This is a genomic window from Stenotrophomonas rhizophila, from assembly GCF_003751305.1.
GTDB lineage: Bacteria > Pseudomonadota > Gammaproteobacteria > Xanthomonadales > Xanthomonadaceae > Stenotrophomonas > Stenotrophomonas rhizophila_B.
In genome coordinates, this window is sequence record NZ_RJKV01000001.1 from 1,806,076 (window position 1) to 1,863,746 (window position 57,671).

A 57,671-nucleotide genomic window follows, 5' to 3' on the forward strand; every position below is an offset into this window, starting at 1 on the left:
GTCCACGGTCGGGACGCCGGTGATATCGATGATGGCGATTTCAGAACCGGTATCCACGATGCGCTGCAGCAGCGATTCCATCACCACCTGGGTGCGCTGCGAATCCAGCGTGCCGATCATCGGCAGCGCCAGCACGCCGTCCCACAGCTTCACCACCGGCGTGGACAGCTCAAGCATCTCTTCCTGCTGCCGCTGGATCACGTCTTCGCGGGTTTTCTGGAACACGCTGACCGTGTGCAGGCCCAGCTGATCGATCAGTTCGGAAATCGCCCACAGCTGGTCGCCCAGCTGTGCCGGATCATTCGTGTAGGCCTGCTGGATCACCTCGAACAGCGGCCGCTTCAGCGAGAAGATGAAGCTGGCGGTCTCAGAGGAATTGAAGCCCTTCAGCACGCGCTCGCGCGACAACTCCTCCAGGAAGCGGCGGATGTCCTTCCACTCGGCACGCGCGACGGAGCTGACGTCGGCCGCGGACAGGGCCTCCAAAAACAGGCGCCAGAACTCGCGGAGCTGGGTGTCCAGCTCGCGGGCGGAAAGGCGGCCATCCTGTGCCTGGGCGGACCCGGCCAGAGTGCCGGCCCATGCCGCCAGCAAGGGCTCCTGATGGCTGCGGATGAGATCGATCGTGCGCTGCTGCAAAGCCGCCATGGGAACGTCCTGGAAGATGAGGGAACACCGGGTGTGCTGGCGACCCGTCACTCGAATGAATGGGGGTCGTAAGCGTCAAAGCTTAAATGAATTCAGGAAGATTGGGCATCACGGGCGATGCTGATGATGTGAAGACGATCTGCACGTCGCTGACCGGTTCATGCAGGCACGATGCGGCGCCTGGAAGGGCCGATGAAACGGGTGCCCTGCAAACGCATCAGGCCGCCCGAGGGCGGCCTGATGATGGGTCGTTCAGCGCAACAGCGCGAACAGGAGCAACAACGGAATCGGAATGCCCAGCATCCACAGCAGAATGTACTTCATGGTGTTTCCTCCCTCAGATGGTCAGGTTCACAGGTCGCGGCGACGGCCGCCCCAGGTGGCACTCAGGCTGGCGATGAAGGCACCGATCAGCAGCGTAATGAACAGCCACAGCGCGGCGTAGGCGGTTGCCTTGCGGGCATCGTCGGCCGCCTGCTTGGCCTGCTGCTTGGCGTTGTCCAGCGCCGCACGCAGGCGGGTCTGCACATCGGTCACCCGGGCCTGGGCTTCAGCCTGGCTCATGCCGGTCTGCGCCGCCACCAGCTGGCCCAGATACTGGGTGTCGGCCGGGTCCATGGTGTCGGACTTCAAGCTGTTGAGAATGATGCGGTTGACCTCGGTGCGCACTTCACGGCTGTCCGGACGACGGTCGGCACCCGGCATCGGGCGCGGCGGCAGCGGTGCACCATTGGCAACGGGCGCCGGGGCGGGTGCGGACGCATCGGCCGGACCGGCGGGACCCGCCGGCGGCGCGGGCTGCGCAGCGGTCGGGTTGGCACGGAACAGCGAATCCACCCAGTACTGCACGTCGCCCTGATCGTTGCCCATCGCAGCCGAACCCGCACCGGCAGCGGCGATACCGCCTGCGGTCGAGGCGGCGGCACCGGCAGTGGCGCCGGCAACCTTGGCACCGGCACCGAGGATGCCGCCGATGGCCGAGGTCAACAGCGCCGCAGTCAGCAACGTCGCCACGGCCCATGACACGAACCCATGCGCAGTATCGCGGAAGTAGGTTTCATCGCCGTGGATGTTGCTCCACTTCGTACGCAGGCGGCCGGCCAGATAGCCGCCCAGGCCGGAGGCTGCGATCGCAGTGAAGGTCAGCCAGGCGATGCTGGACCACCCGAACGTTTCGGCGGTCACGCCTTCAAACGACCAGGGCGACACCGACGACAGGCCCAAGCCAACACCAAGGATGACAAGAATCAGCGAGAGCGCAGCGGCGGCGATCGCACCGGCGAGAATCGCGCCCCACGACACTGCGCTGTCGCGCGGAAGATCCACCACCGGCGGTGGGGTGACCACGGCCACGGTCGCTGCAGCGACGGGCTCGGGGTGGGCGTAATCGCCTCGGGTATTCATAGCGGATGACACTCCTTTTCAAGCACTGCGGACGCAGCGCGCATCGGCAGGCTGCGCTTCAGGTTGTGAAATACGCGAGAGGCTGAAAACAAGACGGTGTGGATGCGGGACCGGGATCACACCGACAGTCGCCTGTGCGATGGATGGCTCACGGTGTGCCCCAAAGCCGCATGCGGCGCTGATATCAAAACGGTTATGAGCCTGCCATCGTCGCGCTGCTGAATATGCTGATGAAGATGCGTTCCAAGCGGCGATGAACTTTTACGACATTCACGTGGCAATAATCCAATCACGCCATGGATGGCACATGACCGGCCAGGGACGGCCATTCTGCGGATGCAGTGGAACGGGGGCTGCATCGCCGGCGACTTGGCGCGACCAAGGGGATTATCTGGAAGCACTCTCATGACACTGGCATTATCCGGTCGCGTCGTCGCGACCCTGTTCCTCGCCTCAAGCCTGTTGTTCGCTGCGCCTGCACCTGCTGCAGCGAAAGCAGCGTTCCCCGCCGAAGGAATCTGGCGGGGCGAGTTCACCATCGATGGCGACCCGATTCCCTTCAATTTCGAAGTGAAGGGCAAGCGCGCGCAGGACGCGACCTTCACCCTGCTCAACGGCGCTCGCACGGATAAATTCAAGGTCACTCCGCGTGACGACGGGACGTTCTCGGTGCGGATGAACACCTACGATGCCGTACTGGAGGGCAAGGTTTCCGAGGATGGCAAGCATCTCGTTGGCCAGTACAAGGACCTGGTGCCAAGCCGCAACGGTGCGCGCAACCTGGCCTTCACCGCAGAACACAATGCAGCCTGGCGCTTCGTCAAACCCGGCCAGGACGAGGCGCCGGCGGCGGACCTCAGCGGCAAGTGGGCCGTGCAGACCATCGACAAGGCCGCCCGTCAGGACAAACGCAACCAGGTCGCCCTGCTCAAGCAGGAGGGCAACCGCCTCTCCGGCGTGTTCATGACCGTGGTTGGCGATACCCGCGAGCTGGAAGGCACCGTGCAGGGCAACCGCTTCTACCTGTCCGGCTTCAGCGGTCCGAGCCCGTTGCTGATCCGCGGCACGATCGATGAGGACGGCAACATCCAGGGCGCGTTCGGCAGCGGCATCTACAACGTGGTCAAGTTCGAGGCCGAGAAGAGTGACAAGGTGGAGCTGCCCGATCCGTACAAACTCACCTTCCTCAAGGATGGCCAGGAACGCATCGATTTCAGCTTCCCCGATCTGCAGGGCAAGCAGGTCTCGCTGCAGGACGACAAGTACCGCGGCAAGGTGGTGATCGTCGAAGTGATCGGCACCTGGTGCCCCAACTGCACCGACCAGACCTACTTTCTGGCGCCGTGGTTCAAGCAGAACCAACATCGCGGGGTGGAGGCGGTGGCCGTGGCCTTCGAGCAGGAAGACAACTTCGATTACTTCCAGAAGACCCTGACCACGTTCAAGGATTACTTCGACATCCGCTACGACATCGTGTTCGGCGGCATCGCCGACAAGAAAGTGGCGACCGAGAAACTCAAGGGCCTGAACTATATGGCCGCCTTCCCGACCACGATCATCATCGGTCGCGACGGCAAGGTCCGCGAGATATATACCGGCTATACCGGCACGGTGACCGGCGAGTATCACAAGGACTATGTGACCCGCTTCAACAGCCTGCTCGATGGGCTGATCGCCGAACCGGATCCGTACGCGGCCAGCGCTGCTGCACCGGCCACGGCGGCGTCACTGGCGGTCGCGCCGTAATCCCCCGCGGCGGCCAGCCCCTGGCCGCTGCTTCCCTCCTGCACCGCACGCCCCACACGGCGTCTTCTTGACGCTGCGGGCGACTGCGCGCCACTGCCCAGAGACCTTCTCATGCGTACTCCCCTGCTACTGGCCTTGCTCGCCCTTTCCGGCGCCCCCGCCGTGGCGACCGCCGCGCCGGTGACCTATCAGCTCGACCCCACCCACACCGATGTGCTGTTCACCTGGAACCACAACGGCTTCTCCTTCCCGACCGGCCGCGCAGCGATCAGCAGCGGCACGCTCATCTACGACGCGGCAAAGCCCGCTGCCTCGCAGGTGCAGGTGGAGCTGCCACTGGCCGAGCTGGCCACCCACGTCCCGAAACTGGACGAGATCGTCAAGGGCGACAAGCTGTTCGATGTCGCCACGCACCCGCAAGCCAGCTTCCGCAGTACTTCGGTGGTGCCGCAAGGCACCGGTCGCCTGAAAATCACCGGTGATCTGACCCTGCATGGCGTGACCCGCCCGGTCGTGCTCGACGCCACCCTCAACAAGGTCGGCGAGCATCCCAGCCGCAAGATCCCCACGATCGGCTTCAATGCCACCGCCGTCATCCGCCGCAGCGAGTTCGGCCTCACCGGGTTCCTGCCCAACATCGCCGACGAGGTGCAGCTGCGCATCACCACCGAGGGCCAGGGGGCGAAGGAGTGAATCGCAGCCTCCTCGCCATCGCCACGACATTGCTGCTGACCAGCGCCGGCGCAGGCGCCGCCGATACCCCGAAGGTCGCGCTCGATCCCCGGCTTGAAGCGCGTGCCGACGGCACCCGCGAGCTGGTCATCGACGCGCGCATCGAGCCGGGCTGGATCCTGTATGCCTCGGATTTCGAGCAGCCGCAGATCGGCCCGCGGGCGGCGCGGATCAGCCTGGCGAACGGGGCACAGACCGAAGGCCCGTTGCGCTCGGTGGACGCACGCGAGGGCCATGGCCGCAGCTTTGCCGGTGACTATCGCTACACCTACTTCAGCGAGCGTGGGCAGCTGCGTCTGCCCATCGCCGCAGGCAACACCCCGGTGAACGGCATCCTGCGCGCGCAGGTGTGCTTTGAAGAAAGCGGCCTGTGCGAACTGGTTCAGCAGGAGATCGCTGCGCGTTGAGCGCGGCATTGTCATGCGCCGTCCTGCCCGCTCCCTCGCCCTGCTGACCACCCTGATCGGTGTCGCCGTGCTGGTGCCGGTGTTCTCCGCCGATGCGCCAACCTATGACGGCGACCTGAGTGACAACCCACGCGCCCAGCTCGGCCGGCAGCTGTTTTTCGATCCCATCCTGTCGCGTGATCGCACCGTCTCGTGTGCGAGCTGCCATCAGCCTGCGCGCGCCTTCGCCGATGACCGCGCCGTCAGCCTGGGCGTGGAAGGCCGCGCAGGCACCCGCAATACCCCCAGCGTCATGAACAGCGCCGGCCGGACCCGGTTCTTTTGGGATGGCCGCAGCGAAACCCTGGAAGAACAGGCATTGGGCCCGATCGCCAACCCGCTGGAAATGGACCTGCCGGTGGATGACGCCGTCGCCCGTCTGCTTGCAGATGCGACCTGGGTGGCGCGCTTTCAGGACACCTACAACGCGCCGCCGAGCCCGCGCACCCTGGGCCGTGCCCTGGCGGCCTACCAGAAGACCCTCAATACCGTGGACAGTCCTTACGACCGCTACGCCCTGGGCCAGGAAGACGCGATCAGCGACGCCGCCAAGCGTGGCCGCCTGCTGTTCATCACCAAGGCGCAGTGCGTGAGCTGCCATGCCGGCGAGGACTTCACCTCGGACCGCTTCAAGAACATCGGCATCTACAACGGCCGCCAGTTCAACGACGAGGGTCGCGGCGGCATCACCGGCGATTCGGCGCAGAAAGGCGAATTCAAGGTGCCCGGGCTTCGCAACGTCGCGCTGACCGCCCCCTACATGCACAACGGGATGTTCAGCACCCTGCGCGAGGTGATCGTCTACTACGACGATCCCGGCAAGGTGATCCCCGATTCGATCGGCCGCGATGCGCAGCTGCGCGACCCGCTGCACCTGACCGAAGCGGAGATCGATGACATCGAGCAGTTCCTGCACACCCTCACCGACGACCGCTTCGCGGCCCGCACGACCTCCTCGACGGCCTCCCCGCCATGACCCTGCCCCACGTCCGTTTCGCCATCGTGCTGACCATCGCGCTGTCCGTCGCCCTGCCGAACGCCTCCCGCGCCGCACCGCTGACCACCGCCCCGCCCGCCGGCCAGGCGGCGCCTGCCCTGCAGTGGACGGATCTGGACGGCCGCCCTGCGACGCTGGCGCAATGGCGCGGCCGCCCGGTGCTGCTCAACTACTGGGCCAGCTGGTGCGGGCCGTGCCTGAAGGAACTGCCCGATCTGCAGCGCTTCTCGCAGGCGCAGACGCCCCTGCCTGACGGCGTGCACGTGGTCGGCATCGCCCTGGACGACATCGATGCCGCCACGGCCTTGCGCGACCAGCTTCAACTCACCTACCCGCAGCTGGTGGAGGGCGACGGCCCGCCCGGCACCGCGGCCGCCTTCGGGAACCGCATCGGCACACTGCCGTTCTCGGTCCTGATCGATGCGCGCGGCAAGGTGCTTCAGGTTCACAACGGCGCGTTGCATCCGGCCGATCTCGCCCGCTGGGCCGCTGCCGCAGGCGGGGCGCCGTGATCGGCACCGTGCGCCTTGCCGCTACGGGGCAACGCTGTTGTCCACGCCAGTCGCGCCAACACACCTGCTGACCCGGCCGTTTCAACGCCGACTGCCGGTGTGCATGTCTGCACCTGTGTCCATCTGTCCGCCGCAATCGCTGCCGCAGCGGCCCACCATTCCCCGGGGGATCCTCCATGCTGTCCACGCACCATCGCCTGCCGTTGGTTGTCGCCGTCCTGTCGGCACTGTCGCTGCCCCTCACCGCCCACGGCGCACCCGAGGTGGACGCTGCCACCAGCGTCAACACCGCCACCCTGGATACCGTCACCGTGACCGGCACCCGTGCGCAGGGTCGCACCGTGCGTGAAAGTGCCGCGCCGATCGATGTGCTGTCGGCCGAGGATATCCGCGCCGCCAACGCGACCAGCCTGCTGGATGTGCTCAACACCACGGTGCCGAGTTTCAACCTGCCCCTGGAAACCGGCGATCTGAACAGCATGGTCCGCGCCGGGCAGCTGCGCGGGTTGAATTCCAGCCACGTGCTGGTGCTGGTGGATGGCAAGCGCCGCCACGCTACTGCACTGCTGGGCGCGGGCGGCTTTGGTGGCGCTGCCCCGGCCGATCTGGCCTTGATCCCCACCGGCGCAATCGAACGCATCGAGGTGCTGCGTGATGGCGCTTCGGCCATCTACGGGTCGGATGCGATCGCCGGCGTGATCAACATCGTCACCAACAAGGCCCCGCGTGGCGGCGACGTCTCTTACCGCGATGGCACCTACTTCGCCGGCGATGGCCGTTCGCGCGTGGTCCAGGCCGATGCGGGGTTCGGCATCGGCGATGGCGGCTACCTGCATCTGGCCGCCCAGCTGGACGACCAGCACGCCACCGACTACACCAGCCCCGCGCGCGACACGTTCCTGTACTACTTCCCCCGCAACGCGGCCGGTACGGCGATCCGGCCCGGTGGCAACCAGGCCAGCAACCCGACGCTGCCCGCCGGCGCCACGCCGGATCCGCGCGAAGCCACCCGCGACAACAACGCCTGGCGCAACCGCGGCATCCGCGCGTTCCGCACCAAGACCGCCACCGCCAATGCCAGCATCCCACTTGCGGCGACAGTCGACGCCTACGGGCTGTTGACCCTCGCCCAGCGCGATGCATGGGCGCCGCAGAACTTTCGCCAACCACTGCGCAACGAAGTCGTGCGTGCCATCGATCCGGATGGCTTCGCCCCTACCGAGCACATCGATGAGAACGATGGCGCGCTGACGCTCGGCCTGCGCGGGCAACTCGGCCAGTGGGATTGGGACCTCAGCAGCGGCTACGGGCGCGATGCGATGGACATCAACCTCCACAACAGCATCAACCCGACCTACGGGCTGGACAGCCAGACCGATTTCTACATCGGCGACCTGCGCTACAGCGCGTGGACCCACAACCTGGACCTGCGCCGTCAGTTGCAGACGGCATGGTTGTCCGCCCCGCTGGAATTCAGCGCGGGCGCGGAGTACCGCGACGAGCGCTACCGGATCGGCGCCGGCGATGTGCAGTCCTACACCCATGGCGGGCAGCGGGTGCTGGATGGACCGTATGTCGGCACGGTGCTGGGCATCGGACTGGGGGGATCGCAGGCACTGCCGGGCTACCGACCGGAGGATGGGGTGGACGTCAGCCGCAACAGCGGCGCAGTCTACGTCGGGGTCGCCGCCGATCTGGGCGCGCGCTGGCGCATCGATCTGGCTGGCCGCCATGAGCGCTATTCGGATTTCGGCAGCGAAACCACCGGTCGCCTCTCCACCCGTTTCGCGCTGCACCCCAGGCTCGCCCTGCGCGGCACGATCAGCAACGGGTTCCAGGCGCCGTCGCTGGCGGCGCAGGCCTATCGCAACACCTCCAATGGCAATTTCTACACCGACCATATCCTGCAGGCCGGCTCGCCCCAGGCCATCGCCCTGGGCGCGCAACCGCTCCGTCCGGAAACCTCCCGCAGCCTCAGCCTGGGCATCGTGGCCGAGCCATGGCAGGGTGCTTCGTTGACCGTTGACGCCTACCGCATCGATGTGGACGACCGCATCGCGCTGTCCACCACCTTCCGCGAGGGGCTGTACCCGGGCTCGGGTGCGCTGGTCACCTCGGTGGGCCTGGGCGCCCAGGATGGCGTGCGCTACTTCATCAACGCTGCCGACACCCGCACCGAGGGCGTGGAGGCCACTCTGGAAGGCCGGTGGGATCTTGGCCGCGGCGGGAGCCTGCGCTGGACGCTGGCCAGCAGCCACACGCGCGCGACGATCACCGGCCTGGCGCCGACGCCGGCGGTGCTGGCGGCCTTCAACGTGCCGGTGTTCAGCACCGGCTCGCAGAACGACCTGCTCTACAAGGCGCCGAAGTCACGGCAGGTGCTGGGCCTGGACTGGAACCTGGGGCGCTACCGTGTCGGCCTCCGCCAGAGCCGCTATGGCGACATCCAACGCTACGGTTCCCCCGCCACGGTGACCACCAGCGGTCCCTATGCCGGGCAGGCCGAGATCGCCTATGACATCGGTGGGCTCTGGATCACGGACCTGGAACTCGGCGCCACCCTGGCAGGGGGGTGGGAGATTGCCCTGAACGCCAACAATGTCTTTGACCGCAAGGTCACGAAACTGCCCGAGCCGCTGCTCGCGGCGAACGAATACTACCGCTACGCCAATGGTGGCCCGATCGATGGCTCGGGCGGGCTGTGGTCGGCAACGGTGCGCTATCGCTGGGAGTGACCTGCGCGCAGCGCAAGGAACTCCGTCGCATCCTCACAAATCAGCACCCGTTCCTATGCAAAAATAAAGGAACTGTGGCAACACCGGGTCGCAGTGGACGGTGTGCTCCTGCCTTTCAGGCGATGCCGTGCCATTCGGGCGGTTTCAGCACTGAAAACAGCAGGAGTCAATGAATGTCCTCGAGGAATTCCGGCGCAAGCGCCTTGGATCTGTCCAGCTGCGCGCGTGAGCCGATTCGTACCCCGGGGGCGATCCAGCCATACGGACTGGTCCTGGTCCTTGATCAGGCCACATTGACGGTCAATGCCCGTGCGGTCGCCCGGCCCGAGCTGCTGGAGCAGCTGGGCGACCCGCTGGGCCAGCCGCTGGATGCGGTGCTGGGCGGAGTCCTCTCCCGGTGCAGGCCGGTGATCGATACCCTCCAGGACGGTGCATCGCAGTTCCTCGGCGCGCACCCGGTGGGGCGCGCGGGCAACCACCACACGGTGGCGCACCGGATCGGCAGGGACATCATCGTGGAGCTCGAGGCACCGGTCGCCGGCGAACCGGGCTCGCTGGAAGACCTCTATCCCTCGATCCGCCGCTTCATGGCCGCCATCGAGCAGGCGCCGACGACCCAGGCGTTGTGCGAACTCGCTGCCGCGCATATCCGCGAGCTGACCGGCTTCGACCGCACGATGATCTACCAGTTCGATCCGGACTGGAACGGCGCCGTGGTGGCCGAAGACCGCAACACGGTGCTGCCCTCCTACCTCGACCTGCGCTTCCCCGAATCGGACATCCCCGCCCAGGCGCGCGAGCTGTACCGGCAGAACCGGGTCCGGCTGATCGCCGACAGCCATTACACCCCCGTGCCGCTGGTGCGTGTGCCCGCCATCGCCGATGCACCGCCCACCGACCTCGGTCCGGCCATGCTGCGCAGTGTCTCCCCGGTGCACCTGCAGTACATGCGCAACATGGGCACCGGTGCGTCGATGTCGGTCTCGGTCGTGTCCGAAGGCGAACTGTGGGGCCTGATCTCCTGCCACAACCAGGTCGCGCGCCGCGTGCCGTACCACGTCCGCACGGCCTGCGAGTTCATTGGCCAGATTCTGTCGCTGCAGATTTCAGTGAAACAGCGCGCGGTCCTGGTCGAAGAGCGCATCGCGCGCCGTGCCATCCAGGTGCGGCTGATGGGCCGCATGGCCGGTGACACCGACTTCATGGCCGCACTGGGCCGCGACCAGCGCAGCCTGCTTGCACTGACCCAGTCGACGGGTGCGGCGATCGTCCACCGCGGCGAGTGCATACTGCACGGTGAGTGCCCCAGCCAGCAGCAGGTCATGCAACTGGTGCAGTGGTTGACCGCACAGCAGATGGACGGCGACATTTTCTGCACCGACACCCTGCCACTGGACTGGAAGGAGGCCGAGGCCTTCGCCGGTGTGGCCAGCGGCGTGCTGGCCATCTCCATCTCGCAGATCCATGACAGCTTCGTGATCTGGTTCCGGCCCGAAGTGGTCCGGACCGTCCGCTGGGGCGGTGATCCGCGCAAGGAAGAGAGCGATCAGCCGTTGTCGCCCCGGACCTCCTTCGAGGGCTGGAAGCAGACCGTGCGCAGACAGTCCCTGCCGTGGAACGACGTGGATCGCGACGCATCGCTCGAGCTGCGCACGGCCATCGTGGACATCGTGCTGCGCAAGGCCGAGGAAATGGCCGCGCTCAATGAGCAGCTGCTCCGCAGCAACAAGGAGCTTGAAGCCTTCTCCTATTCGGTCAGCCACGACCTGCGGGCGCCGTTCCGCCACATCGTCGGTTACTCCGAGCTGCTGTGGTCCTCGGCCGGCGAGCGATTGAACGATTCAGAAAAGAGATTCCTCGACACCATCGTGGAGTCGGCAAAATCGGCAGGAACGCTGGTGGATGACCTGCTCAGCTTCTCGCAGATGGGCCGCTCCACGATGGGCCAGATTGCGATGGACATGTCGGCCCTGGTCGATGATGTGCGCCACAAGCTGGACATGGAGTACACCGGGCGTGCCATCGATTGGCAGATCGGTGCGCTGCCCAAGGTACAGGCCGACCCCGGCATGCTGCGGCTGGTGTGGCAGAACCTGCTGTCCAATGCGATCAAGTTCACCCGCGACACCTCCGACCCGCGCATCGAGATCGGGCACGACCGCAACGACACGGAAGACATCTTTTTCGTGAAAGACAATGGCTGCGGCTTCGACATGCGCTATGTGGACAAGCTGTTCGGCGTGTTCCAGCGGCTGCATCACGTCGATGAGTACGAAGGCACCGGCATCGGCCTGGCCAACGTGCACCGCATCATCACCCGCCATGGCGGCCGGACCTGGGCCGACGGCCAGGTCGGCGCCGGCGCCACGTTCTTTTTCACCATCCCCTTTGTTACTGGAGACCACCTATGAGAGATCTGCGACCGATCCTGCTCGTAGAAGACAACCCGAAAGACGCTGAGCTGACGATGGCGGCGCTTGCGCGCTGCCAGCTGCTCAACGACGTGACCCATGTGCGCGACGGCGTGGAAGCGCTGGAGTATCTCCGCTGCCAGGGTCCCTACGAAGGCGCGATGCATGGCGGCCCCGTGGTGGTTCTTCTGGATCTGAAACTGCCCAAGCTCAATGGCCTGGAAGTGCTCAAGGAAATCCGCAGCGACCGCGCCCTGAGCAGCACCCCGGTGGTGATGCTGACCTCATCGCGTGAGGAGCAGGATCTAGTCCGAAGCTACGAGCTGGGCGTTAACGCCTTCGTGGTCAAGCCGGTGGACTTCAAGGAGTTCCTCGAGGCCATCCAGGGGCTGGGCATGTTCTGGGGCATCACCAACCAGCCGCCACCACACGGCACATTGTTCGGCGGGAAGAGTAGACACGATGGCTGAAGCTGCCACAGGAAAGGCCATCAGGATTCTGATGGTCGAAGACAGCGCGCTGGATGCCGAGCTGATCACGGCGCAGCTGCGACGTGCTGGCCTGCCCTTCACGTTCGAGCGCACCTGGTCCCATGACGGCCTGGTCCAGGCACTGGGCGCCGGGGGCTTCGATGTGATCCTGGCCGACCACGTCCTGCCCGGGTTCGACGGCGATGCTGCCCTCGCCCTGGCCAGCGAGCTGGCCCCTGAGATTCCGTTCATTTTCGTGTCCGGCACGCTCAGCGAAGAGCTTGCCGTCGAAGCACTCAAGCGCGGTGCCCGCGACTATGTGGTCAAGTCGCGCCTGCAGCGTCTGCCCGATGCGGTCGTGCGGGCCATCCACGAGGCTGACGAACGTCGGCGCCTGCTGAGCGTCGAGGCCGAACTGCACGACAGCCATCAGCGGCTGAAGCTCATCACCGACTCGCTGCCGGCCCTGATCGCCTACTTCGGTCACGACCACCGCTTCCGCTTTGCCAACAATGCCTATGTCGAATGGCACGGCCTGACGCCGGACAGCCTGGTCGGCAAGCACACCCGCGAAGTCATCGGCGAGGAGGGCTTCGCCGAGGTGCAGCGTCACCTGGAGCGCGTGCTGGGCGGGGAGAAAGTCAGCTTCGAAATGCTGTCCCGTCGCAGCATCGGCGAGCCACGCCACGCCCAGATCGACTGCGTCCCCGAGCTGGCGCCGGATGGGTCGGTCCTGGGGTATTACGCCATGGCGCGCGATATCAGCGAGCTCAAACTGGCGCAGTCGCTGCTGACCGCCAGCAATGCATCGCTCGAGCGCCAGGTGGGTGAGCGCACTGCCGAGCTGCATCGCAGCGAGAGCCGGCTCAAGGCGCTGTTCGAATCCAGCTTCCAGCACCAGAATCTGCTGAGCCTGGACGGACGCATCATCGACACCAATTCCGCGTCGTTGGCAGCCATCCTGGCAGACAAGGACGACGTACGTGATGCCATCTACTGCGAATCCGCCTGGTTTGCCGATACACCCGGCGTGCCGCAGGTGGTCTGTGCGGCGGTCGATCAGGCCGCAGCCGGTACGGCCTCCCGGCATGAACTGGAGCTGCGCCTGCCGACCGGCAAACGTGCCTTCGAGTTTTCCTTCCGGCCATTGCTCGATCACAACGGACAGATCACCGCCGTGGTGTCTGAAGCGGTGGAAACCACGGCCCGGCGCCAGGCCGAAGAGGCGCTGCGACAGAGCCAGAAGATCGAGGCGGTGGGCCAGCTGACCGGTGGCATCGCACATGACTTCAACAACATCCTGACCGTCATCGCCGGCAACGTCGAATACGCCAAGATGCTGACCGACCGCCTGGGCGATTCAGCCGGCAACTCCTCGCGCGCCCTGGACAATGCGATGAAGGGCGTCATGCGCGCGGCGAATGTCACCCAGCGGCTGCTGGCGTTCTCACGTCGCCAACCGCTGAAGAGCATGCCAGTGGACCTCAACGTGCAGCTGCGCGGCATGCAGGACATGCTGCAGCGCTCGTTGGGCGAGCTGGTGCAGATCGAGATGGTGTACAGCCCGGATATCTGGTGCGTGGAGATCGACCCGAGCCAGCTGGAGGCCTCCATTCTCAACCTGGCGGTCAACGCACGCGATGCGATGCCCGAAGGCGGCCGCCTCACCATCGAAGTGGACAACATCCATCTGGATGAGGATTACACCGCGCAGCACCCGGACGTACCGTCCGGACAATACGCGATGGTCCGGGTCCGTGACTCCGGGCAAGGCATGTCGGCCGACGTGATGACACGGGTGTTCGAGCCGTTCTTCACCACCAAGGAAGTCGGCCGCGGCACCGGGCTGGGGCTGTCGATGGTCTATGGGTTCGCCAAGCAGTCCGGTGGGCATGTCCTGCTGGATTCGACCGAGGGCGTCGGCACCACGATCACGCTGCTGTTCCCGCGCTCGGCCACCGCGCTGCCCAGCGTCCGGCTCGCCGATGACCAGGCATTGAACGCCTACGAGGCGCAGGACGAAACCACCGTTCTGGTAGCCGAGGACAACGACGACGTCCGCGCCTATACCGTGGAAACCCTGCGTCAGCTGGGCTACCGCGTACTGGAGGCGCACGATGGGCCTTCGGCGCTGCGCCTGCTCGAACGCAACGAGGCCAACGTGGATCTGCTGTTCTCCGATATCGTCATGCCCGGCATGTCCGGCTGGGCGCTTGCCAAGCAGGCGCTCGTCCAGCAGCCGGACCTGCGCGTCCTGTTCACCTCCGGCTATCCGCGCGATATCGAGGCCAGTGGCGCCGTCGGACGCAACATCGCCATCCTGCCCAAGCCGTTCACGCGCACGGACCTGGCACGCTCGATTCTTGGCGCCCTCCGCGAGGACAGCCCCGCCCACGCCGGCAGCGCATTGAATTGAACGGTGCGTAGAGAGCTGCCTGCGGCGGCAGCTCTCTACCCTTCATGACGCGGGCCTCCCGTGCGTTGCACGGCGGGCTAACATGCGCGGGCGCTAAGGTGGAGCGCTACGCAGTTACCTGCATGCCATGAGGGCGAGCCACCGCAATGACCGTTGTGACAGACCACCCGCGATGCCGCGTGCTTCTGGTCGAAGACGATGCGCCCATCCGGGAGATGACCAAGGACATCCTCAGCGAGGACGGTTTCGATGTCCTGGATGTTGCTGACGCCGAGACAGCGTTGGGCTGCCTGAAACGCGAAGGACCGTTCGACCTGCTGGTCTCCGATGTCGGGCTCCCCGGTATGGATGGCCGCGATCTGGCCACGCTCGCCACCACGCTCCACCCGGCCATGCCGATCCTGCTGGTCACCGGCTACGCCGGACAGGCAGGTGCCCGCCCCGACTTTCTGGCCTGCGGCATCAAACTGCTGCGCAAGCCGTTCACGCTCCGTCAGTTGCTCAGCACCGTCCGGGCGCTGGTGTAGACGCCCGGAGCGCGTTCAGCGAGTGCCGCTGGCAGACAGCAGCGCGCGTGCCCTGCGCTCCAGCTCGGTGGTGGTGAAGGGCTTGGTGAGCACTTCCATGCCCTCGTCCAGCTGACCTGCACCTACGGCAGCGGAGGCGGCATAGCCGGTGATGAACAACACCGGCAAGCCCGGACGGACCTGACGTCCTGCGTCGGCGACCTGGCGACCGTTGAGTCCACCGGTCAGCCCGACATCGGTGATCAGCAGATCGATGGTCTCCTCCGACCGCAGGGTATCGATCGCCTGCCCCCCCTCCGGTGCCTGCAGCACCCGATAACCGGCCCCGCCCAGCACCTCGGTAAGCAGCGCACGGATCGCCTCCTCGTCTTCGACCACCAGAATCGTGCCGACGCTCGGTGCCGATGCCGCCGGCACGTCCCGCACGGTGTCTTCCGCCGCCTCGCCGGCCGCTTCGCCGATGAATCGTGGCAGATAGAGCTCCACCGTCGTGCCGTGGCCGAGCTGGGAATCGATCCGCACCTGCCCGCCGGATTGCCGGGTGAACCCATAGATCATCGACAACCCCAGCCCCGTACCCTGGCCGATCGGCTTGGTCGTGAAGAACGGCTCGAACACCTTTTCGATGACCGCCGCGTCCATCCCGGTGCCGGCGTCTTTGACCGCAAGGCGGATGTAGTCGCCAGGCGGCGTATCCAGAAGCGCAGCCGCCTGCCCCTGCAAGGTGACGTTCGCGGCGCTGATGATCAGCGGGCCACCGTCGGGCATTGCATCGCGTGCATTGATGCACAGATTCAGCAGCGCATTCTCCATCTGCGGCACATCGACCAGCACGGCCCAGGGATCGGAGTCCAAGTGCGTGGAGATCGCGATCGACGGCCCCAGCGTGCGCGAGATGATGTCGAGCATCCCGCGCACCATCGCATCGGCCACCACCGGCGTCGGCGCCAGCGTCTGCCGGCGCGAGAAGGCCAGCAGCCGCTGGGTGAGCGCGGTGGCGCGGGCAGCGCTGGACTGTGCCATCTCCAGATAGCGGCCGACATCGTCATAGCGCTGCTGATCGATGCGCAACTCCAGCAGTTCCAGGCCCACCGAGATGGCGGTCAGCAGATTGTTGAAGTCATGCGCCAGACCGCCGGTCAACTGGCCGACCGCTTCCATCTTCTGGCTCTGCCGCAGGCGCTCCTCGGCCACCTGCAGCTCAGCGCTGCGGGCCTGCACGCGCTCTTCCAGAGTCTGGGTCAGCTCACGCAGCTGGTCTTCGGCCTGGCGCCGCTCGGTCACATCCGCCGCCGTGCCGAACCACTCGGTGATGACCCCCGTGCTGTCCAGCAGCGGGACCGCCCGCATCTGCACCCAGCGCACGCTGCCATCGGCCAGCAGGGTCCGGTGTTCCAGCGCCAGCGGCTGACGATGCTCCATCGCGCGCGCGATGGCCTGCTCCAGCAGCAGCAGATCGTCGGGATGCACGTACTTTTCGCGCCAATCGGTGATCGTCGGGAAGCCTTCGCTGGAGGGTTCCGCGCCCGTGGGCAGGATCTGCCGCATCTCGCGCCAGTCCGCGCTCACCGCATACAACGACTGCGAGGATGCACTCACCAGCGCGCCAAGGCGACGCTCGCTATGCACCAGCGCCGCGCTCGCCCGCTGCTCTTCGGTGCGATCGCCCAGGACCTTGACGAAGCCCAGCACCGCCCCGTCTTCGCCGCGAAGCACGGTCATCGCGCCATTGGCCCAGAAGCGCTCGCCGGACCTGCGCATCAACCAGCGTTCACCACTGACCCCGCCGGATGCGATCGAGACCGCGCGGTTGTGTCGCAGCCGTTCGGCCTGGATGTCCTCGGCGGTGTAGATCACCTCGACGCTCTGGCCCAGCATCTCCGCTTCCGTCCAGCCGAAAATGTGCTCGGCACCGGCGTTCCACAACGTCACCCTGCCCTCCAGATCGGAGGCCACGATCGCGTAGTCCTTCGCACTGTCGATGATCTGGCGGTTGCGGGCCTCGACCCGACGCATCGAGCGCTGCAGCTCGATGTGGGAGGTGACATCCAGGCCCTGCACGAACACGCCCGCCGTGGTGCCATCCTCCCCGGCCACGGGCTGGAACACGATATCCAGCATCCGCCTTGCCGATGAAGGGTCGGACGGGTATGGGGCGTCGTACACCACCTCGTTGCCGATGTAGGGCTTGCCGGTGCGATACACCTCGTCCAGCAGCGGCAGGAAGCCCTGCTCGACGATCTCCGGCAGCGCGTCACGGATCGACTTGCCAAGCACGTGCCGATTGCCGACCAGCCGCTCGTAACCGGGATTGGCCAGCTCCACCCGATGCTCAGGGCCGCTCAGGAATGCCATGAACATCGGCGATTTGTCGAACAGCGCGATGAGCCGCTCGTTCTCACGGGCCAGGCGTTGCTGGGCCACAACGATATTGGTCACCTCGTTGGTGACACAGAACGCCCCGCCAACGCTGCCGTCATCGAGATAGATGGGCGAGAATGAGAAGGTCCACCAGGTGTCTTCCGGTTCACCACGGCGGCTCATGGCAATGGGCAGGTTTTCGTAGCGCGACGCATTGCCGGCAAATGCCGCCTCGATCGGAGTCCGCACCGCATCCCACGCATCGGCCCAGAGCTGCTTCAGCGGGGCACCCAGCGCACCCTCCAGGCGGGGGCCCAGAATCGGGCTGTAGGCATCGTTGAAGAAAAACGTCAGATCCTCGCCCCAGACCACATACATGCTCTCGGGCGAGGCCAGGATCAGGTTGATGGCGTTGCGCAGCGCCCCGGGCCAGGTCTCGATCGCGCCCACCGGCGTGGCCTGCCAATCCAACACCCGGACCTGCTCGGCCACCCCCCCGGTACTGCCCGGGAAGCGCCCCGGCGGTCCGCTCACGCGCACCACCACAGCACCACCGGAGCGCGCACACCGCGCGCGGGCGCGGGAGAGAATGGACAGACGAACGTCATCGGGGCACCAGACCTTGAACTGAAGGCATTGCAGAGCGCGGGGGGAAGGCAGCGGCCAACGGCTGGCTCACCAGAACGGGAAAGCAATTTACGCCACCGCCTGCAATTCTGCGTCAAGGTGAGGGCCGGTGGAATCCTGGCGTGTTTCCGGGCCGCCGATGGCCTGCACGCCGCCCGGACAACAGGTTGCGGATGATGCGCTTCTCCCTCCCCTGCGCCTCCGTCATGGCCAAGCCTACCGGCTCCCGTCTCGTCATCTACGCCGCGCTCGCCGGCAACCTGGCCATCGCCATCGCCAAATTCATCGCCGCCGGCATCTCGGGCAGCTCGGCGATGCTCAGCGAGGGCGTTCACTCGCTGGTGGACACCATCAACGAACTGCTGCTGTTGTACGGCCTGCGCCGGGCCGAGCAGAAGCCCGATACCACCCACCCGTTCGGCTATGGGCGTGAGCTGTACTTCTGGAGCTTCATCGTCGCGCTGCTGGTGTTCGCCGCCGGTGCCGGGGTCTCGGCCTACGAAGGCATCCAGCACATCCGTAACCCGGAGCCGGCCACCAACCACCTGATCAGCTACATCGTGCTCGGCGTCTCGCTCGTGTTCGAGGGCGCCTCCTGGTGGATCGCACTGCGGGAATTCCGCGCCACCAAGGGCGCGATGGGCTACTTCGAGGCCTTCCGCCGCAGCAAGGACCCGTCCACCTTCACGGTGTTGCTGGAAGACAGCGCCGCCCTGCTCGGGCTGGGCTTTGCCCTGATCGGCCTGCTGGCCGCACAGTTGCTCGAGATGCCGATCCTGGATGGTGTGGCCTCGCTGTGCATTGCCGGCGTGCTGGCCGTCACCGCCTTCCTGCTGGCCCGCGAAACCAAGGGCCTGTTGGTGGGTGAGCCTGCGCATCCCAGCGTGGCCAAGCGCATCCTCGCCGTGGCCACCCACGATGCGGACCTGCGCCGGGCCAACGGGGTGACCACGATGCAGATGGGGCCGGACCAGGTCGTCGCGATGCTGAGCGCGGAGTTCGAGGACGACCGCACGACGCCGCAGATCGAGGCGTGTATCACGCGTATCGAAAAGGCAGTGAAAGCGGAGTATCCGGAACTGGTGGCACTGTTCGTCAAGCCGCAGACGCCGGAGGTGTTCCAGGCACGCAAGGCGGCGCTGGGCGATCCTCAGTCCGCACCCTGATCGGAAAGGGCCAGCACGACGCCATCACACCCGCCGGTGGATGCTCACTCCACCCCACTCCCTCAGGACCAACGATGCCCCACGCACGTCCCTTCGTTGTCCATGCCTTCGAGGCCGCCTACTCCTACACAGGCGCGGTCGAACGCATCATCGCGCTGACCGTCGAATGTGGCCCCTGCGGCACCACCTCCTCGGCAGATGCCAGTCTGATCCACCTGCCCGGCGGCGCACTGTTCCGCTGCCACCAGTGTGGCTCGCACCAGGCCATCAGCCACGCACGGCTGGATGCCCGCAACGACATGGCGCCGCAGACCTCCAGCGTCGCGCTGCTCTGAGCGAAGCGGCCCCGAAAGCCGGGGCCATGAGACAACGCCATGCGTCGTTTTGCACAAGCCATTGCTGACACGGAGTCGCTTCCTGACGGACTTCCCGAGTCGCTGGCACGCGCCCTGGTCACCGCGCCGGACCACTACAACATCGCCAAAGGCGGCGTCGCCGCGCTGATCGCCCGTGACCACGATGGGACGATCGTCGTGGCGGACATGATGTGGGGACTGGTGCCGCGCTGGTCGAAGGAACCCGCCACCCCGTACACAACCGTCACCGCGCGCCTTGATCGCGCGCCGCGAAGCAGGATCTACGCGCAGGCGTGGGCGCAGCGCCCCTGCGTGCTGCCCATGACCGGCTATTACAAATGGGACCGTGAGCGCCGGCCCCCCTGGCCGCTGTTCGTGCAGCGCAAGGACGGGCGTGCCCTGCTCGCCGCAGGGCTGTGGGAACACTGGGAAAACGAAGATGGCCAGCAACTGGACAGCTTTACGGTGTTGACCGGACCGAACAGCGCGATCCCCTCCCCACTCACACCGGACGGACCGATATTCATCGCGCCAGCCACCGCACTGGATTGGCTGAGTGGCGCCTTCAAGACGCCTGCGGCGTTGCGTGCCCGCACATCCACACCGGCGCTGGAGGCCTATCCGGTCAGCCGCGCGTTCCGTGATCCTTCGCGTGACGATTACACCCTGTTGGAGCCGGTCGATCCGGATGCCGCCGCATCCATCGCTGAACCCCAGCAATGGGATGGCGATGGGTGGGATGAGCGCGATGCGGATGAATGACGTGCAGCGCACGTGAGCATCAACCTTGCCCGTGCTTGAACAGATTCCGCGCCCGCGGCGGATTTCACCTTCGCGCCACTGCGCTCGCGTCAGGGTGGACATGCCCGGCAACACGGGCCCTCTCTCTCACCAATTGTGGAGTCAACCATGGACAAGAATCGCACTGAAGGCGCCAAGAACCAGGTCAAGGGCACCGTAAAGGAAGTCGTCGGCAAGGTCACCGGCAACAAGACGAAAGAAGTGGAAGGCAAGATCCAGAAGGGCGTTGGCGAAGTCCAAAGCGACGTGGGCAAGGCGCGCGACGACGCGCGCCGTTGATGCTTGACCCCGCGGCTCTCTGACCCGTTCAGGGCAGAGAGCGGCAGGCAGGAAATCAACTCCCCTGCTTAGAACTTCACCGACATGCGGGCCCAGTAGAACCGGCCGAGCACATCGTAGGTGGCGACGTCTGTATTGCCGTTGCCGCCATTGTTGGCGTAGTACAGCGGTGCCTGCTTGTTGGTCAGGTTGTCCACGCCCAGTTCGATGCTCGTATGCCACGGTGCCACGGTGTAGCCGACCTGCACGTTGTGGTACACGAACGACCCGATCCGGCGGACCACGCCGGCCTCAGCGGTATCGGCCGACAGGCCCTGATCCAGGTCGCTGCTGCCGATCCGGGTCTTGCCGACGTAACGTGCCCGCCAGGCAGCACTCCAGTCGCCCTGCGCCCAGTTCAACGTCCCCAGCGCACGCCAGCGCGGGAAGTTGCCATACGCATAGGTGTACATGCCGCCATTGCGGATGGTCACCGTGCTGGGGTCGGTGGTATCAGGCAGCACGTCGTAACGCTCCAGGTAGGTGCCGTTCAGCCCTGCCGAGAACGTGCCCCAGCGGGTGACAGGCAACCGATAGGTCGTGTTGAAGTCCACCCCGCGGGTCGCCAGCGTGCCCAGATTGACGGTCGGTTCGGCCACATAGTTGATGGTGCCGTTGCCATTGCGATGGATCAGCGCGCAGAACGCGCTGGCCGGGTTGGCATAACACTGGTTCAGCACCGTCTGCGCCGATACACCGGTGATGGTGTCCTCCAGATCGATCCGCCACCAGTCGGCACTGATCGACAGCCCCTCCAGCCAGCGCGGATCGTAAACGAAGCCCACGTCATACGACTTGCCGGTTTCCGGCTTGAGCTGGTAGCCCGCCACCTCGGCACCGGAGGCCTTGCCCGAAATCTGGCCATCGGCCTGGTGATAGCTGCCGTTGGTGGGCACGTTGGCGCAGGCCACGTCGTTGCCACCGGTGTAGCCATTGCACGGATCGTTGACCGTCGGGGCATCGCCCACCACGCCCGAATACAGCTCATTGATGTTCGGCGCACGGAACACCTGCGAGACCGTGCCACGCAGCAGCAGGTCCTGGATGGGTCGGTACTCGATGGATACCTTGCTGTTGGTTTTGCTGCCCACGGAGCTGTAATCGGAGAAGCGCGTGCCCAGGCTGAGGTTGAGCGACTGCACGCCCGGCAGATCCTTCAGCAGCGGGAACAACGCTTCGGCATACGCTTCTTTGACGTCGAAACTCCCGCTCAACTGCGAGGCGCAGAACTCGATCACGCCGCACAAGCCGTTCTCGTCACCCGTCCACAGCGCGTCGGCCTTGCTGGTGCTGGTTTCCTTGCGATACGACACACCGGCGGCCAATCCCACCGTGCCGGCCGGCAGCTCGAACAGATCCCCGTTGGCATTGGCTTCGAACTGCTTGACCGTATACACACTGGTCGCCACCGGGTTGACCACCATGGCCTGCAGGGTGCCCAGACTGGATGGGTCGTTGATGTTGAAGATGTTGAGCGGCGTGCAACCGGCGATGACGCTGCCGGCGCTGCCGCACTTGACGGTGCCATCGCCGTCCAGGAAGGATGGACCGACCGCCCGGTTGAAGGCGGCGTAGTCCAGGAAGCCGTAGTTGGTCGAGGTCTGCTTGACCCGGCCATAGTTCAGATTGACGTCCCACCGCCAGGAGCTGTCACCAAAGCCACCGCGAAGTCCGGGGCTGATCTGGACGTTCTCGGTTTTGTACTCGTAACGGCGATTGCCAAGCACCGTGGCCCGCGTATTGAGATCGTTGTAGGACGTGCCAGTGGTGCGATCGGTGCCGAAATTGACCCCGAACGGGTTGTAGTAGCTCTGCGCGGATACCAGGAAGTTGTCGCCGTTGGCGAAGATCGGGATCGGGGCAATCACCGAGGCCGATTCGGTTTTGCTGAACCAGGTGTTGAGGTAGCCCTCGACGTTGTCGGTGAACCGGAACGTGCCCAGCGCGAAGGCGTTGGTGCGCTCCTGGGGCGTCTGCAGCAGGTTGTAGGGCTGATAGTTGTACGAGTCGTTGGCGGCGGTGTAGCAGTGGAAGTCGCCCGGGTCCGTCGCGCCGGACACACCCCCGTTCAACGTCACCCGCGAACAGCCGTTGCTCGCCGCCAGCGCACGTGATGCGGCCGAGCCGTCGTTGAAGTTGATCGACCCGGTGGGTGTCGCGGACGAACCCTGTTTGACTGCCACGCCGTTGCTCAAGTACAGAGCATCCTTGGAATAGTCCCGATTCAGCGCGGAAACCGCGTCCAGGTTGTGATACGACACGCCAGCCACGATGCTGCCGCGATCCCAGGCCTTGCCACCGGTGAGCGAGAAATTGCGGCGATTGCCGTCACGTTCACCACTGGTGCCGAAATCCGCGGTGAACTGTGCGCCCTCGAAGGTGTCGCGCAGGATGAAGTTGACCACGCCACCGATGGCGTCTGAGCCATACACCGCCGATGCTCCGTCGCTGAGCACCTCGATGCGCTCGATCATGGTGGCCGGGATCGCATTGACGTCGTTGTAGGCAAGGCGCACGCCATTGACCAGCACGAGCGTGCGCTTGTCACCCAGCCCGCGCAGCGAGATGGTCGAGGCGCCGGTACCGCCGCCGTTGTTGGTGTTGGGATTGGTCGAGTTGCCTGCAATGGATGGCAGTTCCTGCAGCAGATCGCCGACCGTTGCCTTGCCGGTGGCGGCAATCTGCTGCTGGGTGACGGTCACCACCGGATTGGCGCTTTCGGTATCGACGCGGCGCAGGCGCGAGCCGGTGACGACGATGCTGTCCAGGGTCGTAGGTGCGCTGCCGGATGCGGCGGCCGTGTCCTGCGCAAGCACCGGCACAGCGGCCGCCAGCATCACGACGGTAGCGACCGCGGTCGCGAGTGGGCGGCGGGCTGCCAAGGAAGATCGGGACAACGACAACGCGTGCGGTGCGGGGGACGGATGGGGCGTCATGGCGGAGTTCCTCGGTCATGTGCAGGCCAGCGGTATCGAGGGGCAACAGTCCCCCGCACCGGCATGCGCCAGTAAATCGGTTCGATGGGGCTTGCGAGCTGGCGTTCCACACCAGGGCGCACATGGGCAGACGGTGTTTGGATGCCTACAACGTTTTCATCTCACGGTCACAATGTGCCGGGTGGCTGGACCTGGCGTCTTGTCGCATTTATCGCGTCTGGATGCGGAATAAGGCATGGCGCACCTCATGCAGGCATGAGCCAGCCACCGAACAACGGTCCGGCGGTGTCACCGTGCTGGGGCTCGACGCGGAAGGTCAACGGCTGGCCCGTGCGGGTCAGAGCATGCGGCAGCGGGTAATCACGGTCGACGAAGTCGATCACCTGCCCGCGCTCCACCGCCACCTCGACCGCCAGCGCCCCATTGACGAGGATGTTGAAGCGGCCCTTGTCGCTACCCCAGAAGCGCAGTCGCAGGACCAAGGGCTGTGTACTGCCCTTCATCACGAACGTGACGAATCCCTTGCCGCGTACATCGCGGCATTGCTGACGCCGGTAGGCCGCAGCGAACGAGGTGTCGCTGGTCAGGCGATGGTCTTTCTCCGAGGCCTCGTTGCCGAACTGGATCATGTCCACCGCACTGGCCTGAAGCTCAGCATGCTCGGCCTTGGCGCGATCCCGGCGCTGCGCTTCTTCCGCCCACTGGGCCGGGTCCATGCGCTTGAAGTACAGCGCGCTGCGACGGTCGTGCTGGGCGTAGAACGGGGAAAACTCCAGCGCCCGCGGGCGGGTGGTACTGGCCAGAAAGCGGGTGGGCTCGCGCAGCGCGACAAAGCCGGACAATGGAGACACGTCCGCCACCAGGGCAGGATCCAGCGCGTCGTACGGCGTTGCGGCCGGGCCCAGATCGGCGGCCAGTGCCAGTGGGCCGCGCATGACCACCACCGTGTCCGGGTCGCCAGCGGCGGGCTCCAGACGCAGCGGCATGTCCAGCGCCAATTCGACCACATCACCGGCCTTCCAGCGCCGTTCCAGCGCGATGTACCCCTCCTTCGGCGTGGCCGACACGGTCCGCCCATTGAGCTTCAGCGCATGCCGTCCGTCGGCCCACGCCGGGATACGCAGCATCAAACGCCGGGGGGCTTTTTCGTCAGCGCGGGTCACCTGCACGCGTACGTTGCCGGTGTGCGGAACGTCGCTGTCCAGCTCCAGCGCCAACCCGCCCTCCTTCCAGTCCAGCTGCGAGGGGATGTAGAGGTTCACGTACAGCGACTGACCGTCATGCCAGTAGATCGAGTCACCAAACTGCGCGTGCGCTTCCATGCCGCTGCCCACACAGCACCAGAAGGAATCGAACGCGTCGGAGAAACCCCGCTCGGCACCGGTGATCATCGGCGTCATGTAGGTGAACATGCCCGTCTCGGGATGCTGCGCCGCCATGGTGTGGTTGAGCAGCGTGCGTTCGTAGTAATCGAAGTAGCGCGCCTGTGGCGTCCACTGGTACAGATGCCGGGTCAGCTTGAGCATGTTGTAGCTGTTGCAGTGCTCGCAGGTCTGCTCGGTGAGGAAGGCGGCGATGGTGTCAGGCTGCTGGAAGTACTCGCGGTCGGCATTGCCGCCGATCACGTAGCTGTAGTGGCCGGTGACCGTCTCCCAGAAGAACCGTGCCGCCGCAGCGCTGTCTGCGTCACCGGTGACCTCGAACTGACGTGCCTCGCCGATGAACTTGGGCACCTGGGTATTGGCGTGGTGATGCGGAAGATCGTCCTTGCCGGCAATGGCCTGATCGACGATTCCTTCATGCCGGAGGCGCTTGCCGATCGCGATCCAGCGCGAATTGCCGGTGCGCGCGCCAAGCTCGATGTAGGATTCATTGATTCCGCCGAATTCGGTGGCCAGCAGCGACTGCATCTGCGCGTGGTCGAGCGCGTCGAACACGCCGGCGAGGTACGCCGCCAACGGCTCCAGCACCTGCAGTGCCTGGAGGGTGTCGGCCAGCGCATCGGCGTCCAGCAGCCCGGCGAACAGCTTGTGCACGGTGTACAGCGGCGACCAGCTGCCGTTGATGTTGAACTTGCTGCCATTCACCGCGCCGGCGCGCACACTCTCGAACACGCTCTTGCCGCCGACGATCTCGCCCGCATCGGTCTTGCGGGTCAGCCCGCCGACATAGCCATCCGGATCCTGCGCCTGGGCCCGCGCCAGCTCGGCCACGATGTACTCGATGCGTTGCTTGACCTGGGCGTCCCCGGTCTGCGCATACAGTTTGGACAGCGCGCTGAGGTAATGGCCCAGCGTGTGCCCGGCGATGGTGTCGCCTTCCCAGCCACCATACACGTCGCCTTTCGGCGGCAGCCCCGCGTACTGAAGGAAGTTGTGCAGCAGCCGATCCGGTTCCAGTTCAAACAGATAGCGGCGGTTGACCAGCAGTGAGTCCAGGAAGATCGATGGCGTCAGCCGGACCGCCTGCAATGGCAGCGCGGTGACCGTGCCTGCGACCGATGCTGCCACCTCCAGCGGAAAGCGCAGCATGCCGGCGGCGGCGGCCAGCGCGCTCCATTGCAGGAAACGGCGACGCGACGGATCAATCGTGATGTCAGGATGGAGTGCGGGCATGGGCGGCGTCCTCAGTCGTAGTGGGCCTGCACCACGACCGTGGCACCGGCAGCGAACGGAATCTGCACACGGTCGTGCTGGGGCCCAGCCGTCTTCGCCGGTCGTCCGTCCACCGTCACCTCACGCAGCTGCGTCCCGGTCGGCGCGCGCAGTGTGAGCCAGATGGCATTGGGCCGCATGGCGGGCAGCGTGAGTGCGGCGTCGATGCGGCGCTGCCCGGTGTCGGCCTGCAGGCGCAGTCCGGTTCTGCCCCACGGGGTCGGCGCCTCCTGCAGTTCGATCGGCTTGCCGGTCGCCAGCCAGTCCCGCGGCACCGCGCGGGCCAGATACAGGTCCTGGTCCTGGTCGAACACCAGCATCCAGCGCAGCAGCAGCGGCACGGTCATCTGCGCCGGCATGCAGAACAGCGGCATCCCGCCGGTGATGCCGGCCACCTCGCCTGCCGTCCAGCTGCCACGGGTATGCGCCTGGTAACGGTGCGCATACAGGAACAACAGGTACTCCTCGATCCGGTCCAGGCGGAGCAGCTGCTGCGCATGCCCATAGGAGATGAACCCGAGGATGTCGCGCCCTTCCGGGCTCGGTTTCCAGATATTGGAGACGATGCCGAGTGTGGTGCCACCGTGGCCGCGCAGGCAGTCGATCACCAGGTGGGCAATCTCCGGTGGCAACACATCGGCCTGCAGCAGCTCGGCGTAAGCGCGATGCGACCATAGCTGCTCGCTCTTGCTGGGGTCCTCCTGTGACATCGCCTGGCGGAAGGTTTCAGTGGTGCCCGGCAGCGGCCCGAGATACGGGGGTCGAAGGTCATGGCGGATATCGGCGCGGATGCTCTGCAGCAGCCGCGTGCGCAATTGCCGGGCGTGCTGGCGCCACTGGCGGCTGGCCCCTTGGGCGCCGGCGATGGTCGGCCATACGGCGGCGATATCTTCCCACCCACGGATGGTCAGCGCACTGTTGCCGAAGTACGGTTTCCACCACAACGTGGGATCGGGATACAGACAGGCATCGGACTCGCTCCAGCCATGGATCAGCCCGTGCCCGCGGTCGCTGCGTGGCAACGCCAGGCTGACATCATGCAGCTCCACCAGCAGCGCAGCGGTCGCCTCGATCTTGCCCTGGTGCCTGCGCAGCAGCGCGGCATCGCCGGTGTAGCGCAGATAGCGCGCCAGCAGGGACAGGGTCAGCCCGAACTGGCCGATTTCCGGCCCGCGCATGTTCACCAGCCCATCGGCCTGGGTGTACTCGCTCAGGTAGTTGTCCAGCACTGCCCTGGCCTGGTCGAACCGCCCCCATTCCAGGTTGGCGTACAGCGAGCTGGTGAACGTGTCCTGGAAGCCGTCGTACTCGTTGCCGACGTAATCCCGATCAACCGCACCGTACTTTGGGTACACGCCGCCCGGGCGCACCACCAGCTCACGCGCGAACGCGAACCGGGCCAGGTCCGACCAGCTGGCATCGGGCAGCTGCGCGGTACTGGCCTGGGCCAGCTGCGCCTGCCAGCTCGCGGCGAAGTCGATCACACCGCGATAGAAATCCTCGACGCTGGCCCCGGTGCGACGCGGCGGGAAATCGGGGTAGCTGTAGCCGACCACCGTGCGTACCGCCTTGCCCTGCTCCACCAGCACCGTGCGGTGCCAGGTCTGCACGATGAAGCGGTCCTGCGCGTTCACATCGGCGAACACCAGCACGTCGTACCAGCGCCCCTCCCCGGCAGGGACCACCTTGTGCACCGCCGGCATCCAGCCACCGAGCAGGCCTTCGGCCCGGTGCGCGACGGTGTCTGCATCGGCAAGCGCCGGGAAAGACTGCAGCGCGCGATAGGTGCGGCTGCGCCCATCGGGGTAGATCTGCATGGTGTCGTTGGCCTGCACCGTGCCCACGAAGGTGGTCCATGGCAGGCGACCGTTGTGATCCTTGGGGTCCAGCCGGGAAGCCGGAGGCGGTGCAACGTCACGCACCGCCTGTTCGCTCGGATCGCCATCGCGCAGCAGCGCGTCGGCCAACAGGTCGGCCTCGGCCATTGCCAGTTTCGCCAGCGGAATGCCGAGGTAGGGGGGCGTGTCGCTGCCCCACACCTCCTCGGTCCGTTTGCCAAGCTCGAGCAGGCCGTCCGCGCAGACCAGGACCAGCGCGCCCTGTGGCGTGCGCAGATCCTCATGCGCGGTCCACGCCACGCCACGGTGCTGGAAGCTGGCCAGCGCGGTGAAACCGGTGAGATCGAGCGATGCCGCAGGCTGCAGCACGGGCCGGGCAAGGGGCGCCGACACCGTACCGCGCGCGTCGGCAGCGCGGCTGCTCAACGCAGGAAGAAAACCGACGGCAGCGGTTGCCGCCATGCCCTGACGCAGGAAACGTCTGCGATCCATGTTGCCTGTGCCTTGCGATGACCAGCCTTCATGCTGCGCGGCGCAGGTCCCGGCGTCTTGTCGCGCACCCCTGCCTTCGATGCGGTTTTCCGCATAGACCGCCCTGCGCCAGCGTGGCGTGGCGTGGCGATCACTGTCACACGTCAATACGTGCCGACCGTGACCCGCAGCACCGGTGGCGAATCGCGCACGAAATTGAGCCCGTAGTCGGTCTGGTCACCGTTGAGCAGTCGCTCGAACCGCCACTGGCCGTCCACGTAGCGCCCCTGCTCCACCCGCAGCAGCTGCCCGTGCCGCGCATCGGCCGCCACGCGCACGAACTCCGCACGGGCGGAAAAGCCGGTCAGCAGGAACTGGTCAGTCGTCGTCTGCACCACCAGCAGGCGACCGCCGTGGTCGGGGTTGCCGGGCAGGATGGGATCGGCATCTCCCCAGTACGGTGCGCCGTAGGAGACCTGCACGTCCCAGTCGCCGAAGTGCAGCGTGCGCGTGGGCTGGCCCGGCTGTTCGGCCACGGCCTGCAGTCGGCCTTCGAAGGCGGCCTTGGCGAGGATCCGCTGGAACGGTGCCAACTGTCCGAAATTGGCTGCATGCGCAGCGGTCGCCGCCTGCTTTTCGGGCGAGTCCAGGCCATCCATGCCAAACACCGAAAACCCGAGGCCGCCCTGCCCCAGCACATGGAACAGATACGGCGTGGTGGCTGGCTCGAAGCCGGTCTCGGAGACCCACGCCGGGTTGTCCGGGCGGGCGTACTGGCCGATCACCTTGGTGTATTCGTTGTAATCGCTGGTGTAGATGTCGGTGCCGATGAAATCGATCGACGGGGTGGCCGCACGCCACAGGTCGAAGACATTCACCGTTGCCCCGCCGGAGGGATAGTCCACGCCCGGGAACTTCTTGCCCTTGTAGCGCAGCCAGGTATTGACGTACATCGGCATGGGGTAGGCGCGTTTGCCGGCCGCGGCCACCTGTTCGATGAAGTGCGCGGTGCCATAGGCATTGAAGGCTTCGTCGGCGTCCGGCCCGAACACCTGCCGCCACGTGCCGGGGGGCTTGCCCAGCCGGGTGGTGATCGCCAACGGTACCAGCTGCGCGAAGGCCGCATTGGCCGCCGCGCCATGGTCACGCACCGCGCCCACGGTGCCGGGCTCGTTCTCCACCTGCACCAGGATCACCGTATGGCGTTGGCCATCAACCTTGCGCAGGTGCCGCATCAAGGCCGTGAACGCACGTGCGTCGGCCTCCACATTGGCCGCGGCGTACGGCGACAGCACATCCACCGGCTGGCCGCGCTCATCCAGCACACGTGGGTAGGTGCCGGCATCGCGCTTGATCCACTCCGGCACATAGTGCATCTGACCGTTCTTCCAGCTGCCGAACCACAGCAGCGCCACCCGCAGGTTGCGCTTGCGGGCCTGATCGATCAGCGCGTCCACGTTGGTGGTGTCGTACTGGCCCGGCATGGGCTCGAACTGCTCCCAGTACACCGGCGCCTCCACCGTGTTGGCATTCAGTGCCACTACCTGGTCCAGTGCACCTGGCAGCACCGCCGGCCACGCACTGGAATTGTGCAGCTGCGCGGCCAGCACGGTATAGGGTGCCCCATCCACGAACAGCGCGTGGCGGCCGTTCCCGGTCACGAAGCGCGGCATCTGCTCTGCTGCCCAGGCGGTCGTGGACAGGCCGGCCAATGTCATGATCGCCGGAGCAACCACGCGGCGCAGCGGCAGCCGGGTCAGGAAGGCGATCCTCATTGCTGTTGCGCCGCGCGCGAATTCCAGTGCGGCGTCGGCGCCTTCATCAGGTGGCGGACGAAGAAGTCGAACTGGCGACGGGTCACGTACTCGATGGGACCGGTGGAGCGGCCGACCGAATGCTCGCCCCCCGGCACGTTCAGCAGATCAAAGTCCTTGCCTGCCTGGATCAGGGCGTCCACCACCTGTGCGGTCGAGGCGGGATCGACGTTGCTGTCCTGCTCGCCCACGACCAGCAGCAGGTCGCCGCGAAGTCCGGCTGCGTTGACCACACCGGAGGTGCGCGCGTAATGCTCATCCACCGGCCAGCCCATCCACTGCTCATTCCAGCTGATCTTGTCCATGCGGTTGTCGAAGCAGCCCGCCATCGCCACGCCCACGGTGTACAGCTCCGGGTGCAGCTCAAGCGCGCCCAGCGTGCTCTGGCCGCCGGCCGAGGCCCCGTAGATGCCCACACCGCGGCTGATGTCGTACGACGGATCGCGGGCGGCCATCGCCTTGTGCCAGGCGATGCGGTCCGGGAAGCCGGAATCGCCCAGGTTTTTCCAGGCCACGTCATGGAAGGCCTTGGAGCGGTGGGCGGTACCCATGCCGTCGATCTGCACGACGATGAAGCCCAGATCGGCCAGCGCCTGCATGCCGATCTGCTTGTCGCCGCCGGAGTGATACCCGAACGGCCAGAAGGTCTTCGGCACGAACGCATCGTGTGGACCGGCGTAGATGTTCTCGATCACCGGGTAGCGCTTGCCCGGGTCGTAGTCCCGCGGCCGCACCACCATCCCCCAGATGCCGGTCCTGCCGTCGCGGCCCTTCGTCACGACGCTCTCCGGGGGCTTCCAGCCGGCGGCCAGCAGCCGCGAAATGTCGCCACGCGCAAGTTCGCGCAGCCGCGTGCCGTCGATGCTGCGCAGTTCGGCGATGGGGGCCATGTCCGGGCGCGAGTACACATCGATGTAAAACCGGCCATCGTCGGAGATCGCGATGTCGTGGTCGGCCGGCGCATCGGTCAGGCGGGTCAGGCCCCTGCCGTCAAAATCCACCCGGAACAGATGCCGCTGGTAGGGATCCTTGCCTTCATCCATACCGCTGGCGGTGAACCAGACCCGTCGCTGTGCATCGTCCACGCGCAGCACGTCGCGCACCACCCACGCACCGCGGGTGATCTGCTTCAACACCTTGCCGCTGGTACCGTCCACACGGTACAGGTGCCGCCAGCCATCGCGTTCGGAGATCCACAGCATCTCCTTGCCCAGCCCACCCACATCATGGGCGTAGGTGCGATCGGCATACACGAAGGTCTTCGCCGTTTCCTCCACCGCCGCATGCGCGTGGCCGCTGGCCGCATCCACGGCCACCACGCGCACCGCCTGGAAGCCGCGCTGCACGTACTGCAGGCTGAAACTACTGCTGTCGCTGCGCCACTGGATCGGCGAGAGCTCGTAGGGGTTGGCCAGCAGTGGGGTATCGATGTCCTTGCGGGTGCCATCCACATCAAACAGCACCGGCTGCTCGATGTCGACCGGATCGCCCGGCTTGGGATACAGCTGCGTCTGCAGCAGCGGCTGCAGCTGCCCGCGGGGTGACGTTTCAACCCGGTTGACCAGCCGGGCCAGCCCCGGCTTCACCCGATACACCGCCAGATGCTGCGAATCCGGCGACCAGGCCAGCGTCTCCGGATCGTAGAACGCATCGCTGCGGCCATCACGCGTCAGTCGCTTCACACCGCCATCGGCGATGGATCGCAGCACCACATCGAAGCCTTCGGCGTAGGCCTCCCACCGGCCATCCGGGGAGCGCCGCGGCGCGTTGTCGGCCGCGATGCGCAGGTCGCGCACCACGCCAAACCCGCGAGGACGCCCGGGTGTGGCGACCGGCGCACAGACGTAGTCACGCAGCGTGCAACGCCAGGGCGTGTAGTCGCTGTCGTGGTAGAAGCGGATCGCACCGTTCGGGTCGTTGCCTTCGGCCACATAGTCGAACCGCGAGAACGGCAGCTTCAGGGCCGTCTGGGGCTGCTGGCTTGCCTGGGAGAGCCCCTGCGCCAGCCGTGCGGCATCAAACGCCGGCTGCAGCGCATCGCTGCCCGGTGTGCCAAGCACGAACGCAAAGCCACCCTCCACCGTACGTCGGTAGTAGAAGTGACCGTCGCTGCGCCACTGCGCCGGGAAGGCCACGTCGCGCGTCAGCCCGCTCCATGCCTCGCGCAGACCCAGTGATCGCTCGTAGTCGGCGACGCCTGGCTCGGCATTGGCAGAAGCTGCCACCCACGCGATGCAGGCCAAAGCGATCCGTGCCTGCCACTTACTCACCATCGTCTTCCTCCAGTTTGAGTTCCGCGCTGCTCAGGCCGCTGCGCGCGCCCCACTGATAGATGAAAAAGGCGATCACCGCCACACAGGCGGTATCCCACGGGTGCGCGATCACACCGATGCCCCCGAACGTGCCCAGCCACGACACGCCCATCACCAGAAGGAAGAACGCGATCAGCCAGGCCGAGCTGCGCACCTGACGCACCACGCGTGCGCGCCGTTGCGGATTGAACAGCTGCGACACCACATAACCGACATAGATCACGACCTGCAGGCCAAGCAGCCACGAGACCGTAGTCCAGGTCGACCAGTAGACGATCAAGGCGGCGATCACGAACGACAGCGGCCCCAGCACGGCCAGCCCTTTCACCCGGAACGGGCGCTCCAGATCCGGCGCACTGCGGCGCAGCGCGGCGACCGTGACCGGCGCGATGGCGTAGCTCAGCACCAGCGCCGCCGAGACCACCCCGATCAGCGTCTCCCACGAGGGGAACGGCAGTGTCCAGAACACCGACAGCGCAAAGCTCAGCCACAGTGCCGGGCGCGGAATGCCCGACTTCGCATCCACCCGGGTCAGGATGGAGAGGAAGCCGCTGCTGCGTGCCCACCCGTACACCACGCGCGGCGTGGCGTTCATGTAGATGTTGCCGGTGCCGCTGGGTGACACCACCGCGTCGGCCACCACCAGCGTCGCCAGCCAGCCCATGCCCAGGGCGAGCGCGATATCGCGATAGGGCAGCGAGAACACCTTGTCCATTCCGGCCCAGCCGTTGGCCAGCACATCGCCGGGCACCGCGCCGAGGAAGGATACCTGCAGCAGCACATAGATCACCGTGGACAGCGCCACCGAGAGGATCAGCGCGATGGGGATCGTGCGCTGCGGATTACGCACCTCGCTGGCCACCGACACGATCGGGGTCAGCCCCAGGTAGGCGAAGATGATGCCACCGGCGGAGATCGCCGCCTCCACGCCTGCCATGCCGGAGGGGGCAAAGCCCTGGCTGGTCAGATTGTCCGGATTGAAGTGCGCGAGCAGCAGCACGATCACCAGCAGCGGCACCAGGAACTTGAACACGCTGATGATGTTGTTGGCCCGTGCGAACGTCTTGACGCTGAAGTAGTTCAGCAGGAAGAACAGCACCAGCAGCCCGAACTGCAACAGCCAGCCCAGCAGCGTGGGGTGGCTGCTGCCCGGCTGGCTCAGCGAGGGAAACCACGCCGCGGCGTACTGCCGGCAGGCTTCCACTTCGATCGCGATCAGGCTGGAGAACGCGATCAACGTGATGAACCCGGTCAGCCAGCCCAGCAGCGTGCCATGCGAGTACTCCGGGTAGCGCACCACGCCGCCGGCCCTGGGCAGCGCTGCGCCCAGTTCGCAATACACCAGGCCGAGCAGGAACACCGCGATGCCGCCGATGATCCACGACAGGATGCCGGCCGGCCCGGCCATGGAAGACACATGACTGGCGGCGAACAACCAGCCTGAGCCGAAGATCGAGCCCAGGCCGATGAAGGTCAGATCGGTCAGGCTGAGGCGTTTGTGGAACTTTCCTGCTGAAGCCATGAGCGTGCTCCGGTGAAACGTTGCGGGCCGGTACCGTTGCGGCAGCAGCGCCGCAACGTGCAGGCGAAGAAGGTTCGATGGGTCAGCGCGGGCCATCCGCCCATGGCGACGTGCCGCCCTCGGCGATGAAGCGGTCGATGCGCGCCTCCAGCACCGGCAGCGGCACCGACCCGAGCGACAGCACCGCATCATGGAAGTGGCGGATGTCGAACCGCTCGCCCAGCGCGGCCTCGGCCTTCCGGCGCAGCGTGAGGATCTCCAGCTCACCGAGGTAGTACGACAACGCCTGGCCCGGCCAGGCGATGTAGCGGTCGACCTCGGTGGTGATCTCATGCTCGCTCAGCGCCGCGTTGTCGCGCAGGTAGGCCAGCGCCTGTTCGCGGCTCCAGCCCTGGCTGTGCACGCCGGTGTCGATCACCAGCCGCGCTGCACGCCACATCTGGTAGGTCAGGTAGCCGAAGCGCTCGTAGGGCGTGGTGTACATGCCCATCTCCTGCCCGAGGTATTCGCAGTACAGTGCCCAGCCCTCTCCGTAGGCGGAGATGTAGGTGTAGCGACGGAAGTCGGGCAGGCCCGTGTCTTCGGCCGCCAGCGACATCTGCAGCGAGTGGCCGGGCGAGGATTCGTGCAGGGTCAGTGCCGGCAGCACGTAAAGCGGCCGCGACGGCAGGTTGTAAGTATTGAGCCAATAGGTATCCAGCCCGCCGCGCCCACCGGTGTAGAACGGTGCCAGATCATCGGGTACCGGCTTGATGGTGAAGCGCTGGCGCGGCACGCGACCGAAGTAGCGGCCGAGATTGCCGTCCATGGTCTTGGCGATCCAGGCGGCGTGGTTCAGCAGTTCCTGCGGCGTTTTGGCATAGAACTGCGGATCGGTCCGCAGGAAGGTCAGGAAATCGGCAAAGCTGCCCTTGTAGCCCACCTCGTCCATCACCTGCTGCATCTCGGCGCGCAGGCGCGCCACTTCCTCCAGGCCGATCTGGTGGATCTGCGCAGGCGACATGTCGCGGGTGACGAACTCTCGGATCTGCGCGCGGTAATACGCTTTGCCATCGGGCAGCGCTTCGCCGGCCAGCGTGGTGCGAGCCTTGGGCACATACTCCTCGCGCATGAAGCGCAGCAAGGCGCTGTAGGCCGGGATCACGCTGCCGGAGATCGCCGCCAGCGCCTGCTGCCGCAGTTGGGCCTGTTGCGCGGCCGGGATGCTGGCCGGCATCTGCTTGAACGGCGTGTAGAACAGATTCGCCTCGCCCGTGGCCTGCGCCACATCGGCGATCGACTGGTCGCGGCCGGTGAGCGTCACCCGCGGTTGACTGAAGCCGCGGGCCAGTCCGGCGCGCATGTTCGCGGTCTGATCGTTGAAGTAGCGTGGGATGTCGGCCAGCTGTGCCAGATAGCGGCGATAGTCGTCGGCGCTATGGAAGGTGCCGCGCGCGGTGAACCCCAGATTGGTCCAGAACGCGGTATCGCTGTTGAACGGCATCTCCCAGGCACGGTAGCGCTGCTGGTCCAGCAGCACCTCGATCTGCTGCCGGTAGACCTGGTAGTTCACCTGGTCCACCGCCGGCAGCTGCGCCTGCGCAACGGTATCCAGTTCCTTCAGTACCTGCTGCCAATACGCGGTGCGCATGTCCTGTGTCGCCGGGTCGACCTTGGGCAGGTGGTCTGCCGGCCGGCCGCCACCGTTCTCGTCATCACCCCCGGCCTGTTGTTGCGCGCGCCAGCTCCATTCGCGCGTGTACAGCGCCTTGAAGCGTGCCGCAGCGTCAGTGGCGGTCGCGGTGCCAGCGGTGGCACCCGCGGCTGCGGCGTCGGCAGACGGGGCCATCAGGCCGGTCGCGCTGATGCCCAACAGCAGGGCAAGCGACAGAGGGGAACGCAGATTCATGGGGTCTCCTTGGCGGTGGCGTCGGCGCTGCGCACCGGGGCGGCCTGGGCCCGGGCGATCCAGGCCTCGATGCGGGCGTCGAGCAGGTCCAGCGGCATCGCGCCGCCGCCCAGCACCGCGTCGTGGAACGCGCGGATGTCGAACCGGTCACCCAGCGCCTGCTCTGCACGGGCGCGCAGGGCGAGGATGTCGAGCTGGCCGATCTTGTACCCCAGTGCCTGCCCCGGCCAGACGATGTAGCGGTCGGTCTCGGCCTGGATGCTGGGCTCATCGTCGGAGGGATGGGCGTGGAAGAAGTCCACCATCTGCTGGCGGGTCCAGCGCTTGTAGTGCACGCCGGTGTCCAGCACCAGGCGGTTGGCACGCAGCAGCTCGCCGGCCAGGTGGCCGTACCGGCTGTACGGATCCTTGAAGAAGCCGACCTCGCCGGCCAGCTGTTCGGCATACAACGCCCAGCCTTCGATGAAGGCGTTGTAGCCGGCCTGCTGGCGGAACGGCGGCAGCGGCAATGTCTGCGACAACGAAATCTGCAGGTGATGCCCCGGTACGCCCTCGTGATACGCCGTGGTTTCGATGTTGACCAGCGTGCGTTCGGTCGCATCGTTGGCGTTGACCATCACGATCGCCGGCTTGGTGCCCTGCGGATTGCTCTGCCAATACTCGGCACCGGGCGCTTCGCGACGGAAGGCCGGCATCCCCTGCACCTCCAGCGGCGTCTTGGGCAGGGTGCCGAACAGTTTGGGAAGCTCCGGCTCCATGTCGGCGATGTAGCCGCGATACAACGTCAGGATCTGGTCGCTGGAGGTGGCGAAGTGGCGCTTGTCGGTGGCCACCGCCTTGCGGAAGCTGGCCAGGTCGGGGTAGCCCTGCCCGATGGCGATCCGGGTCATCTCGCCTTCGATCCGCGCGACTTCCGCCAGACCGATCTGATGGATCTCCTCGGGCGATTTGTCGGTGGTGGTCTGGGTATGCACGGCGAACAGATAGCGCTTGTCGCCGTCAGGCAGCGACCAGAGGCCTTCGTGCTCACGCCCTTTCGCCGCGTACTCCTCTTGCACGAAGGCCGCCAGACGGGTGTAGGCCGGGCGCACCTGCCCGTCAATGGCAGCCATCAGCTGGGTGCGGATGGCCTCGCGCTGCGCCGGGTCGGCCACGACCGCGTCCAGTTTCTTCAACGGCGAGGCGAACGCACTGTCGGCACCGGCTGGTGCGGCGATGCTGGCGATCTGCGCGGGCAGCTTGTCGAGCAGATAGCGTGGCTGCACCAGGCCATCCTTCGCACCCTGCCGCGAGACCTCGATGATCTGCGCCAGCAGGGCCGGAACGGCATTGAGCCGCGCGATGTAGTCCTGGTAGTCCTTGGCGTTCTCGAACGGGAAGGCATCGCCCATCCCGGCCAAGCCCAGCTGAATGCCACCGACCGGCTCCAGCGGCATCTCATGTGTTTTCAGATCGATCGCGGTCAGCTTGTCGCGCAGCTGGCGCTGCATCATCTGCAGGCTCAGCTGCCGCTGGTCATCCAGTGCCGTGGCATCGACCGCATCGAAGCGCGCCAGCAGCCCGGCCGTTGCTGCACGATCGGCAGCAACAGCACTCAGGCTGTAATCGGTCCAGCGATCGTTGTAGCGCTTGTCGCCGATGATGCTGGCGAACTCCGGGCTGTGCGCCAACTGATACTGCCACTGCTCATCCAGCAGCGCATCGAAGGTCTTCGCCGCAGGGGCCATGGCATCGGTGCCGGCCGGTCTTTCAACGTCCGCCGGCGGGGCGGTGGACGGTTGGCAGGCAGTGGCAAGCGCGGCAGTCAGCAGACCGATGGCGAGAGGACGGAACAGGGCCATGCATCAACTCCAGTAGCAGTGATCACGAAAGAGGCATCAGGCGAACGGGCGATCGATGGCCGGCGACGGTGGGGTGAACCACTGCGCGCCCTGCGCGGTCACGAAAAAGTGGTCCTCGAGCCGGACACCGAAGGCACCCGGCACCACGATCATCGGTTCGTTGCTGCAGCACATGCCGGGCCGCAGAACGGTGTCATTGCCGCGCACCAGGTACGGCGCCTCATGGATGGCGAGGCCGCAGCCGTGGCCGGTACGGTGCGGCAGGCCCGGCAAGCGATAGTCCGGGCCGAGCCCGGCCGCCTCCAGCACTGCACGGGCGGCAGCGTCGACCGACGCGCAGGTCACCCCGGGACGCACCGCAGCGAAGGCAGCCGCCTGCGCTGCATGCTCCAGCGCCCAGATGCGGCGCTGCGCATCGTCGGGTGTGCCGAAGATCCACGTGCGCGTGATATCGGCGTGGTACCCCTGCACCGTGCAACCGGTATCGATCAGCACCAGCTGGCCCTCGGCCAGATGCTGAACACCCGGGATGCCGTGCGGAAACGCGGTGGCATGGCCGAACTGCACGATGCAGAACGTGGACCCGTTGTCGGCGCCCAGCGCACGGTGTGCCTGGTCGATGAAGCGCACGAGCTCATCCGTACCGATGCCTTCACGAGCAATGCCCGCGGCAAGGCGATGTACCTGCAGGGTCATGTCGCAGGCCTGCTGCATCAGCGCCAGCTCGGCCGGCGACTTGCACATGCGGCACCCGTCGATGATCGCGGTGGCATCGCCGATCGCCGCGGCAGGGAGGTGCCTGGCCAGGCCCGTATGCACACCGAAGGCAATGCCCGGGTCCAGCGCCAACGTGCGCGCACCGCGCTCGGCCATCACTGCGGCAACCAGTGCATACGGATCGTCGTGCTCCTCCCACAGCCGCTTTCCGGCCGGGATCTTCAGCACGGCATCCAGCGAGCCTTCCTCGAATACCGGGCACACCAGCAGCGGCTCGCCGCTGAGCGTCAGCAGCAGGCCCACCAGACGCTCGGTTGCGCCCCACGGCACGCCGCTGAAGTAACGCAGCGACGTGCCCGCGCCGACCAGCAGCGCATCCACGCCCTGCGCCTGCATCAGCGCCCGCGCATGCTCGATACGCGCCTGATACTCGTCCGCAGCGATGGCCGGCGCACGATCCTCCCAGGGCTTGAGCTGGGCCTGTGCCTCGGCCAGGCTGAGCCCACCGATCTGCCCGCTCATGCCGCGCTCCCCACATCCGCCGTGGTGCCAACGCTATCGATGTTGCGTTGCACGCCGCCGGGATTGCGGTCGCGCAGTTCCACCGGCAGCAAAGGATCGGGTACCGCGTCGTAGCTGTGCAGCGCCGCGAAGCGGTGGATCGCACCCGGCATGCCCACCGAGGTGAAACCGGGGTGGCCGGTGCTCGGGAACGGACCACCGTGGTTCTGCGCCGCGCTCACCGCGACGCCGGTCGGCATCTTCGAATTGATCAGGCGGCCCACCCGCGCGCGCAGTACCGGAGCAATCCGCTGCCACGCCGCGTCGTCGCTGCCATCGGCCGCGCGGTACAGCGTGCCGGTCAGGTTGCCCTCGAACGCCGCAGCGACCTGCGCCATCGCATCCACATCCGCGACCCGCACCAGCAGACTGACCGGACCGAAGGCTTCGGTCTGCAGTGCCTGCGGCTGGGCGATGAACGCCTCGGCATCCACGCTCAGCAGCGTCGGCACATAACGATAGCCGCCCTCGCCCGCCGCACCGCCGGCCAGCAGTTGCGCACCGGCCTCGCGCAGCGTCGCCACCCCGTGGGTCAGATGGTCCAGGCCGCCCTGGGAGAACAACACCATCGGCGCGGCCGAAGCGAAGTGCGACGTGGCGGCGGCAACGAAGGCATCGCCATCGGCACCGTGTGGCACCACCACCACGCCCGGGTTGGTGCAGAACTGACCACTGCCCAGCGTGCAGGACGCAAAGAACTCCTGCGCGAGGGGCTCCCCGCGTTCGGCCAGCACGCCCGGCAGCATGAAGACCGGATTGACGCTGGAGAGTTCGGCGTAGAACGGCACACCGGCCGCGTCGGCTGCGGCTTTCAGCGCCAGGCCACCGCCACGGCTGCCGGTGAAGCCGATCGCCCCCAGCCGCGCGTCGCCGGCCAGCGCCAGGCCCAGCGGATTGTCGAACTGATACAGCAGTTGCACCGCCGCCGCCGGCAGCCCGGCCTGTACCAACGCGGTGTGGGCCAGCTGCGCCATGCGCTGGCTGGTGGCCGGGTGCAGCGGATGGGCTTTGGCGATCACCGGATTGCGGGCTGCGATCGCCGAGGCGAAATCGCTGCCCGCGATCGCGTTGAACGCGAACGGGAAATTGTTGGGGCCGAACACCAGCACCGGCTTGGACAGTGGCGCAAGGTGCGAGCGCAGTCCCGCAGCGGTATCGATCACCGGCTGGGTCCAGCTGAAGCTGCGCACCGCCGCTGCGGCCTGGCGCAGCTGGCCGGTCGTGCGAGGCAGTTCGTTGCCACGCAGACGCGTGGGGGCCGGCAACGCGGTTTCGGCGTGGGCCAGTGCCACCAGCGTGTCCGCATCGGCATCCAGCGCGTCGGCGTAAGCCTCCAGGAAGGCCGCGACCCGCTCAACGGGTGCGGCGGCCAGCTCGGCCGCGACGGCACTGGCCGCCGCGACCGCGGTCTCGATGTCGGCCGCACCGCTGACGGGGAATGCGGGTCCGATGCGCTCGCCGGTGGTGGGATCCGCCGCGCGGAAGCTTCCCTGCAGCGACAGGCTCGGTTGCCAGCGTCCCGCCAGCAGGAGCGGTTCGACATGCGTCATATCAGGCCTTCTTGGTTGCAATGGCGTGGTCGATGATGGCCAGTGCGTCCGTACGTTCGGCGCCTTCGACCACCAGACGCGGAGCGCGCACGGTTTCGCTGCCCAGCCCGACCTTGGCCTGGACCAGTTTGATCAGCTGGACGAACTTGGGCACGGTATCCAGGCGCAGCAGCGGCAGGAACCAGTTGTACAGCTCGGCAGAGGCGGCATACCCGCCATCGCGGGCCAGCTCGAACAGCTGCACCGACTCCACCGGATACGCGTTCACCAGGCCCGCAATCCAGCCCTCGGCGCCCATCGCCAGGCCTTCCACGATCGCATCGTCCATGCCGACCAGCAGCACCAGGCGGTCGCCCAGCAGTTCCTTGATCGCTGCGAAGCGGCGGATCTCGCCCGAGGATTCCTTGACCGCCTGCAGGTTGGCGAACTCACCGGCCAGCTGCGCGATCTGGGCTGGCAGGATGTCGGTGCGGTAGGCCACCGGGTTGTTGTAGAGGATGCACGGCAGATCGGTGGCACCCAGCACGGCGCGCGCATGCGCGGCAGCCTCGTGCCAATCGGACGTGTACACATACACCGGCAGCACCATCAGGCCACCTGCACCGGCGGCCTTGACCGCCTGCGCCAGCTTGACCGCTTCCTCGGTGGACAGCGCGGCAATGCCCGGCACCACCGGCACGCGGTCGCCGACCGCCTTCACCAGGGTGGCGACGATGGCCACCTTCTCATCAAAGCTCAGCGTCGCCGCTTCGCCCAGCGAGCCCAGCGGCACGATCGCGGTGGAACCGGCATCGACCAGCTGCACCGCGTGCTTGGCCAGGAACGCGTGATCGACGCTGCCGTCGGCATGGAACGGGGTGGTGATGGCGGGCAGGACGCCCTTCCAGAAAGAGGCATTGCTCATGGATGTATCCCTTGCGAGTCGTCGGTGAAGGAGTCGGCCAGCGCCGCGAGGCGGACCGGGAACAAGGGCGGCCGGCGGCCGCCATCGGTGGAACGTTCGGCATCGCCCAGGCCGAGTTCGGCCAGTGCGGTGCCGCAGATACGGCCTTGGCAGGCGCCCATGCCACAACGCGAGGCGAGCTTGGCGTCACGCGGGTCGTTGAAACCACGCAACGCGCGCAGTGGCACGTCTTCGCAACGGCAGACCAGAGTGTCGTCCTGCGCCAGGGCGTGGACGCGCGGATCCAGCGCAAAGGTGCGCTGGAGTTCGGTAGCGAACGCGCGCACCTGGCGGCGCCGCGACTGCAGCGCCTGTGCGGCATCGGTGCCCCCGGCCGCCATGTAGCCCGCGATGGCGCCTTCGACCAGCGCGCTGTCGCGCCCGCCGATGCCCAGCGCTTCACCTGCCGCGAAGACATTGGCCACGCTGCTGCGCAGCAGCGCATCGACCGCCACCTGCGCGTGCGCACCGCTGCGTTCCAGACGGCAGCCGAGCAGCTCAGCCAGTTCAGTGTTCGGCACCAGTCCGTAGCCGACCGCGAGCTGATCACAGGCGATATGGTGGCGGCCGCGCGGACCCTCGATCTCGATTTCGCGCAGCTGCGTGTCGCCATACGCACCCACCACCACGCTCCTCGCGTGGTAGCCGATGCCGGCCAGCTGCATCTGCAGCGCAGCGGCCTGCAGGGCCTTGGTCGGCCAGCGCGGCAGCCGCAGTGCAAAGCTGGCCAACGCGCGCCGCGAGGCCTGCTCATGAATCCCCAGCACGCGTGCACCGTGGCGACGCAGGGTTGCCGCGCTGGCCAACAGCAAGGGGCCACTGCCGGCCACCACCACGCGCCGGCCCGCCAGCGGCCAGCCCTGCTTGGCCAGCGCCTGCGCGCCCCCCGCACCCGTCACACCGGGCAGCGTCCAGCCGGGGAATGGCAACAGCAGCTCGCGCGCGCCGGTGGCCAGCACCAGGCTGCCGTAGTGCAGTTCGCGGGTACCGGCAGGACTGTCGGCCAGCAGCCAGCCCGATTGCGCCATCGTCACCTGGGTCTGGGCGAGCCATTCGACCTGGCCGGCACCGAGGATGTCCAGCGCGCGTCGCGCCATCGGCGGCGCACCATGCGCCACATCGTGACGCCAGACCTGGCCACCGGCGCGCGCCTGCGCATCCACGATGCCAACGCGCGCGCCATGCGAAGCCGCGGCTCGGGCAGCGGCCAGCCCAGCTGGACCGGCGCCCACCACCAGCACGTCGTAATGCCGCACGGACTCAGCCATCGGTACGTACCTGCATGCCTTCGCGCGCCGGGGTCATGCACGCGCGCAGCTGGGCAATTCCATCGATGCGCACCCGGCACTCAAAACACACGCCCATGCCGCACAACGGCGCGCGCGGCTCCCCGCCGCGCGACGTCCGGAAGGCGCCACCGGCGAGCGCGATCGCCACCGCCACCGTTGCCCCTTCAGGCACCTGGACGGGCGTTGCGTTGACCGACAGACACACGCGCGTGCTCATGCCGCCACTCCGGTGATCACGCGGTCCGGCAGATAGGGGGCCGGGTCGATCACCGGCGTGCGGCCTAGGACGCTGTCCACGATCAAACGCGCGGTGCCCAGTGCCGTGGTGACACCCAAGCCTTCATGGCCCGCTGCCACCCATACACCGCGCCGCCCCGGTACCCGCCCCACGTAAGGCCGCCCATCCGGCGTGGCCGGGCGCAACCCGGTCCAGATACGGATCGCCTGCAGATCGCGCAGCACCGGCAGAAACGCAAACGCCTGCCCCAGCATCTGCCGCAACAGCGGCAACGACACGTCACGATCGGACACGTTGAATTGGCGAGAGGAGCCGATCAGGATCTGTCCGGTGGGCCGCGGCTGCACGTTGAAGGCAACGCTGGTGTCCGCATCGCCATGTGCCGAATCCGCATAATCCAAGGCCAGCAGCTGGTGATGGACCAGGCCCGGGTAGCGGTCGGTGATGACCAGCTGACCCTTGCGTGGACGCATCGGCAGCTCCGGCAACAGCTGTGGCAGATCCACGCCGCTGGCCACCAGCACCGGACCGGACAGCGCTTCGCCATCATCCAGACGCACCCCGTGATCGAGCAGCCCGACCACGCGGCGCCCGGCATACAGCTGCGCACGGTGTTGGCAGGCTTGGTCGACCAGATAACGCGCCATGCGCGGTGGATACACCACCGCCTCGCTGGCGACCCGCATGCCCCCGGCCAGGCCGGGCACCAGGTTCGGTTCGAACTGGTACAGCTGCGTGGCATCGACCAGTGCCGCATCGATGCCCGCCTGCGCCAACCGGGCGATCTTGGCCGGCACCGTCTCCAGCTCGCGTGCATTACGTGCCACCCACAAGGTGCCACAGCGGCTGAACTCGGCCTCTTTCAGGCGCGCATAGCGTTCCCACAACCGCAGCGAGTAGGCCGACAGCGCCAACTCCGCCGGATCGTCATCCATCGCCACCAGATGCCCCATCGCCGCCGCCGTCGAGCCGCCACCGACCGGGCCCGGCTCGATCACCGCCACGCGCAGGCCTTCGGCCGCGGCGGCTTCCGCGCACGCTGCACCGACAATACCGGCGCCGACGATGATGAGGTCGTAAGTGTTCATCCGTGCGCGCCGGCCTCGGCACCGATGCCCCAGGCGAACGGGTCGGCCGGGTCGATCAACAACTGGGCCCGGGCAGTGAGGTGCGCGGTGCCGGTGATGCGCGGTGCGATGCCACGCCCGCTCAAGCGGTAGCTGCCTTCGAAAGCGCTGCCCAGGATGCCCTGCTGGATCCAGCGCGCCCCCTCGGCCAGCTTGCCGTCCGCCGCCAGACAGGCCAGCTTGGCGCTGGTACCGGTGCCACACGGCGAGCGGTCATAGGCCAGGCCCGGGCACAACACGAAATTGCGCGCCTGGCCGCTGCCATCCGGTGCGAGGCCATTCACCTCGACATGGTCGATCTCGCCACCGTCTGCACCGGTGATGCCCGCGGCCTCCAGCGCCTGGCGGATGGCCTCGGTATAGGCAGTGAGCTCGCGCTGGTTCGACAGCTCCAGTGCACAGGGAGACTGCTCGGTGATGTAGAACCAGTTGCCGCCCCAGGCGATGTCGCCGCGCACACGGCCATGGCCGGCCACCTCCACCTCGATCCCCGCGGCATGCCGGTAGCTTTCCACGTTGTCGACGGCGATGTTGCCAGCGGCGTCCAGGTCAACACCGACGTTACCGACCGGCGTCTCGATCAGGTGCTGTCCCGGTTCGATCCGCCCGAGCTCCAGCAGCGTGCGGACCACGCCGATGGTGCCGTGGCCACACATGCCCAGATAGCCCACATTGTTGAAGAAGATCACCCCGACACAGGCGCGCGGATCACGCGGCGGCAGCAGCAGCGCGCCGACCATCGTGTCCGAGCCACGAGGCTCACAGGCGATCGCACTGCGCCAGTGGTCGAACTCGGTACGGAAGCGCTCACGGCACTGCGCAAGGTTGCCCTCGCCCAGGTCCGGGAAGCCGGAAAGGACGACCCGGGTAGGCTCGCCGGCGGTGTGGGAGTCGATCACGTCGATGGTATGCATGGCAACGATGCTCCCATCCGGCCACCACCGCGACTAGCGTGGAATGGCGGTGGCAAATGCGGAAATCTGCACAATCGACGCCCCTTGCAGGCGCCCCGCTTTGCGCTAGGATCGGAGCCACATGCCCTCCCGCAGACCGCCAGTGGATTCGATGGACGTCAACCTTTCCGGCAAAGAAATGCAGTCTTTGTTCGATGAACTCCCTGAAGTGGTGTTCTTCATCAAGGACCAGGAGGGACGTTACACGCACTGCAACCTGACCCTGGTGCGACGCCTCGGCCGCAAGCAGCGCAGCGACGTGATCGGCAGAACCGCGCTTGAGCTCTTCCCGCTTCCCCTCGGTGGCAGCTACACCATCCAGGACCGCCGCGTGCTGTGCGGCGAAGTCATCGACAACCAACTGGAAGTGCATCTGTATCCCAACCGCATGCCGGGCTGGTGCCTGACATTCAAACGTCCGTTGTGCCAGAACGACGAGGTCTCCGGCGTCATCGGTGTCTCACGCGATCTCGGCCAGCCCGACAACAAGCACTCGGCGTTCGAGCGGTTGAACAAGGTGCTGGAACACATGCAGAACCATTACGACGAACAGCTGCGCGTGCAGTCACTGGCCAATCTCGCCGAGCTGTCCGTTGCGCAGCTGGAGCGCCACTTCCGGCGCGTCTTCCAGGTGACGCCGCAGCAACTGCTCACGAAACTGCGGATCGAAGCGGCGATGCGCCTGCTGCATGGCGATGAGAGCATCGCCAGCATCGGGCAGCAATGCGGTTTTGCGGATCAAAGCGCATTTGCACGGCAGTTCAAGGCGACGGTAGGGATGTCGCCGCGGGATTATCGGGGGATCAAGGGGCAGTTGTAGGGAGCGCTTTCAGACGAGACCGCGGAGTATGTCCAGACGGTTGGCTGACGCGTCCGCTGCCATGAGATTCGGGATGGTTTCTGGCGTTCGCCGAGGACGAGAGAGAAATGACACCGGCCATTCCGTTACACGACGTTTGCGCACCCCCCCTGATATGCGCACGGGCATTGTCTTCTTCACCAACACGTCAGCAGCTGAGACCGAGAAGGCGTACGTCGCTATTCTCAAAGCGCTGTTTGAGCATGCAGAGGCACTTCGTCAGGGGCACCACGAGCAAGGCGTTGCGCTCGATCTGAATGACTCACGCACCGTCAACGCGACAGTGGCATCCTGCATGTTCGTGCGGGAGAAAAACGATGCGAGTAACGGGAAATTCCATAGCAGCAAGTGCTGTCACGCTGAAGGTCGGCGTGGTGTTCTGGGTGCTGGTGGCCTGGCGGACACCCGGGGGCGAGCCTTGGGACGCGGCTGCATTCTGGACCGTCGTCTATCCCATCGCATTGGCCATTGCCGCAGTGCTAGGCGCCTGTTTCCCCCGGAAGGCGTGGCTATGGGGACTGTTGCTCATGGCGCTGCAGGTGCCGGTGGTGGCCGTGATGTCGGGCGTTGGCCCGTTGCTGCTGGCCGGGCTGGTATATGCACTGGTCCTCGCGGTGCCTGCGATGGCCATCGCGGCAGCGGCGGGCGCGCTGCGTCGCCGCCTGCATGGGAGGGTGTGAGACGCTCAGCGCTTCGCCGGCTGCCACCCTGCGCGCATGGCATCCGCAGGGCTGCAGAACATGCGCTCGCCGCGGCTCAAGTCGATGCTCGTGCGTTCGTAGTCCCGCTGGCCTGGCACGTGGTAGATCTTCCTGCCTTCGCGGGAGATGTTGCCCTTGATTCGACATCCTCCCGGCGCCGGCGGCGAGGCCACCGGGGATTGTCGTGCCGTCTGCTCACGCTTGCTGCGACGATAGTCAGCTGGCATCTGGAACGGCCCTTGCCAGAGATTCCGCTGGTGCTGGCGCGCGTCGGCTTCGTCTGGGATGAATGCCGTCGCGTACTGGCGATACGCGACCGCCCAACCGGCGCGCACCATCAGCCGATTGACCGACTGCCCTTGAATAAAGCACTCCGCCACCACCCGGCCGTAGCGGTCCGTGTCCTTGGGCTGGCAACGAACGGTTTTGTCCACCACATACGCGTCCAGCGCAGCAGCGGACCGTCGGCCACAGGGCCATGGACGTCCGTCGTTGGCGGTGCATTGCTGGGCGCTTTCCGGCGCGTCGATGCCCCACAGGCGAATGCGCTGCTTCGCCACGGTGAGCGTGTCACCGTCCGTGACCGTCGCGCGGCCGACCAGCTCTGCTGCCACACCAGGAACCGAAGCCAACACCAAAAACAACACCACCAGACCTTTCAACACCATCAACAACGACATCCTCTAAGCGCATGCCCGGGTGCGAGCGCCAGTTCAACGGGGTGCGACACTCTAGCGGAAGTGGTGGACTGTCGGCTAACTATGAAACGCCCGACCTGCCGACAACGTCGGCGAGCTCACCCTGACCCGGAACGCGATGAGCAGGCTGGCGAGAAGCATCACCGCCGCGGCAACGATGAGGACTGCAATGATGCCCCCGAGTCCGAACACCAGGCCGCCCAAGGCGGCTCCCGCTGCGATGGAGGACTGCACCGCTGCGACCACCATCCCGCCGGCACTCTCGGCCTGATCCGGTACCGCACGCGCGACCCAGCTCGACCAGGCAACCGGCACGCCACCAAAGGCCAGGCCCCAGAGCGCGACCAGCATTGAAAGCCCGCCAACGCCCACCGGCAACAGGAGCATGCCGAGCGCGGCTGCGCCAACCAAGGCAGGCATGATCACCAACGTGGCTTTCAGACTACGCTCCATGAGCCAGCCCGCCAGGAGTGTGCCGACAAAGTTCGCCACACCGAATCCGAGCAGAATCAGCGCGAGGCCATCAGCGCTCATCTGCCCCAGACTCTCCAGCGTGGGGCGGATGTACGTAAAGAGCGAGTACTGACCGGTATGCGCCAGAACGCAGCCCAGCATTCCGACCGCAATGCCTGGCCGGCGCAACAGGCCCACCACCGACTCTGGCAGCGCCGCCTTGCGTGGCGCCATTCGGGGCAGCGTGAACCACTGGAACACAAACGTGAGTCCCCCTACCGCCGTCGCTGCCCAGAAGGCGCTGCGCCAGCCCAGCAGCCCGCCGAGGTAGCTCCCCAAAGGAACCGACACCACCGTGCCGACCGCAATGCCACTGAAGATGATGGACAGCGCGCGAGGCACCCGCTGTGGCGGTACCAACCGCATGGCCACGGCCGCTGCCATGCTCCAGAAACCGCCCAGCGCGACGCCAAGAAGGACGCGCATCACCAAGAGGACGCCCATGCTGGAAGACAACGCCACCAAAGCGTTGGAGAGGATCATCAGACCCGTGAAACTCAGCAGCACCAGGCGCCTGTCGATCGAGCGGGTCAGGCGAGGTATCACCAGGCCGGCGAACAGGGCGACTACGGCGGTGACCGTCACTGCTTGACCGGCCAGCGCCTCCGACACCCCCAGGTCCGCCGCCATCGGCGTCAACAGGCTGGCAGGCAGATATTCCGCCGTGAGCAGCCCAAAGACCCCCATGGCCAGCGAAAACACCGCCACCCATGCCGATGAAGACCGCTCCCCGCTCTCCCTGGCCACAGAATCAGGCGCGTTCGCGGCGTCAACTACGTTATTGCTCATCACAGATCCCAGTGCATTCGTGCAGCCGAGAGTCTAGGGAGGCAGATCAGGATGATCTATGATTGTCCAACCTATATTTTTGATCGAAACCCCGGACCGTCGTAATGAGCCAGGTTCCACCCCAGCCCACCGACCTGATCAGCGAGCTGCTCACCGGCATGCGACTGCATGGCGTCCAGTACCGACGCATCCAGACCGGGCCGACCTTTGGACTTGGATTTCCCCCGAAGCCAGGCCATGCCTACTTCCATTACCTGGCAGTGGGCAGTGCGATCCTTCGAGGCGCGGACGGCAGCAAACACCGTCTATCCGCCGGGGACGTCGTGCTTGTTCCCCGTGGAGAAGGCCACGCGTTGCTGTCGGACGAGGGCCACCCCGTCCAGTGCCTGGAAACGATAGTCGCAGCTCCACTGGGTGAGGCAGTGAGCGGGATAGACACATGCCCGAGCACACATGCCGTGCCAAGCGCAGTGCTTTTCCACGGATGCATGCTGTTCGATCTGGGTGGCATGCAAGGGTTGAGCAAGTTGATGCCGGCCGTGATGTTGGCCGATGGCAACGCCACTGCGTTCCCTGGGCTGTTGCCGATGGTCGACGCGATGAAGCGCGAGGTGTGCTCCGGACGCATTGGCTATGCAGGCATACTCGCCCGGCTGGCGGATGCCGTCGCGGCCATGATCGTGCGTGACTGGGTCGAGCGCGGTTGCGAGGGCGCATCCGGCCTTGTCATGGCCATGCGCGACCCTCGCCTATCGCTGTCGTTGCTTGCCCTGCACAGGGACCCCGGGCGTGACTGGACCGTCGAAGCGCTGGCTGCAGAGTCGAACATCTCACGTTCTGTCTTTGCGGACCGGTTCCAGACCGTCATTGGAACCGCGCCTCTGCGATACGTGACTGAGCTGCGTATGCAATTGGCGAGTCAGTGGCTGACCCAACAAAGCCTATCGATCGAGGTAGTGGCAGAGCGTCTTGGGTACGCGTCGCAGGCTGCCTTTAGTCGCGCGTACAAGCGCGTCATGGGGCACTCTCCTGGCGCGACTCGGCGGGGGCGTGCCTTGGCCTCTCGGTAGGAGCGCCGCCAGCCCTGCCTTCGAACAATCGCCCCGCGCATCGCGGCTCATCGCCGATGCGCCATCGGTGCTTGGCCCGACTTGAGCGTGGGGACCCGCAGACCGAGGTCGACCGCTGCTGCTGATCATGCTTCACGCACACAGACGGCAGTCGGGCACCATGGCTTCGCCTGAGCGGAAGCCACGGGATGCAGTTAGCTGAAGCTGCTCATTGTGAGGGCCCAAGCCGCGCTGTAGTCAAAGGGTACCCCGCGAGTTAAATCGTGATTGGCGGAGAGAGTGGGATTCGAACCCACGGAAGGAATGACCCTTCGCCGGTTTTCAAGACCGGTGCCTTAAACCGCTCGGCCATCTCTCCGTATCGGTAACGCTTTACGCGCCCCGCGTGCCCAGGTCATTGCAACCCAGGCAACCGGTCGGGGACAGCGCCCCATCCGGCATGGCTCCCCGGCATTGGCCGGGGGTCGCATTCTCGCATTTCAGGTGGGATTTGCCCACCCGCCAGCGATCGGGCTCACCCCGCATCCACCGCCAACGCCCCCAAGGCACTGGCCTTGATCTTCTCCTTGGCCCGCTCGCATGCCCCACCGCAATCCAGGCGCGAGGCCTCCAGCTGCGGCGGCAGGTGTTCGGCCAGGAAGTCGATGAACACGCGCACCGCCGGCAGCAGGCCGCGGCGGGAGGCGAACACGGCGTGGCAGATGCCCTGCGGCAACGACCAGTCCGGCAGGACGACTTCCAGTTCGCCGTTACGCACGGCGTCGGCACAGACGGTCTCCGGCAGCATGGTGATGCCGAAGCCGTCCTTGACCATGCTCTGCAGCAGCGGGAAATCGAAGCCGGCCACGCGCGGCTGCAGGTCCACGCGGCGGACCGCGCCTTCGGGGCCGTGCAGCTCCCAGCGCTGGCGGGCTTCGTCTTCGCTGATGCTCAGGGTGACGTGATTGGTCAGCTCGTCCGGGTCTTTCGGGCGGCCGGCGCGGTCGAGGTATTTCGGACTGGCAACCAACAGTTCCTGCACCTGGCCGAAGCTGCGCATCACCAGGCTGCCATCGTCATCCAGGCGCGAGCGCACACGCAGGGCGACGTCGTAGCCTTCGTTGATGATGTCCACGCGCCGGTTGCTGATGTTCAGCTGCAGCCGCACCTTGGGGTACTGCGCCAGGAAGATCGGCAGCAGCTTGGGCAGCTGCATCTGCGCCAGCGAGACCGGCACGCTGGCGCGCACCAGGCCGCGCGGCTCGGCGCTGAGGCGATCCACCACCTCACGCGCGGCCTGGGCCTCGGCGAGCATGGTCTGCGCGTGGCGATGCACGCTGGTGCCGACGTCGGTCACCGCGAAGCGGCGCGTGGAGCGCTGCAGCAGGCGGACGCCCAGGTCGGTTTCCAGCTGGCTGATACGGCGGCTCAGGCGGGATTTGGGGATGCCGAGCGCGCGTTCCGCTGCGGCGAAGCCACCATGATCCACCACCATGGCGAAATAGTAGAGGTCGTTGAGGTCTTGCATACCGAAGTTCCAGATATAGAACAATACGTGGTATTCAACCACCTTTATTCCAATCAAGCAACAACCTAACCTGTTCTTCGTCGGCGGCGCCTTGCCCCGCCCCTCCCCAGATAACAGGTGATTGCCATGAAGCTTCTTCACATCGACGCCAGTGTGCTTGGCGACAACTCGGTTTCCCGCCAGCTCTCCGCCGCCGTGGTCCAGCAGTGGCGCGACCAGGTGCCGGGCCTGGAAGTGAGCTACCGCGACCTCGACGCCCAGCCCGTGGCCCATCTGCGCAGCTCGTCCCTGGCCCAGTCCGACCAGGCGGAAGTGGCCGACGCCGAACAGGTGCTGGCACAGTTCCTGGCCGCCGACGTGGTGGTCATCGGCTCCCCAATGTACAACTTCAGCGTCGCCTCCACCCTCAAGGCGTGGATCGACCGCCTGGCCGTGGCCGGGCGCACCTTCAAGTACACCGAGAATGGCCCGGTGGGCCTGGCCGGCGGCAAGCGTGTGATCGTGGCCAGCAGCCGCGGCGGCCTGCATACCGGCGCACCGACCGACTTCCAGGATCCGTACCTGCGCCAGGTGTTCGCCTTCTTCGGCATCGACAACGTCGAGTTCGTGCGCGCCGAGGGCATTGCCTATTCGCCGCAGCACCGCACCGACGCGATTGCGCAGGCCCTGGCCGCACTCCCGCAGCCGGAAGCACTCGCTGCGGCCTGAGCCGCCGCGACCCACACCGTTCCCTCCCCCTCGTCGTGACGGTGTGGATGTGGCACTGATGGCCCCTTTCGGGGCCATCTTTTTTTCAACGCCCCGCCTTACTGAAGCGCACAGTCCCGCGTGACCGGTGAGCCCAGCACCATGCCATTGCCCATGCAGGCCACAATCAAGGCGTCGCCCTTGCTGAGCCCTGCCGCCTCGTCTTTGGAGAGGCCGGAAATCGTGACCTGCTCGATAGGTCCGGCTTTCAGGTGGACCTGCGGTTGATCCAGCAGATCCGTCTGGATCATCGCTACTTCGCCGGCGATCAGCAGTGGCTTGCCCTTGTAGAGCACGTCCGCCGCGACCTCATTGGCCTGGTAGTCCAGATACAGCTGGCGCGCCGCAACTTCGACGGCAGCGGCCTGCGCAGTGGCGGTTTCGGTTGCGCTGTCCGGGTCAGCACGGATCTCGGCAGATGGCTGGCTCATCGCTCCGATGGCGCCTGCGAAGACCACGACCCCCACGAAGTACACCAGCGGCGACACGATCAACGACAGCAGAAGCTGGACAATTCCCTTGCCTGCGCCTCCCTTGGCCATCGCAACGACCGCAAGAATGAAGGCCACCAGATTGAGTGGCCAGCCAACAACGATGCCCAGCCCAGGGAACGGGATCAGGAAGCACAACCAGGCGATGCCCAGCATCAGCCATGCGGCGATTCCGGCGGGATTGGAGGATGGGAGGGGTGCGGCCGCTTTGTTCACGGGGCGTCCTGTAGGAAGTGGATATCAGCGCTCAGCCTGTCTGCTCTGTGGCGCCGGAAATGGGCACCGATCACATCTCATCCTGCCGACCTTGCCGCTCGCCTGACCCGTGCTGGCGCCATGCCGCGTCGTCCACGCGGCGGTTGTTGGAGATCGCGTCGCGCGCTACGCGTCACGACTGGTCACTTCGCCTACATCGCATCGCTGCAATATCCGACATGCGTGAGCGCTTTCCGGGAAGCCATTCAACTGACGCGTTCAGCCCTACGGCGTTCGATGCATGACCGGTAAGCTGAGCCCTTTGTAGACGGACCCATCCACATGGACTACCGCGTCACCGAAGCACACCGAAGTGAGTTCCCGCACCCGATCACCCTGCACCCCGGCGACACACTGCAGGTCGGCGAGCGTTATCAAGGGCCCGAAGGGTGGGACAACTGGTATCTGTGCCAGACGCCCGGGCAGGAAGCCGGCTGGGTGCCCGCACAGGTGATCCGCAGGAACACCCAGGGCGACACCGTGGCAGCCGAGGCGTACTGCGCGCGCGAGCTGGATGTGGACGTGGGCCAACACGTGCGGGGGGAGCGCGTGCTCAATGGCTGGCTGTGGTGCGAGGTGGTGGGCGGTGATACGTCTGGTTGGGTGCCGTTGGGCGTGTTGACGCCGATGACGCCCCGGTAGAGCCACCCCATGGGTGGCTGCCGTACCGGTCATGCATAACCTGCAGCCACCCATGGGGTGGCTCTACCGGGCGCCAACAAAAAACCCGCCTTCCGGCGGGTTTTCTCATACGGTCACAGCGCTGGATCAACCGATGATCTCGACACCGCCCATGTAGGGCTTGAGCGCATCCGGCACGGTGATGCTGCCGTCGGCGTTCTGGTAGTTCTCCATCACCGCGATCATCGCGCGGCCAACCGCCACGCCGGAGCCGTTGAGCGTGTGCAGCAGTTCGGGCTTGCTGGTTTCCGGGTTGCGCCAGCGGGCCTGCATGCGGCGCGCCTGGAAATCCCCGCAGTTCGAGCACGAGGAAATCTCGCGGTAGGTGTCCTGCGAGGGCAGCCACACTTCCAGGTCGTAGGTCTTGATCGCCGAGAAACCCATGTCGCCGGTGCACAGCAGCACCTTGCGATACGGCAGGCCGAGCTTTTCCAGCACCACTTCCGCGCAGCGGGTCATGCGCTGGTGTTCTTCATCGCTCTGCGCCGGGGTGCACGCGGCGACCAGTTCCACCTTCTCGAACTGATGCTGCCGGATCATGCCGCGCACGTCGCGGCCACCGCTGCCGGCTTCGGCACGGAAGCACAGCGAATGGGCGGTCATGCGCAGCGGCAGCTGCTCGGCGTCGATGATCTCATCGCGCACGATGTTGGTCAGCGGCACTTCCGAGGTCGGGATCAGGTAGCGCGTGGAATCGCCCACGGCGGTCTTGAACAGGTCGTCCTCGAACTTCGGCAGCTGGCTGGTACCACGCAGCGACTCGGCATTGACCAGCGCCGGCACATTGGTTTCTTCATAGCCATGCTCGCCGGTGTGCAGGTCGAGCATGAACTGCGCCAGCGCACGGTGCAGGCGCGCGATCGGGCCACGCAACACGGTGAAACGCGAGCCGGACAGCTTGGCGGCGGTCTCACCATCCAGCCAGCGGTTGCGGGCGCCCAGCTCGACGTGGTCAAGCACCGGGAAATCGAACGCGCGCGGGGTGCCCCAGCGCTTCTGTTCGACATTCTCGGATTCATCCTTGCCGGCCGGCACATTCTCGGCCGGCAGGTTCGGGATGCCCAGCGCGATCGCTTCGATCTTCTCGCGCAGCTCATCCAGGGCCACTTCCGAGGCCTTCAGCTCATCGGCGAACGCGGCCACCTCGGCCATGATCGCCGAGACATCTTCGCCCTTGGCCTTGGCTTGGCCGATGGCCTTGGAACGACTGTTGCGCAGGCTCTGCAGCTCCTGCGTGCGCACCTGGATACGCTTGCGATCGGCTTCCAGCGACTCCAGCCCGGAGACATCCAGCTCGAAGCCGCGCGAGGAGCGCAGGCGTTCGGCAAGGTCGGCGGGCTGTTGGCGGAGCAGGGCTGGATCGAGCATGGCGGCAGAGGGGTCTACGGATTCGGAGGGGGATTATCGCCTGTTATGCGTTTTTCTGCCGCCGGTTCATCCCGGGCGTGGCAGAATCGCGGTGATCCATACGGTATGCCCCATGTCTGCTTCCCGCTCGACTTCTGGCAAGAACATCACCTTCCACCTGCCCCGCCGCAGCCTCGTGATCGCCGCGATCGCCTTCGGCGTGGGCCTGCTGCTGTTCCTGGTGGTATGGCTGAGCAGCCGCAACAACGACTTCTACAAGGCCGACCCGGCCGCGCAGACCCCCGCCCAGGTGGCCGAGGTGGTACCGCTGCCCGAGCCGTTGGCTGCTGCCGCCGGCTCCAGCGACATGCCCGACGCCAAGGCCCCGCCAGCCAACGAGGAAAAGCCGCAGCTGGTCGAGACGGCCCCGCCGCCACCGCCGGCCGCCCCGGCGGCACCTGCCGCACCGGCTACCCCCACCGCGATGGCGCCGAGCGACCGCCCGCAGCCGATCGCCGACCAGTCGCCGCCGCCGAATTACCCGCCGGCCGCCTTGCGCCGCGGTGACAGTGGGACGGTAGTGGTGCGCGTGGACGTGGACGCCACTGGCTATCCCTCGGCCGTGACGTTGATCCAGCGCAGCGGTTCACGCGATCTTGACCGCGCGGCGTCCGATGCGGTGCGTCGCTGGCGTTTCCAGCCGGCGCAGAACAACGGTGTGCCAGTGCCTGGCAGCTTGGAAGTGCCGTTCGACTTCACGCCGCAGTGATTCCTCGCCGCCGCGTGCGGCGATTGTGCAACGGCTCAGCAAACTGAACCTCGATGGGAATGCAGTCGTCGCGTTGACGTTGCGCTGACACATCCACAACCGGTCACGGGCAAGACTGCGAGTGTCACATCGACACCAGGAGTCAGCCATGAGTGTTACCCATGCCCCGGACATGCCCCATTCGCCGCAGCATCAGCGCGACGTGATCGATGACCCCCCCCATCGCCGCACCTCGCCCTGGTTGTGGGTGGCGTTGATCGTGGCGATGTTCGCCGCCGCGCTGGTCTGGCTGCGCTATGCCACCCCGGGCGATACGAATGACGCGCCGGTGGGCCAGCGCATGTTGCCGGCCACCGAGACCGCCTCCGTGGCGACCGCGCCTGCCCCGGCTGCGCGACAGGCGGCACCGGCCGCCGAGCAGCGCAAGGCGACGCCGGCCATGCGCAACCGTGAGGCCCGCCCGCTGGCGAGCAATGCCAAGCCGGCCTACCCCCGCACCGCGCTGCGCAGCGGCGTGCAGGGCAGCGTGGTGGCCAGCCTCAACGTGGATACCCGTGGCCAGGTGACCGATGCCAGCATCGTGCAGCGCACCGGTACGCGTGACCGCGATCTGGATCGCGCCGTGCTGACCACCGTGCGCGACTGGAAGTTCGAGCCGGCCATGAACAATGGCCGTGCCGTGGCCAGCGTGGTGCGCGTTCCGGTGGATTTCCGTACCGAGCGCTAAGGTGATGCGCTGACGCGTGAACGAAAAGGGAGGCCAATGGCCTCCCTTTTTTTGCGTCGCATTTTTTTGTGCCGCAAGGAGCCGGACCGAACCCGCCGCTACCTCAGCCGGCGCGAAGCCCGAAACCCGCACCGGTCGCCAGGCCATCGAAGTCCGGGAAGGACGTCGCCACATTGGCGATGTCGTTTACCCGCACCTCGCCGCTGCTGAGCTGGCCGGCAATCGCGAAGGCCATCGCGATGCGGTGATCGCCGTGGCTCTCGATGGTGCCGCTGCCAAGCACGGCGCCGCCGTGGATCGTCGCGCCGTCATCGGTCTCATCCACCTGCACGCCCAGGGTGCGCAGCCCGGCTGCCATCGCAGCCAGACGATCCGATTCCTTGACCCGCAGTTCGGCCGCACCGCGCACCACGGTGTGGCCCTGCGCCGCAGCCGCCGCGACGAACAAGGCCGGGAACTCGTCGATCATGTCCGGCACCAGCACTTCGGGAATCTCGGCACCGTGTAGCGGTGCGTAGCGCACCACCAGATCGGCCACCGCTTCCCCACCCTGCTCGGCATGGTTTTCTTCGGTGATGTCCGCGCCCATCAGGCGCAGCGCCGCCAGCAGCCCGGTACGGCGCGGGTTGAGGCCCACCGCACGCAGGCGCAGCTCGGAACCTGGAATCACGCTCGCCGCCACCAGGAAGAACGCCGCCGAGGAGAAATCGGCCGGCACCACGATATCGGTCGGGCGCAGGCGCTGGCCGCCACGCAGGCGTGCCTTGCCCGGCGAAAACTCGATATCCACGCCGAATGCGCGCAGCATGCGTTCGCTGTAATCGCGGGTCGGGTGCGGCTCGGTGACAGACGTTTCGCCATCGGCATACAGACCGGCCAGCAGCACGGCGGATTTGACCTGCGCGCTGGCCACCGGCGAGGCGAACGCGATGCCGTGCAGCGCCTGGCCGCCATGCACGCGCAGCGGCGGCGTGCCATCGGCCTCGGTATCGATCTTCGCGCCCATCTCGGCCAGCGGCCCGGTCACGCGGCGCATCGGGCGGCGCGACAGCGATTCATCGCCGACCATCACCGAGTCAAACGGTTGTGCAGCCAGCAGCCCGGCCAGCAGACGCATGCCGGTGCCGGCATTGCCGCAATCCAGCGGGGCGCCCGGTGCCTTCAGGCCATCCACGCCGACGCCGTGCACG

At 66.4% G+C, this 57,671-nt stretch carries 45 protein-coding genes and 1 tRNA gene (2 of these 46 only partly in view); 21 read left to right on the forward strand and 25 right to left on the reverse strand.

The features are described from left to right. Nucleotides 1-648 carry the 5' portion of an STAS domain-containing protein gene (locus EDF74_RS08165; protein WP_123729578.1) on the reverse strand. Its footprint begins 213 nt before the window's first position, so only the first 648 of its 861 coding nucleotides appear in the window; it begins with the start codon at nt 646-648; its stop codon lies beyond the left edge, outside the window. Nucleotides 649-999: 351 nt separating this feature from the next. After that, the gene (locus EDF74_RS08170) at nt 1,000-2,052 is read right to left on the reverse strand and encodes a hypothetical protein (protein ID WP_123729579.1); all 1,053 of its coding nucleotides are present in this window, start codon (nt 2,050-2,052) and stop codon (nt 1,000-1,002) included. Between the two features lie 405 nt (nt 2,053-2,457). On the opposite strand from EDF74_RS08170, the gene EDF74_RS08175 reads away from it, so the two are divergent. The 10 genes from EDF74_RS08175 to EDF74_RS08220 all read left to right on the forward strand — a co-directional run bounded on the left by EDF74_RS08175 (nt 2,458) and on the right by EDF74_RS08220 (nt 15,044). Then, entirely contained in the window at nt 2,458-3,798 is a 1,341-nt protein-coding gene (locus EDF74_RS08175; protein ID WP_123729580.1) for a peroxiredoxin family protein, read from the forward strand. A gap of 111 nt (nt 3,799-3,909) precedes the next feature. After that, complete coding sequence (locus EDF74_RS08180; RefSeq protein WP_123729581.1) at nt 3,910-4,491, forward strand: YceI family protein; 582 nt, start codon at nt 3,910-3,912, stop codon at nt 4,489-4,491. Beyond that, complete coding sequence (locus EDF74_RS08185; RefSeq protein WP_123729582.1) at nt 4,488-4,937, forward strand: protein-disulfide reductase DsbD domain-containing protein; 450 nt, start codon at nt 4,488-4,490, stop codon at nt 4,935-4,937. Before EDF74_RS08180 ends, EDF74_RS08185 begins: the two co-directional genes overlap by 4 nt. 13 nt (nt 4,938-4,950) lie before the next feature. After that, a complete protein-coding gene (locus EDF74_RS08190; RefSeq protein WP_123729583.1) occupies nt 4,951-5,952 on the forward strand; it encodes a cytochrome-c peroxidase in 1,002 nt (333 codons plus the stop codon). After that, nucleotides 5,949-6,485, forward strand: coding sequence for a TlpA disulfide reductase family protein (locus EDF74_RS08195; RefSeq protein ID WP_123729584.1), 537 nt, complete (start codon nt 5,949-5,951; stop codon nt 6,483-6,485). Before EDF74_RS08190 ends, EDF74_RS08195 begins: the two co-directional genes overlap by 4 nt. A 176-nt stretch (nt 6,486-6,661) precedes the next feature. Next, nucleotides 6,662-9,220 (forward strand): TonB-dependent receptor plug domain-containing protein, encoded by a 2,559-nt coding sequence (locus EDF74_RS08200; protein WP_123729585.1) that lies wholly within the window; start codon nt 6,662-6,664, stop codon nt 9,218-9,220. Nucleotides 9,221-9,393: 173 nt separating this feature from the next. Further along, entirely contained in the window at nt 9,394-11,631 is a 2,238-nt protein-coding gene (locus tag EDF74_RS08205; RefSeq protein WP_123729586.1) for an ATP-binding protein, read from the forward strand. Continuing rightward, on the forward strand, nt 11,628-12,101 hold the full coding sequence (locus EDF74_RS08210) for a response regulator (RefSeq protein ID WP_123729587.1): 474 nt from the start codon (nt 11,628-11,630) through the stop codon (nt 12,099-12,101). The genes EDF74_RS08205 and EDF74_RS08210 overlap by 4 nt, the downstream gene beginning before the upstream one ends. Before the next feature lie 31 nt (nt 12,102-12,132). Beyond that, nucleotides 12,133-14,517, forward strand: a complete 2,385-nt coding sequence (locus EDF74_RS08215) for a PAS domain-containing protein (protein WP_428999137.1) — start codon at nt 12,133-12,135, stop codon at nt 14,515-14,517. Nucleotides 14,518-14,663: 146 nt separating this feature from the next. Then, nucleotides 14,664-15,044: a response regulator gene (locus tag EDF74_RS08220; protein WP_184997138.1), complete on the forward strand. Its 381-nt coding sequence runs from the start codon at nt 14,664-14,666 to the stop codon at nt 15,042-15,044. 15 nt (nt 15,045-15,059) lie between these two features. On the opposite strand, the gene EDF74_RS08225 is transcribed toward EDF74_RS08220, so the two are convergent. Further along, on the reverse strand, nt 15,060-17,939 hold the full coding sequence (locus tag EDF74_RS08225; protein WP_123729768.1) for a hybrid sensor histidine kinase/response regulator: 2,880 nt from the start codon (nt 17,937-17,939) through the stop codon (nt 15,060-15,062). A gap of 299 nt (nt 17,940-18,238) precedes the next feature. On the opposite strand from EDF74_RS08225, the gene EDF74_RS08230 reads away from it, so the two are divergent. The 4 genes from EDF74_RS08230 to EDF74_RS08245 all read left to right on the forward strand — a co-directional run bounded on the left by EDF74_RS08230 (nt 18,239) and on the right by EDF74_RS08245 (nt 20,634). Next, nucleotides 18,239-19,198 carry a cation diffusion facilitator family transporter gene (locus tag EDF74_RS08230; protein ID WP_123729590.1) on the forward strand — a complete coding sequence of 320 codons (960 nt, stop codon included), beginning with the start codon at nt 18,239-18,241 and terminating at the stop codon, nt 19,196-19,198. A gap of 74 nt (nt 19,199-19,272) precedes the next feature. Next, complete coding sequence (locus EDF74_RS08235; RefSeq protein WP_123729591.1) at nt 19,273-19,533, forward strand: hypothetical protein; 261 nt, start codon at nt 19,273-19,275, stop codon at nt 19,531-19,533. A gap of 39 nt (nt 19,534-19,572) precedes the next feature. Further along, entirely contained in the window at nt 19,573-20,316 is a 744-nt protein-coding gene (locus EDF74_RS08240; RefSeq protein WP_123729592.1) for an SOS response-associated peptidase, read from the forward strand. 147 nt (nt 20,317-20,463) lie between these two features. Then, on the forward strand, nt 20,464-20,634 hold the full coding sequence (locus EDF74_RS08245; protein ID WP_123729593.1) for a CsbD family protein: 171 nt from the start codon (nt 20,464-20,466) through the stop codon (nt 20,632-20,634). Nucleotides 20,635-20,702: 68 nt separating this feature from the next. Here the strand turns inward: EDF74_RS08245 and EDF74_RS08250 are convergent, their stop codons facing one another. The 15 genes from EDF74_RS08250 to EDF74_RS08320 all read right to left on the reverse strand — a co-directional run bounded on the left by EDF74_RS08250 (nt 20,703) and on the right by EDF74_RS08320 (nt 45,288). Continuing rightward, nucleotides 20,703-23,609 carry a TonB-dependent receptor gene (locus EDF74_RS08250; protein ID WP_123729594.1) on the reverse strand — a complete coding sequence of 969 codons (2,907 nt, stop codon included), beginning with the start codon at nt 23,607-23,609 and terminating at the stop codon, nt 20,703-20,705. 245 nt (nt 23,610-23,854) lie between these two features. Continuing rightward, nucleotides 23,855-26,224, reverse strand: a complete 2,370-nt coding sequence (locus EDF74_RS08255) for a glycoside hydrolase family 127 protein (RefSeq protein ID WP_123729595.1) — start codon at nt 26,222-26,224, stop codon at nt 23,855-23,857. 11 nt (nt 26,225-26,235) lie between these two features. Beyond that, nucleotides 26,236-28,593: a Tat pathway signal protein gene (locus EDF74_RS08260; protein WP_123729596.1), complete on the reverse strand. Its 2,358-nt coding sequence runs from the start codon at nt 28,591-28,593 to the stop codon at nt 26,236-26,238. A gap of 143 nt (nt 28,594-28,736) precedes the next feature. Next, entirely contained in the window at nt 28,737-30,290 is a 1,554-nt protein-coding gene (locus tag EDF74_RS08265) for a DUF5597 domain-containing protein (protein WP_260232234.1), read from the reverse strand. A gap of 53 nt (nt 30,291-30,343) precedes the next feature. Continuing rightward, nucleotides 30,344-32,659 carry a DPP IV N-terminal domain-containing protein gene (locus EDF74_RS08270; RefSeq protein WP_123729598.1) on the reverse strand — a complete coding sequence of 772 codons (2,316 nt, stop codon included), beginning with the start codon at nt 32,657-32,659 and terminating at the stop codon, nt 30,344-30,346. After that, a complete protein-coding gene (locus EDF74_RS08275; RefSeq protein ID WP_123729599.1) occupies nt 32,649-34,220 on the reverse strand; it encodes an APC family permease in 1,572 nt (523 codons plus the stop codon). Before EDF74_RS08275 ends, EDF74_RS08270 begins: the two co-directional genes overlap by 11 nt. Before the next feature lie 82 nt (nt 34,221-34,302). Further along, on the reverse strand, nt 34,303-36,108 hold the full coding sequence (locus EDF74_RS08280; RefSeq protein WP_123729600.1) for a DUF885 domain-containing protein: 1,806 nt from the start codon (nt 36,106-36,108) through the stop codon (nt 34,303-34,305). Further along, entirely contained in the window at nt 36,105-37,949 is a 1,845-nt protein-coding gene (locus tag EDF74_RS08285) for a DUF885 domain-containing protein (protein ID WP_123729601.1), read from the reverse strand. Before EDF74_RS08285 ends, EDF74_RS08280 begins: the two co-directional genes overlap by 4 nt. 36 nt (nt 37,950-37,985) lie before the next feature. After that, on the reverse strand, nt 37,986-39,188 hold the full coding sequence (locus EDF74_RS08290; protein WP_123729602.1) for a M24 family metallopeptidase: 1,203 nt from the start codon (nt 39,186-39,188) through the stop codon (nt 37,986-37,988). Further along, the gene (locus EDF74_RS08295) at nt 39,185-40,777 is read right to left on the reverse strand and encodes an aldehyde dehydrogenase family protein (RefSeq protein WP_123729603.1); all 1,593 of its coding nucleotides are present in this window, start codon (nt 40,775-40,777) and stop codon (nt 39,185-39,187) included. The genes EDF74_RS08290 and EDF74_RS08295 overlap by 4 nt, the downstream gene beginning before the upstream one ends. 1 nt (nt 40,778) lies before the next feature. Continuing rightward, nucleotides 40,779-41,681 (reverse strand): dihydrodipicolinate synthase family protein, encoded by a 903-nt coding sequence (locus EDF74_RS08300; RefSeq protein WP_123729604.1) that lies wholly within the window; start codon nt 41,679-41,681, stop codon nt 40,779-40,781. Then, the gene (locus EDF74_RS08305; protein ID WP_123729605.1) at nt 41,678-42,988 is read right to left on the reverse strand and encodes an NAD(P)/FAD-dependent oxidoreductase; all 1,311 of its coding nucleotides are present in this window, start codon (nt 42,986-42,988) and stop codon (nt 41,678-41,680) included. The genes EDF74_RS08300 and EDF74_RS08305 overlap by 4 nt, the downstream gene beginning before the upstream one ends. Then, complete coding sequence (locus tag EDF74_RS08310) at nt 42,981-43,226, reverse strand: (2Fe-2S)-binding protein (RefSeq protein WP_123729606.1); 246 nt, start codon at nt 43,224-43,226, stop codon at nt 42,981-42,983. The genes EDF74_RS08305 and EDF74_RS08310 overlap by 8 nt, the downstream gene beginning before the upstream one ends. Next, a complete protein-coding gene (locus EDF74_RS08315) occupies nt 43,223-44,335 on the reverse strand; it encodes an NAD(P)/FAD-dependent oxidoreductase (protein ID WP_123729607.1) in 1,113 nt (370 codons plus the stop codon). Before EDF74_RS08315 ends, EDF74_RS08310 begins: the two co-directional genes overlap by 4 nt. Beyond that, nucleotides 44,332-45,288 carry a proline racemase family protein gene (locus tag EDF74_RS08320; protein WP_123729608.1) on the reverse strand — a complete coding sequence of 319 codons (957 nt, stop codon included), beginning with the start codon at nt 45,286-45,288 and terminating at the stop codon, nt 44,332-44,334. The genes EDF74_RS08315 and EDF74_RS08320 overlap by 4 nt, the downstream gene beginning before the upstream one ends. Before the next feature lie 142 nt (nt 45,289-45,430). Here EDF74_RS08320 and EDF74_RS08325 point away from each other — a divergent pair, with 142 nt between their 5' ends. Next, entirely contained in the window at nt 45,431-46,147 is a 717-nt protein-coding gene (locus EDF74_RS08325; protein WP_123729609.1) for an AraC family transcriptional regulator, read from the forward strand. A gap of 356 nt (nt 46,148-46,503) precedes the next feature. Beyond that, complete coding sequence (locus EDF74_RS18100; protein WP_148045929.1) at nt 46,504-46,866, forward strand: hypothetical protein; 363 nt, start codon at nt 46,504-46,506, stop codon at nt 46,864-46,866. A gap of 5 nt (nt 46,867-46,871) precedes the next feature. On the opposite strand, the gene EDF74_RS08335 is transcribed toward EDF74_RS18100, so the two are convergent. Both EDF74_RS08335 and EDF74_RS08340 read right to left on the reverse strand, forming a co-directional pair. Beyond that, nucleotides 46,872-47,567, reverse strand: coding sequence for a thermonuclease family protein (locus EDF74_RS08335; RefSeq protein WP_184997140.1), 696 nt, complete (start codon nt 47,565-47,567; stop codon nt 46,872-46,874). Nucleotides 47,568-47,642: 75 nt separating this feature from the next. Beyond that, on the reverse strand, nt 47,643-48,887 hold the full coding sequence (locus tag EDF74_RS08340) for an MFS transporter (protein ID WP_123729610.1): 1,245 nt from the start codon (nt 48,885-48,887) through the stop codon (nt 47,643-47,645). A 104-nt stretch (nt 48,888-48,991) separates the two neighbouring features. Here EDF74_RS08340 and EDF74_RS08345 point away from each other — a divergent pair, with 104 nt between their 5' ends. Continuing rightward, nucleotides 48,992-49,957, forward strand: coding sequence for an AraC family transcriptional regulator (locus tag EDF74_RS08345; RefSeq protein ID WP_123729611.1), 966 nt, complete (start codon nt 48,992-48,994; stop codon nt 49,955-49,957). A 268-nt stretch (nt 49,958-50,225) separates the two neighbouring features. Here the strand turns inward: EDF74_RS08345 and EDF74_RS08350 are convergent. Continuing rightward, nucleotides 50,226-50,315: transfer RNA gene (locus tag EDF74_RS08350), tRNA-Ser, on the reverse strand. A 156-nt stretch (nt 50,316-50,471) separates the two neighbouring features. Then, a complete protein-coding gene (locus tag EDF74_RS08355) occupies nt 50,472-51,464 on the reverse strand; it encodes a LysR substrate-binding domain-containing protein (RefSeq protein WP_019184298.1) in 993 nt (330 codons plus the stop codon). Between the two features lie 126 nt (nt 51,465-51,590). Here EDF74_RS08355 and EDF74_RS08360 point away from each other — a divergent pair, with 126 nt between their 5' ends. Beyond that, on the forward strand, nt 51,591-52,172 hold the full coding sequence (locus EDF74_RS08360) for an FMN-dependent NADH-azoreductase (RefSeq protein WP_123729612.1): 582 nt from the start codon (nt 51,591-51,593) through the stop codon (nt 52,170-52,172). A 98-nt stretch (nt 52,173-52,270) separates the two neighbouring features. Here EDF74_RS08360 and EDF74_RS08365 read toward each other — a convergent pair whose 3' ends face one another. Beyond that, complete coding sequence (locus EDF74_RS08365; protein WP_148045930.1) at nt 52,271-52,918, reverse strand: OB-fold protein; 648 nt, start codon at nt 52,916-52,918, stop codon at nt 52,271-52,273. Between the two features lie 321 nt (nt 52,919-53,239). Here EDF74_RS08365 and EDF74_RS08370 point away from each other — a divergent pair, with 321 nt between their 5' ends. Continuing rightward, nucleotides 53,240-53,599, forward strand: coding sequence for an SH3 domain-containing protein (locus tag EDF74_RS08370; RefSeq protein WP_123729614.1), 360 nt, complete (start codon nt 53,240-53,242; stop codon nt 53,597-53,599). A 126-nt stretch (nt 53,600-53,725) separates the two neighbouring features. Here EDF74_RS08370 and serS read toward each other — a convergent pair whose 3' ends face one another. Further along, entirely contained in the window at nt 53,726-55,006 is a 1,281-nt protein-coding gene (gene serS, locus EDF74_RS08375; protein WP_123729615.1) for a serine--tRNA ligase, read from the reverse strand. A gap of 112 nt (nt 55,007-55,118) precedes the next feature. Between serS and EDF74_RS08380 the strand changes: the two genes are divergently transcribed. Together EDF74_RS08380 and EDF74_RS08385 are read left to right on the forward strand one after the other, a co-directional pair. Then, complete coding sequence (locus EDF74_RS08380; protein WP_123729616.1) at nt 55,119-55,754, forward strand: energy transducer TonB; 636 nt, start codon at nt 55,119-55,121, stop codon at nt 55,752-55,754. A gap of 148 nt (nt 55,755-55,902) precedes the next feature. Next, nucleotides 55,903-56,481 carry an energy transducer TonB gene (locus EDF74_RS08385; RefSeq protein WP_123729617.1) on the forward strand — a complete coding sequence of 193 codons (579 nt, stop codon included), beginning with the start codon at nt 55,903-55,905 and terminating at the stop codon, nt 56,479-56,481. A gap of 103 nt (nt 56,482-56,584) precedes the next feature. Here the strand turns inward: EDF74_RS08385 and aroA are convergent, their stop codons facing one another. Further along, a protein-coding gene (gene aroA, locus EDF74_RS08390; protein WP_123729618.1) for a 3-phosphoshikimate 1-carboxyvinyltransferase crosses the window boundary here: on the reverse strand, nt 56,585-57,671 show its 3' portion. It continues 227 nt past the right edge of the window; 1,087 of the gene's 1,314 nt are visible here — the last part of the coding sequence; its start codon lies off the right edge, out of view; it ends in the stop codon at nt 56,585-56,587.

What these genes read in the sequence shown, in the direction of transcription:
- EDF74_RS08270 (WP_123729598.1), bottom strand. Translation starts at nt 32,659, where the DNA reads ATGGTGAGTAAGTGGCAGGCACGGATCGCTTTGGCCTGCATCGCGTGG.
- EDF74_RS08380 (WP_123729616.1), top strand. Translation starts at nt 55,119, where the DNA reads ATGTCTGCTTCCCGCTCGACTTCTGGCAAGAACATCACCTTCCACCTG.
- EDF74_RS08285 (WP_123729601.1), bottom strand. Translation starts at nt 37,949, where the DNA reads ATGGCCCTGTTCCGTCCTCTCGCCATCGGTCTGCTGACTGCCGCGCTT.
- EDF74_RS08260 (WP_123729596.1), bottom strand. Translation starts at nt 28,593, where the DNA reads ATGGATCGCAGACGTTTCCTGCGTCAGGGCATGGCGGCAACCGCTGCC.
- EDF74_RS08290 (WP_123729602.1), bottom strand. Translation starts at nt 39,188, where the DNA reads ATGAGCGGGCAGATCGGTGGGCTCAGCCTGGCCGAGGCACAGGCCCAG.
- EDF74_RS08345 (WP_123729611.1), top strand. Translation starts at nt 48,992, where the DNA reads ATGAGCCAGGTTCCACCCCAGCCCACCGACCTGATCAGCGAGCTGCTC.
- EDF74_RS08210 (WP_123729587.1), top strand. Translation starts at nt 11,628, where the DNA reads ATGAGAGATCTGCGACCGATCCTGCTCGTAGAAGACAACCCGAAAGAC.
- EDF74_RS08240 (WP_123729592.1), top strand. Translation starts at nt 19,573, where the DNA reads ATGCGTCGTTTTGCACAAGCCATTGCTGACACGGAGTCGCTTCCTGAC.
- EDF74_RS08310 (WP_123729606.1), bottom strand. Translation starts at nt 43,226, where the DNA reads ATGAGCACGCGCGTGTGTCTGTCGGTCAACGCAACGCCCGTCCAGGTG.
- EDF74_RS08355 (WP_019184298.1), bottom strand. Translation starts at nt 51,464, where the DNA reads ATGCAAGACCTCAACGACCTCTACTATTTCGCCATGGTGGTGGATCAT.
- EDF74_RS08215 (WP_428999137.1), top strand. Translation starts at nt 12,133, where the DNA reads ATGGTCGAAGACAGCGCGCTGGATGCCGAGCTGATCACGGCGCAGCTG.
- EDF74_RS08275 (WP_123729599.1), bottom strand. Translation starts at nt 34,220, where the DNA reads ATGGCTTCAGCAGGAAAGTTCCACAAACGCCTCAGCCTGACCGATCTG.
- EDF74_RS08250 (WP_123729594.1), bottom strand. Translation starts at nt 23,609, where the DNA reads ATGACGCCCCATCCGTCCCCCGCACCGCACGCGTTGTCGTTGTCCCGA.
- EDF74_RS08195 (WP_123729584.1), top strand. Translation starts at nt 5,949, where the DNA reads ATGACCCTGCCCCACGTCCGTTTCGCCATCGTGCTGACCATCGCGCTG.
- EDF74_RS08230 (WP_123729590.1), top strand. Translation starts at nt 18,239, where the DNA reads ATGGCCAAGCCTACCGGCTCCCGTCTCGTCATCTACGCCGCGCTCGCC.
- EDF74_RS18100 (WP_148045929.1), top strand. Translation starts at nt 46,504, where the DNA reads ATGCGAGTAACGGGAAATTCCATAGCAGCAAGTGCTGTCACGCTGAAG.
- EDF74_RS08305 (WP_123729605.1), bottom strand. Translation starts at nt 42,988, where the DNA reads ATGGCTGAGTCCGTGCGGCATTACGACGTGCTGGTGGTGGGCGCCGGT.
- EDF74_RS08360 (WP_123729612.1), top strand. Translation starts at nt 51,591, where the DNA reads ATGAAGCTTCTTCACATCGACGCCAGTGTGCTTGGCGACAACTCGGTT.
- EDF74_RS08190 (WP_123729583.1), top strand. Translation starts at nt 4,951, where the DNA reads ATGCGCCGTCCTGCCCGCTCCCTCGCCCTGCTGACCACCCTGATCGGT.
- EDF74_RS08295 (WP_123729603.1), bottom strand. Translation starts at nt 40,777, where the DNA reads ATGACGCATGTCGAACCGCTCCTGCTGGCGGGACGCTGGCAACCGAGC.
- EDF74_RS08175 (WP_123729580.1), top strand. Translation starts at nt 2,458, where the DNA reads ATGACACTGGCATTATCCGGTCGCGTCGTCGCGACCCTGTTCCTCGCC.
- EDF74_RS08335 (WP_184997140.1), bottom strand. Translation starts at nt 47,567, where the DNA reads ATGTCGTTGTTGATGGTGTTGAAAGGTCTGGTGGTGTTGTTTTTGGTG.
- EDF74_RS08170 (WP_123729579.1), bottom strand. Translation starts at nt 2,052, where the DNA reads ATGAATACCCGAGGCGATTACGCCCACCCCGAGCCCGTCGCTGCAGCG.
- EDF74_RS08320 (WP_123729608.1), bottom strand. Translation starts at nt 45,288, where the DNA reads ATGCATACCATCGACGTGATCGACTCCCACACCGCCGGCGAGCCTACC.
- EDF74_RS08180 (WP_123729581.1), top strand. Translation starts at nt 3,910, where the DNA reads ATGCGTACTCCCCTGCTACTGGCCTTGCTCGCCCTTTCCGGCGCCCCC.
- EDF74_RS08370 (WP_123729614.1), top strand. Translation starts at nt 53,240, where the DNA reads ATGGACTACCGCGTCACCGAAGCACACCGAAGTGAGTTCCCGCACCCG.
- EDF74_RS08340 (WP_123729610.1), bottom strand. Translation starts at nt 48,887, where the DNA reads ATGAGCAATAACGTAGTTGACGCCGCGAACGCGCCTGATTCTGTGGCC.
- EDF74_RS08220 (WP_184997138.1), top strand. Translation starts at nt 14,664, where the DNA reads ATGACCGTTGTGACAGACCACCCGCGATGCCGCGTGCTTCTGGTCGAA.
- EDF74_RS08205 (WP_123729586.1), top strand. Translation starts at nt 9,394, where the DNA reads ATGTCCTCGAGGAATTCCGGCGCAAGCGCCTTGGATCTGTCCAGCTGC.
- serS (WP_123729615.1), bottom strand. Translation starts at nt 55,006, where the DNA reads ATGCTCGATCCAGCCCTGCTCCGCCAACAGCCCGCCGACCTTGCCGAA.
- EDF74_RS08280 (WP_123729600.1), bottom strand. Translation starts at nt 36,108, where the DNA reads ATGAATCTGCGTTCCCCTCTGTCGCTTGCCCTGCTGTTGGGCATCAGC.
- EDF74_RS08255 (WP_123729595.1), bottom strand. Translation starts at nt 26,224, where the DNA reads ATGCCCGCACTCCATCCTGACATCACGATTGATCCGTCGCGTCGCCGT.
- EDF74_RS08245 (WP_123729593.1), top strand. Translation starts at nt 20,464, where the DNA reads ATGGACAAGAATCGCACTGAAGGCGCCAAGAACCAGGTCAAGGGCACC.
- EDF74_RS08235 (WP_123729591.1), top strand. Translation starts at nt 19,273, where the DNA reads ATGCCCCACGCACGTCCCTTCGTTGTCCATGCCTTCGAGGCCGCCTAC.
- EDF74_RS08200 (WP_123729585.1), top strand. Translation starts at nt 6,662, where the DNA reads ATGCTGTCCACGCACCATCGCCTGCCGTTGGTTGTCGCCGTCCTGTCG.
- EDF74_RS08300 (WP_123729604.1), bottom strand. Translation starts at nt 41,681, where the DNA reads ATGAGCAATGCCTCTTTCTGGAAGGGCGTCCTGCCCGCCATCACCACC.
- EDF74_RS08315 (WP_123729607.1), bottom strand. Translation starts at nt 44,335, where the DNA reads ATGAACACTTACGACCTCATCATCGTCGGCGCCGGTATTGTCGGTGCA.
- EDF74_RS08385 (WP_123729617.1), top strand. Translation starts at nt 55,903, where the DNA reads ATGAGTGTTACCCATGCCCCGGACATGCCCCATTCGCCGCAGCATCAG.
- EDF74_RS08265 (WP_260232234.1), bottom strand. Translation starts at nt 30,290, where the DNA reads ATGACATTGGCCGGCCTGTCCACGACCGCCTGGGCAGCAGAGCAGATG.